Here is a 54915-nt window from a genome sequence, read left to right as displayed (position 1 = left end):
TTCAACGATGCCGTGCGCAAGGTCGAAACCACCGCCCAGGAAAAGATGAGCGGCCTGACCGCCGGCCTGCCGCTGCCGCCGGGCTTCAAGATGCCGTTCTGATGTTTATCGTCACGTTGAACTATACGGCGCCGCTCGAGCGCATCGACGCCTACCTGCCGGCGCACCGCGCCTGGCTGCAGGAGCACACTGCGCGCGGACTGCTCCTGATGGCGGGCCGCAAGGAGCCGCGCGACGGCGGCATCCTCGTCGCCCATGCGGCCGACCGCGCCGCGCTCGACGCCGCGCTGCGCGACGATCCGTTCGCGCAGGCGGGCCTCGCGACCTATGCGGTCACCGAGTTCGTTCCCACCATGACCGCCGAGGCGCTGTCCGCCTGGCGCGCACAGTAAGCACCGGCGGAGGCCCGGCGTCCCCGGGGTCCAGGAGTCAATTATGTCCAAATCGCTCGACTTCCTCACCGAGGCACTGCGCCGCCTGCCGGGCGTCGGGCCGAAGTCGGCGCAGCGCATGGCCTTCCACCTGCTGCAGCACGACCGCGAAGGCGCCGCGATGCTGTCGCGCGCGCTGTACCAGGCCGTCGACGCGGTGCATCACTGCGCGATGTGCAATACGTTTTCGGAGACCGAGGTCTGCGACCTGTGCACCGACGAGCAGCGCGACCGGACACTCCTGTGCATCGTCGAGACGCCGGCCGACCAGATGATGATCGAGCAGACCCTCACGTACAAGGGCCTGTACTTCGTGCTGATGGGCCGGCTGTCGCCGCTGGACGGCATCGGTCCCAAGGACCTGCACCTGGAAAAACTGATCAGTCGCGCGGCCGATGGCGACGTGAAGGAAGTCGTACTCGCCACCAATTTCACGAACGAGGGCGAAGCGACCGCCCATTACATCAGCGAAATGCTGAAGGCGCGCGGACTCAAGGTCAGCCGCCTCGCGCGCGGCGTTCCCGTCGGGGGCGAGCTCGAGTACGTGGACGCGGGCACCATCGCGCGCGCCATGCTCGACAGGCGCAGTGCATAATGGGCCTCCCCACAACGGGGAGCCCTTGCACCGTCACGCAACAGTGACGGCATCGTAGCGGCGCCCGACGGCGCCTGCGCGGCCAGGTCGGCTCCCGGCAGCAGGCGGTGTTCGCTTGACAGTGCGCAAACCCGGCGCACCGTCTACGCTGCTATCGTGGGGATACTTTGACCGGACCCCAAGCATGCATCTCGTCGACATCACGATGTTCTACGCGGCCGAAGGAGGCGGCGTCAGCACCTATCTGAATGCCAAGGCCCACTGGCTGGCACGGCGCAGCCGCGTCCGGCACACCATCATGAGCTCCAATGTGGAGACATGCGACGACACGGTGCCCGCGCTCGTCAAGATACCGTCCGCCGGCCTGCCGGGTTTCCACGGCTTCCGCATGCCGTTGTCCGTCGAAGGCCCGGCCCGTCTGCTGGAATCGGTCCGCCCCGACGTCGTCGAGGCGGGCGATGCCGGCCACTGCGCCTGGGCCGCGCTGCGCATGCGCCGGCGCTACGGCATCCCGGCCGTCGCGTTCTACCACTCCGACCTGCCGCGCCTCGTGCAGCCGCGCTTCGGCCAATGGATCGCGCGCGGCACCTGCCGCTACCTCGCCAACCTGTACCGGCAGTTCGACCTCGTGCTCGCACCCAGCCGCGTCATGGTGCAGCAGCTGGACGCGATCGGCGTGTACGGCGCGGTCCACCAGCCGCTCGGTATCGACAGCAGCGTGTTCCGCCCGCAACGCCGCGACGAGACCCTGCGCGAACACCTGGGCCTCGCGCCGGACGCGCGCCTGCTCGTCTACGCGGGCCGCTTCACGCCGGAAAAAAAGCTGCACGTCCTGATCGAAGCCGTGCGCAAGCTGGGCGATCCGTATCACCTGATCCTCGTGGGCGGCGGCGGCATGCTGCCGTATTGCGACCGCGTTACGCACATCCCGTTCCGGCGCGACCAGCGCCAGCTGGCCCGCCTGCTGGCCAGCTGCGACGTGCTCGTGCACCCGGGCGATTGCGAAACGTTCGGCCTGATCGTGCTGGAAGCGATGGCGTGCGGCCTGCCCGTCGTCGCCACGAACAAGGGCGGCGTGGCCGAGCTGGTCGACACGGAGACGGGCATCCTGGCCGAGCCGAACCACGTCGACAGCCTGGCCGGCGCGATCGAGGCCATCTACCAGCGCGACCTCGTCCGCATGGGGCTGGCCGCACGCCGCAGGGCCGTCGAACGCTACGACTGGAACGAGATCCTGCCGCAGGTGATCGGCCGCTACGAAGGCCTGCTGCACGGGTATCCGCACGCGGCCGCCGACTTCGCCATCGACCTGATCCATGAACGGGAGCGCATCCGTGTCACAGACTGACTGGTCCCCTGACGAGCACATGCTGTGCGTCTCGATCCACGACGTGGCGCCGGCCACGTGGAGCGATTGCCTGCGTCTCGTGGAAGCCGTGCGCGCCGTGGCGGACATCCCGCTGACGTGGCTCGTCGTCCCGCATTATCACTTCCGCCCCGAGCAGTCCCTCGCGATGGAAGCCTGCCTGAACGTGGCGCTGGAGCGCGGCGACGAGCTGGCGCTGCACGGCTACAGCCATCTCGACACGGAGGCGGGCACTGGCGGCCTGCGCGCGCGTTTCCTGCGCAACGTGTACACGCGGCGCGAGGGAGAATTCGCGGCGCTGACGGAAGCGGAAGCGCGGCGGCGCCTGGAGCTGGGCCTCGACTGGTTCGCGGCGCGCGGCTGGACGCCCAGCGGCTTCGTGCCCCCGGCCTGGCTGCTGGGCGCAGGCGCCTGGCGGGCGCTGCGTGATGCGCCGTTCGCGTACACGACCACGTTCAGCCATTTTCATTGCCTGCCGGGGTCGGGCGAGCGACGCCCGGTCGCGCGGCCGCAGCGTCAGCTGAAGTCGAATGGTGCCGGCGAGGGCGCTGGCGCTCGGCCGGGGTATCGGGGTGACGCCAGCGCGAGCATCCAGGGCGGCAGCGGGGCGGTCCAGACCGGCACGGGCAACCAGTCTGCCCGAGGCCCCGGCAACAGGCAGTTCGACGCGCGCAATTGGACGGGTGCGACCGCCGCGGACCGGCGTCACGATGTGACCGGCCGCGCTGATCCGGCGGTGCCGCAAGATCTGCTGGAAGACAAACCGAACCCGGACATCGCGCGCGCGAGGTCTACACCATTCACGCAAAACAACCGGCACGGCACGCACGCCATCCTGTCGCCGTCGCTCGTGTACGCGGCACGCAACCGCGGCGGGCGCATCCTGTCGCCGCGCGTCGCGGACGCCACGGCGGCCATGCTGGCGCGCTCGCCGCTGGTGCGCTTCAGCCTGCATCCGCCGGATGCGCGCTATCCGGAACTGGTCCGTCACATCCAGCGGACGCTGGAACGCCTGCTGGAAGGTCGTGAAGCGGTGACGAAAGCCGAGTTCGCGCGCCGGGTTGCCCAACGCGTTACCAATACGGATCCCACCAGCCGCCCCGCCAGTAACCCGGACCCCAGCCATAGTAGCCCGCAGGCGGTCCATAGTGCTGCAGATCGTACTTTGCCCCCAGGCTGAGCACGCAACTGCGCCACGCATCCGTCTGGGCCGCATAACCCAGCCGGACGCAGGCCGGGCCATAGACCGCCATCATCCGCTCGACGTCGGCTTGCGCCTGGGCCGCGCGCTCCTGCGGTGTCGTGCACGCGGCCAGCGTGAGCACCAACCCGATACCCAGCACCCGAATCATGGCGCTTCCTCCAACCAACACGCGCGTCTTGCGCGCCTTTCCAAAGCTTAGAAGACAGTGCGAGCCTGCGAGAGAGCCTGCTCAATCGCGCACGGGGAACCATCGCGGGTAAGGGTTGTCGCGTACTCGCCCGCACGTGCAATTTCTGGCAAGATGCCCCTTTTCCAAAGGGATGAGCGGCATGCGACAACGTGGGTGGGGCAAATGGGGGCGGGGGGTTGCGGTCGGGGTCGTGGTGCTGCCGGTGCTCGTCGCGGGCGGCGCCTGGATGGCCTTGCGCGCGAGCCTGCCCGAGCTCGACGGCCAGCATCGTTCGCCGCTGCTGTCGGCGCCTGTCACCGTGGAGCGCGACGCGAACGGCGTGCCGACCATCAGCGGGGCGAACCGGCTCGACGTCGCGTACGCCACCGGGTTCGTGCACGGCCAGGAGCGCTTCTTCCAGATGGACCTGCTGCGCCGCAGTGCCGCCGGCGAACTGGCCGAGCTGTTCGGCGCCAAGGCGCTGCCGCTGGACCGCGCGCACCGGCTGCACCGCTTCCGCGCCCGCGCCGAACAGGCCGTGCAGCGCATGACGCCGGCCGAGCGCGCTTTCCTCGACCGCTACGCCGCCGGCGTCAACGACGGCCTGAACGGCCTGCGTGCGCGCCCGTTCGAATACCTGCTCAGTCGCGCGACCCCGCGTCCGTGGACACCTGCCGATTCGCTGCTGGCCGTGTGGGCCATGTACTTCGATTTGCAGGGCAACCAGGAACCGCGCGAACTGGCGCGGGGCTGGCTCGCCGCGCACCTCGATCCGGCCCAGCTGGCCTTCCTGCTGCCGGAGGCGACCCGCTGGGATACGCCGATGGATGCGGACGCCGTCGCGCTGGCGCCGGCCCCGATTCCGGCCACGGCGCCGGCCTGGTGGGGCCGCAAGGAGGGCGTTCCTGCGCGCCAGGTGGCGGGGATCGCATTCACGGACGCCGTGGGCAGCAACAACTACGTCATCGCCGGGACGCGCACGGCGAGCGGCGCCGCCATCGTCTCCGACGACATGCACCTGGGCCTGCAGCTGCCGAACACGTGGTACCGCCTCGCGCTGCGCTTCCCGGACGCGCAGGGGCAGCCGCGCCGCGTCGTCGGCGTGAGCCTGCCGGGGACGCCCCCGGCCGTCATCGTCGGCAGCAATGGCCATGTCGCCTGGGCCTTTACCAACAGCTATGCAGACACGCTCGATCTCGTGCGCCTCGGCCTTGATGCTGCCCATCCCGGCCAGGTACGCACGACGAACGGCTGGGAGACGCCCGTCGCGCACACGGAAACGCTGCTCGTGAAGGGCGAACCGGCGCAGGCGATGACCGTGCTCGAGACGAGCCTCGGTCCGGTGCGCACCGTCGACGGCGTCCAGTACGCGGTGCACTGGGTCGCGCACGATCCCGGCGCGCTGAACCTGAACCACCTGAAGCTGGAAGCGTCGACGAACCTCGACGAGGCGCTCGCCGCGGCCGCCGGCGACGGCATCCCGGCGCAGAACGTCGTCCTCGGCGACGACCGCGGCGGCATCGCATGGACCATCGGCGGCGCGCTGCCGCAGCGCGCGCAGGGCGGCCCCAGGGTGTCGTTCCCGCTCGCGGCCGACGGTGCCGTGCCCACGTGGAGCGGACTGCTCGCGCCGGCGCAGCATCCGCGCGTCGTCAATCCGCCCGGCGGCCAGCTGGTGACGGCGAACAGCCGCCAGCTCGCGGGCGGGGACGCCGGCATCATCGGCGACGGCGGCTTCGACCTGGGCGCGCGCGTGCACCAGTTGAGCGGCAACGTGCGCCGACTGGGCGACAGGACGGACGTGCCGGCTGCGTTCCAGGCGTCGCTCGACGACCGCGCACCGTTCATCGCCGGCTGGCGCGAGCGCGCCCTGGCCGCGCTGGACGCCCGCGCACTGGACCAGCATCCGGAGCGCGCCGAGTTCCGCCGCCTGCTGGAATCGAGCTGGGACGGCCGCGCGAGCACGACGTCCGTCGGCTACCGTTTGGCGCGCCAGTTCATGTGGTCGCTGCACGAGCTGCTGTTCGGCGGCGTCGATGCGGAGCTGGCGAAACTTGATCCGAAAGCCAGCATCGTGGTCGCGACGTCGCGCTGGCCGGACGTCGTGGCGCGCCTGCTGGACGAGCGCCCGGCCGCGTGGCTGCCGGCCGGTTACGCGAGCTGGCAAGACCTGCAGCTGGTGGCCATCGACCGCGCCATCGCCCAGATCAAGGAAGACGGCACGCCGCTCGCGCAGGCGACGTGGGGCCGGCGCAACACGGCGACGATCGCGCACCCGTTCACGATCGCGGTGCCGGCGCTGCGCCGCTGGCTCAGCGTCCCGCCGGACCAGCTGCCGGGCGATGCCAACATGCCGCGCGTGGCGGGGCCGAAGTTCGGACAGTCGGAACGCCTGACGGTGGCGCCGGGGCGCGAGGAAGAAGGGCTGTTCGACATGCCCGGCGGGCAGAGCGGGCATCCGCTGTCGCCGTACTTCCTGAAAGGACACGAGGATTGGGTGCGCGGGAAGCCGACGCCGTTGCTGCCGGGGGCGGTGGTGCACACGTTGAAATTCACGAACTAAGCCAACGTCGTTTCCGCGCAGGCGAGAACCCAAGTTTGGCGTATCGACGGCGTTAAATTGGGCCCCCGCCTTCGCGGGGGCGACGTTGTTTTACTGTGCGGTTACCGTGCCGCCACCGGCACCCACAACGTCTGGATTGGGGGCGGCGGTGCACACGCTGAAATTCACGAAGCAGTAACCCGTCGTTCCCGCGCAGGCGGGAACCCAAGTTTGGCGTATCGACGGCGTTAAATTGGGCCCCCGCCTTCGCGGGGCGACGTTGTTTTACTGTGCGGTTACCGTGCCGCGACCGGCACCCACAACGTCTGGATTGGGTGCGCGGGAAGCCGACCCCGTTGCTGCCGGGGGCGGCGGTGCACACGCTGACATTCACGAAGCAGTAACCCGTCGTTCCCGCGCAGGCGGGAACCCAAGTTTGGCGTATCGACGGCGCTACATTGGGCCCCCGCCTTCGCGGGGGCGACGTTGTATTACTGTGCGGTTACCGTGCCGCGACCGGCACCCACAACGTCTGGATTGGGTGCGCGGGAAGCCGACCCCGTTGCTGCCGGGGGCGGCGGTGCACACGCTGAAATTCACGAAGCAGTAACCCGTCGTTCCCGCGAAGGCGGGAACCCAAGTCTGGCGTATCGACGGCGCTAAATTGGGCCCCCGCCTTCGCGGGGGCGACGTTGTTTTACTGTGCGGTTACCGTGCCGCGACCGGCACCCACAACTTCTGCAGCATGCCGGTCACCGCCTCCGGCGGCGCCGGCCGCCCGAGGTAGAAGCCCTGCACGAGATCGCAGCCGTATTCCTCCAGCAGTACGAGCTGCTCGCCCGTCTCGACGCCTTCCGCCACGACGATCATCTTGAGACCGTGCGCCATCGCGATGATGGCGCGCGTGATCGCGGCGTTCTCGGAATCCTGCGGCAGGCCGCTGATGAAGCTGCGGTCGATCTTCAGCGCGCGCACGTCGAAGCGCTTCAGGTAGTTCATCGATGAATAGCCGGTGCCGAAGTCGTCGATCGACAGATACACGCCGATGCCGCGCAGTTGCTCCAAGGTGGCGAGCGTGGCCTTCGCATCGTCCATCAGCGTGCCTTCCGTCAGCTCGAGTTCGAGCAGGCGCGGGTCGAGGCCCGTGTCGTGCAGCGCGGAGAGGACGATCTGCGACAGGTTCTCGTCCTTGAACTGCTTGGCCGACAGGTTCACGGCGATGCGTACGGGCCGGCGCCCCAGTTTCTGCCAGTGACGCGCCTGGTTGCACGCGGTGCGCAGCACCCATTCGCCGATCGGAACGATCAGGCCCGTCTCTTCGGCCAGCGGGATGAATTCGTTGGGCGAGACGACGCCCCGTTCCGCATGGCGCCAGCGCACGAGGGCTTCCACGCCGACGATCTCGTTCGAGCGTACGTCGAGCTGCGGTTGATAGAGCAGGTACAACTCGTCGTTCTGCAGCGCGCGGCGCAGGCCGACTTCCAGCCTCACGTGGCTCATGATCTGCATCGTCAGCGACGACGAGTACAGCTTGGCGTTGTTCTTGCCGCAGTTCTTCGCGTGGTACATCGCGGTGTCCGCGTACTTCAGCAGCGACGTGCAGTCGTCGCCGTCTTCCGGGAACAGCGAAATGCCGATACTGGCCGTCACGAAGATCTCGTTGCCTTCGATGACGAACGGGCGGCGCATGGCATCCTTCACGCGGTGCGCCACGTTGAGGGCGTGCTCGACCCGTTCGAGGTCGGGGATCAGGATCGTGAATTCGTCGCCGCCCAGGCGCGCGAGGTTCGTGCCCGCGCTGTTGGGCGTGTCCGCGCGCGGGACCAGGTCGCCGCGCGACATCAGGTCGTTCGGACGGATGGTCTCGCGCAGGCGGTCCGACACCTGCTTCAGCAACTGGTCGCCCACGTTGTGCCCCAGTGTGTCGTTGATGCGCTTGAACGCGTCCAGGTCCATGAACAGCACGGCGAATTTCTTGTTGCCGATCTTGGAGCGCTGCAGCTCGCGCTCCAGCATTTCCAGGAAAGCCTGGCGGTTCGGGATGCCCGTCAGGCTGTCGCAATACGCGAGGCGCCGGATCTGTTCTTCCGCGCGCTTTCGCTCGCTGATGTCGCGCACGAGGCCCAGCACTTCATTCGGACCGGTGGCGACGAGGCGCGCCTCGAAGTGCTGGGCCTCGCCGAAGCGGATCAATTCGTATTCGACCGAGCGTACCTGCTGCACGTGCAGGGCCATGCCCACCTGCTCGAACAGGCGCTCGGCGATGTCGCGCGGCAGGACGTCGGTCACGTGGCTGCCGACGATCTGTTCGTCCGCGCCGGCGTCGCGCACGCCGCGTCCGGGCCCGTCGCGGCCCGGCTCGTAATCGAGATAGAAGCCGTCGCGCGACATGCGGAAGAAGGTGTCGGGAATGGCGGCCAGCACCGCGCGGTTCTGGGCGTCGGCGATGCGCAGACGGACGATCGCATCGCTTGCGCGCAGCACGTACAGCACGCGGTGGCCGAGGATGGGCCAGTTGATCGGCTTCGAGACGAAGTCGGTGGCGCCGGCCTCGTAGGCATTGGTGACGGCTTCCAGGTCGTCGCCGCCGGTCACCATCACGATCGGGACCATCGCGCCGTTCGGCAGGTCGCGGATCGCGCGGCACGCGGCGAAGCCGTCCATCCTCGGCATCTCGACGTCGAGCAGGATCAGGTCGGGCGCGTGCGCGTGCGCGAGGGCCACGGCTTCCTGGCCGTCCGCGGCCTCGATGCCTTCCAGTCCGACGCCTTCCAGCATCTCGAGCATCAGGAGGCGCATCACCGGATCGTCGTCCGCGACCAGGACGGTAGCAGTTTGGGCTGGCATGTCAGGTTTCCTTTTCGAGGATGGCGGTGAGCGAATGCCGGACGGCCTGGAACTCCTGTTCCATGTCGGTCAGGATCGCGTCCGCGCCTTCGGTGGTGTCGGCGCGGCCCAGGTGCTCCAGTTCCTTGCACAGGGCGGCGAGGGCTTCGGCGCCGACGTTGGCGCTGGCCGATTTCAGCGTGTGCGCGATGCGGCGCACGTTGCCCGTGTCGAGGCCGTCGATGGCGGAGCGCAGCGTGCGCAGCTGCTGCGGCGTGTCGTCGACGTAGGCGGCGATCACCTTCTGCACGAGTGCGTCGCCGCGGTCGCGCGACAGGGCGCGGATCTTGTCCAGCGCCACGCGGTTGATGACGTCGCGCTGGATCACTTCGACGGAGGCGGGCGGCAGCCGCGGCGGCTCGTCGTCGTGGTGCACGGTGGCCGCGAGCGGCAGCGCCATCCAGCGCCCGATCACGGCCGCGATTTCCTGCTGGCTGAACGGCTTCGACAGATAATCGTCCATGCCGGCGGCGAGGCAGGCTTCGCGGTCGCCCTGCAGCGCGTTCGCCGTGATCGCGATGATCGGCAGCACGCGCCCGCGGCCCGCTTCGCGTTCCTCGCGCCGGATCGCGGCCGTCGCGGCGAAGCCGTCCATCACGGGCATCTGGCAATCCATCAGCACGGCGTCGTAGGAATTCGTGCGTACGGCCTGCAATGCATCCTCGCCGTTGCGCGCGCAATCCACTTGCAGGTCGAGGCTTTCCAGCATCGCCCGGGCCACCTCGATGTTGACGGGATTGTCCTCGGCCAGCAGCACGCGCCGCGTGCGCGGGCGGTTGGCGTCCAGATGCAGCGGACGCGGCGGCATGAATCGCGGCGCCGGCGCCACCTGGCCGCGCGGCGGGGTTGCCAGGCACGCGAACAGATCGGCTGCGCGCGCGGGTTTGATGAGCTGGTAGGCGACGCCGGCCTCGCGCCGCTGCACCGGATCGGCGGCCAGCCGTTCGGGGCTGAGCAGCACGAGCCGCGTGGCGCGCGTGGCCGCATCAAGCTTGATCTGCGCGGCCAGCAGCAGGCCGCTCGTGTGCGAGAGCTCCATGTCGAGGATCGCGGCGTCGTACGGCCGGCCCGCGCGCGCCGCCTCGTCCAGCCGCTCCAGCGCTTCGTCCGCGCTCTCCGCCGCGTCGCATTCGACGCGCCACGTGGCCAGGTGGCGTTCGAGGCCGATGCGGCTCGTCTCGCTCTCGTCGACGAGAAGCACGCGCAGGCCGTCGATCGTGTGCTGGTGGTCGCCCGGCGCATCCGGATCGACGCGGCGCTTGTCGAAGGCGACCGTGAACCAGAACACGGAACCCTGCGTCAATGCGTTCTCGACGCCGATCGAACCGCCCATCAATTCGACGAGCTGCTTGGAGATCGCCAGGCCCAGGCCCGTGCCGCCGTACTTGCGCGTGGTGGAATCGTCGGCCTGCGAGAACGCCTCGAAGATGCGGCTGCGGGCGTCCCGCGAGATGCCGATGCCCGTGTCGTGCACTTCGAAGCGCAGCATCACGGCCTGGTTGTCCTCGCTCGCGATGCGCACCTTGGCGAGGATGCGGCCCTGGTCCGTGAACTTGACCGCGTTGCCGAGCAGGTTGGCCATGATCTGGCGCAGCCGGTTCGGGTCGCCGCAGATGGCGACGGGGATGTCGTTGGCGATGTCGAAATGGAGCGGGATGTTCTTCGCCTCGGCCTGCGGCGTGTAGACGGTATGGATGTCGTCCAGCAGGTCCCACAGGTTGAAATTGATGTACTCGACGGTGAGCTTGCCCGCCTCGATCTTGGAAAAATCGAGGATGTCGTTGATGATCACCAGCAGGTGCTCGCCCGACTGCTTCACCAGCCGCGTGTAGTTGCGTTGCGTTTCGGTGAGCTCCGTCCCCAGCAGCATTTCCGTCATCCCCAGCACGCCGTTCATCGGGGTGCGGATCTCGTGGCTCATCGTGGCGAGGAAGGCGCTTTTCGCGCGGCTCGCCGCCTCGGCCGCGTTCTTCGCCTTTTCCAGCTGCTCGGTGCGCACGCCGACCTGGCGTTCCAGTTCGTCGCGGTGGTGCGTGAGCGCGGCGCCGCGACCTTCGATCTGCGCGAGCATGTTGTTGAAGCTGTCGATCAGCACGCCCAGCTCGTCGTTGCGGTTGTGGGCGATGCGCAGCGTGTAGTTCTGGCTGGCGGAGACTTTTTGCGCCGCGTTGATCAACTTGCCGATCGGGTCGCTGATGCTGCGCCGCAGCCGCCGTACGAGCACGAACGCCGTCAGCAGCGCGGCGGCGAGCGCGACGGCCATCACGCCCAGTGCGCGCGCGATGTCCAGCCACAGGGGTACGAGGTCGCTTTCGATCATGACGGCACCCACGGGCGGCAGCGCGCGGCCGTCGGCGTCAAGCGGCGCGCCGAGCACGCGGTAGACGCGCAGCACGGGCAGCCAGGGACGGCTGCCGGCATCGGCGGCCGCGGCGACGGTGTCGGGATCGAGCCCGCCGAGCGCCTCGACCTTGTCCGCGGCATCCTGGCCGGTTGCATGCCAGGCGGCGAACGGTTGCCCCTTGCGGTCGTACAGGACGGCCGAGGCGAGACCGCGGCGCGCTTCCAGCGCGGCCAGCAACTGCGTGGCGAGGCGGCGGTCGTTGAACTGCACGGCATCGAGACCGCCCTGCGCGAGCACGGCGGCCAGCGCCTCCAGTTCCTGCCGTTCCTCGCGGCGCTCGCCGGTCACCGTCGCCAGGGCAAAGGCGACGTACACGACCAGCAGCGCGCTGGCGGCGGCCTGCAGGCACATCGACGTCAGTTTTCGGTTGAGGCTTGAGCGCTCGAGAGTCTGCATGGGTTGGGCGGATCCGGCGGTCGGCGCTGCGAACGAACCTGTCGCACAGGTTCACCATGCAAGAAAGCAAATTCTTGCAGGAACTGACTATAGGTGAGGGATATGGGGCGCCGTTTGTGCTGGCGCAAAGCGGGGGAAGCGGAGAAGGGGAGGGCCGATAAAACATCGCCCCCGGCGAAGCGGGGGCGACGATATATTGCGTTACGGTAAAAGTGCTAACTCAGCAACAACCCCCGCGCTTGCCGTTACCGTACCGTGCCTGCTGGCGCTCGCGGAAAAACTCCTCGTAGCTCATGACCGGCTGATCCGGATGGGTCTTCTCCATGTGCGCCACATAGGTGTCGTATTCCGGCAGGCCGACCATCAGGCGCATGCTTTGCCCGAGGTAGCGGCCTGCCTGTGCCAGCGCGCCGAGCATCACTGCACCTCGGCCATCGAGGCGGCCGGCGCCGCGACGTACGGCGTCTCCTTGGCGCTCGGTTTGGCGTTCTTGCGCGCCGCCAGCGCCGTGCGGATGCCGTACAGCAGCACCGCGATCACGACGACCATGAAGAAGCCGCACAGCGTGGCATCGACGTAGTCGTTGAAGATGATGCGGCTCATCTGGTCGAGCGACTTGGCCGGCGCCAGCACCTGGCCCTGGTCGAGCGCAGTCTTGAATTTATTGGCGTGCGCGAGGAAGCCGACCTTGACGTTCGGGTCGAAGATCTTCAGCCAGCCGGCCGACAGCGTGCAGATCAGCAGCCAGATGGTCGGCACGATCGAGACCCACGCGTACTGGCCGCGCTTCATCTTGAACAGCACGACGGTGCCCAAGGTGAGGGCGATACCGGCCAGCATCTGGTTGGCGATGCCGAACAGCGGCCACAGCGTGTTGATGCCGCCCAGCGGATCGACGACGCCCTGGTACAGGAAATAGCCCCAGGCGGCGACGCACAGGCCGGTGGCGATCAGGTTCGCCGGCAGCGACTCCGTGCGCTTGAACGACGGGACGAAGGCGCCCAGCAGGTCCTGCAGCATGAAGCGGCCGGCGCGCGTGCCCGCGTCGACGGCGGTCAGGATGAACAGCGCTTCGAAGAGGATCGCGAAGTGGTACCAGAACGCCATCATGACCTTGCCGCCGATGACGTTCGACAGGATGTGGGCCATGCCGACGGCCAGCGTCGGGGCGCCGCCGGCGCGCGAGATGATGGTGTGCTCGCCGACGTCCTTCGCGATCTGCGTCAGCTGGTCGGGCGTGATCACGAAGCCCCAGTTCGAGACCGCGGCGGCGGCCGTCTGGGCGGTGGTGCCGATTACGGCGGCGGGGCTGTTCATCGCGAAGTAGACGCCCGGGTCGATGGTCGACGCGGCGACGAGAGCCATGATGGCGACGAACGATTCCATCAGCATGCCGCCGTAGCCGATGAAGCGGGCGTGCTGCTCGTTCTCGATCATCTTCGGCGTGGTGCCGGAGGAGATCAGCGCGTGGAAGCCGGACACGGCGCCGCACGCGATGGTGATGAACAGGAACGGGAACAGCGAGCCGGACCAGGCCGGACCGGTGCCGTCGATGAAGCGGGTGATCGACGGCATCTGCATCATCGGGGCGACGAACACGATGCCCAGCGCGAGGCCGACGATGGTGCCGATCTTGAGGAAGGTCGACAGGTAGTCGCGCGGCGCCAGCAGCAGCCACACGGGGATCACGGAGGCGACGAAACCGTAGCCGATCAGCATCCAGGTCAGCTGGGTGCCGTTGAACGTGAAGATCGGGCCCCAGGTAGCGGAATCGTGCACGTACTGGCCGCCGACGATGGCGCCGATCAGCAGCACGAAGCCGATCAGCGATACCTCGCCGATGCGGCCCACGCGGATGTAGCGTGAATAGATGCCCATGAACAGCGCGATCGGGATCGTCGCCATCACGGTGAACGAACCCCAGGGCGAACCGGCCAGGGCCTTCACGACGATCAGCGCCAGCACGGCCAGGATGATCACCATGATCATGAAGGTGCCGAACAGGGCGATCACGCCGGGGATCTCGCCCATTTCCGACTTGATCAGGTCGCCGAGCGAGCGGCCGTCGCGGCGCATCGAGATGAACAGCACCATGAAGTCCTGCACGGCGCCCGCGAACACGACGCCGGCCAGGATCCACAGCATGCCGGGCAAATAGCCCATCTGCGCGGCGAGCACGGGGCCGACGAGCGGACCGGCGCCGGCGATCGCGGCGAAGTGGTGGCCGAACAGCACGTAGCGGTTCGTCGGCACGAAGTCGAGGCCGTCGTTGTACTTGTACGCAGGGGTTTGCCGGCGCGGGTCGAGGCCCATCACCTTGTCGGCGATGAACCGGCTGTAGAAGCGGTACGCGATCAGGTAGACGCAGACGGCGGCCATGACGACCCAGACCGCGTTGATGGATTCGCCGCGCTTGAGGGCGACGTAGGCGAGCGAGACGGCGCCCACGAGCGAAAGCGCAGCCCATCCGAGCTGGCTTGTTAGACGTTTCATTATTGACTCCTCCGATTTTGGATGCGCTGCCCGACCGGTCGATGCCGGCTTACACGAACAGCAGCGTGCCTGTCAGTATCTTGCACGGGTCGGCTCGGTACAAGCGCATGATTACGCAGCGCTCTACGTAGTCCTACGTAGGCAAGCTTTGCATGCAGCAACAGCTGATCGGTCGTACAATTTCATGTTACGACTATTTCGACGCGCACGGCATGCAATTACGGCAGAAGGTCATCTTTCTCGCGATCGCCCCGCTGATCGTGGCGCTGTGCGCGATCGCCCTGTTCGTCCGCCAGCAGGCGATCGCGCTCGCGCACGAGCAGCACGCCACCATCCAGCAGGCCTACCTGGCCAGCAAGCAGGCGGAACTGCGGCACTACGTGGATCTCGCGTCCCATTCGATCGCCCACCTGACCGCATCCGGCCGCAACGATCCGGCCACGCTCGCCGAAGCCAAGCGCATCCTGCAATCCCTGAGCTTCGGCGACGACGGCTATTTCTTCGTTTACGACATGGACGGCCGCAACCTGATGCATCCGCGCCAGCCGGAGCTGGTCGGACGCGACCTGTGGAACCTGCACGACCGGTTCGGCGCGCCGACCATCCAGAACATCGTCGCCGTCGCGAAGCAGGGCGGGGGACTCGTGCGCTACAACTGGGTCAAGCCGTCCACGAACAAGTCCGCGCCCAAGCTCGGCTACGTCGTGCCGGTGCCGCAATGGGGCTGGATCATGGGCAGCGGCCTGTATCTCGACGACGTGCAGGCCGCGCTCGACCAGGTCGACGCCCAGCAGTCGCGCAACATCGAGACGACGATGTGGTGGATCGCCGGCCTCGCCATCCTCGCCACGCTCGTCATCGGCGGCGCCGGTCTCGCGCTGAACATCAGCGAATCGCGCGTCGCCGACATGAAGCTGAAGGCCCTGGCGCAGCGCGTCGTCGATTCGCAGGAGCAGGAGCGGGCGCGTTTGTCGCGCGACCTGCACGACGGCATCAGCCAGTGGCTCGTGTCGATCAAGCTGCAGATCGAGGCCGGCATCATCCGCATGAAGGGCACGCCGGACCAGCAGCGCCAGGCGCACGCCAGCTTCGAGCGCACGGCGGAAGAACTGAACAAGGTGCTGGGCGAGGTGCGGCGCATCTCGCACGACCTGCGTCCGACCCTGCTGGACGACCTCGGACTCGCGGCCGCGCTCGACCACCTCGCCGAGGAATTCTCGCAGCACAGCGGCATGCCCGTGACGTTCAACGTGACGGGCGACGCCGAGCACCTGCCGCAGACCGTCGGCACGGTGCTGTTCCGCATCGCCCAGGAAGCGCTGACGAACATCGAGCGGCACGCGGGCGCGCATCACATCGACCTGGCGCTGCACGCCGGCGACGGGCGCGTGCTGCTCACCATCGCGGACGACGGCGCCGGCTTCGACGCCGAGGGCGTGGCCACGCACCCGCAGCGCGGCATCGGCCTGCGCAACATGATGGAGCGGCTGGACGCGATCGGCGGCCACCTCGACATCGCATCGTCCGCCGCCGGCACCACCGTGTGCGCGAGCGTCGAACTGGAGACCTGAATGACCGAGAAGACCGTCCACATCATGCTGGTCGACGACCACCCCCTCGTGCGCGACGGCCTGCGGGCGCGGCTGGAGGCGGTATCCCACTTCCGCGTCGTGGCGGAAGCGGATTCCGGCGCCGAGGCGCTGGCGCTCGCGGGCAGCACGCGCATCGACCTCGTGCTGATGGACATCACCATGCGCGACGGCAGCGGCATCGAAGCCACCGCGCGCCTGTACGCGAACTATCCCGACATCGCCGTGCTGATCCTGTCCATGCACGACAAGCTGGAATACGTCACGCAGGCGATGCAGGCGGGCGCGCGCGGCTACGTGCTGAAGGATGCGCCGGGCAAGGACATCGTCCTCGCCATCGACACCGTCGTGGCCGGCGGCATCTACTACAGCGCCGCCGTCGCGCGCCAGCTCGCGCGCCCCGCCGCGCAGGACAACCAGCTGACGTCGCGCGAACAGGAAGTGCTGCGCCACATCGCCAACGGCGAGTCGAACAAGCAGATCGCGAAGGCGCTCGACCTGTCCGTGCGCACGGTTGAGACGCACCGCCTGAACATCAAGCGCAAGCTCGGCATCGAAGGGCAGGCGGAGCTGATCAAGTTCGCCGTCCAGCACGGCAGGGTGGGCGGCTCGGGATCGTAAATATATCTGTAAAACCGTGTCCTATAGGAAACAGAAACAGTTGCTTTCCAATAAGCCGTGCTCTACTATTAGCTGGTTACTATCAATGCATATTCGCTAATGTCCAGCGCCCCGTTCCCGGTGGTTGAAGTACGCTCCGTCGCCAACGCGCAGAACGAGTGGGTCGCTCTGTTGCTTGGTACGCCGGGGACCGGACTCGACGATCCTGCATTGCAGGGCCTGTTCGGCACGCCGGACCTGCTGGCCGCCATTGCGCCCCTCGACTGCATCGTGCTGCTGGACGATGCGGCTGTCCTGACGCCTCCCGTCCTGAACGTGCTGCCGGCCAACCGCGTGCTGCTGGCCGTGCGCGCGGACGCGCTGGCGACGGACGGCACGGCGCGCCGCCTGGCGGAACTGCAGATGGCCGGCTACCGCGTGCTGGTCGACGGCGCGCTGCCGGAAGGCGTCGCCGCACCGATCGCGCTGCGCACCGTGGCGCGCGATGGCCGCACGGCGCTGCCGCGCGCCGGCGCGCTGCCGACGTTGTTCGGACCGCACCTCGCCTACAACGTCGGCGACATGGACGCGTATCGCGCCTGCGAGAACGCGGGCTTTTCCTGGTTCAGCGGCGACTACGCGCTGGAGGGAAGCGTGGCCGAAGGCGACGACGGCACGTCGCGCCGGCGCATGCTGACGATGCTCGCGCTGCTGGCGCGCGACGCCGACTCGCGCGAGCTGGAAGCGCAGCTGAAAGCGGATCCGGCGCTGTCTTATCACCTTTTGAAACTGGTGAACTCCGCCGCGTTCTCGGTCGGTACCCAGATCACGAGCTTCGGCCAGGCGATCAGCCGCCTGGGCCGGCGCCAGCTGCAGCGCTGGCTGCAACTGCTGCTGTACGCGCGCCAGCACCCGGACAGCCCGCCGAACCTGATGCTGCCGGTGGCCGCATTGCGCGGCGCCGCGCTGGAAGCGCTGTGCAAGCGCGACGGCGGCGACCGCGACGAGCAGGACCTCGCTTTCATGGCCGGCGTCTTCTCGCTGCTCGATCGCCTGTTCCAGATGCCGATGGCGGAGATCGTGCAGGACCTGAACCTGCCCGAACACGTCGAAGCCGCGCTCCTGCGGCGCGAAGGGCAACTGGGTCAACGGTTGCGGCTCGCCGAAGCGGGCCGGCCGGATCCGGAGACGCTGGAGGCAGCGGGCGTCGACGGGCCGGACTGGTGGCAGAGCCAGTTGCACGCCTATCACTGGGCCATCCAGGTAGCCCGCAATGTCTAGGATGCCAGCCGCTGCGCCGATCGATTTCGCGGGCGGCAGCGCTGCCGTCTGCGACGCCGTGTTGAAACTCCGTGGGGACGACCTGTGGGCCGAGCTGGGACGTATCGCCGGCGCGCTGCTCGCGAGCCCGCACTGCGCCTACATCCCGGAAGGCGTCCTGCATCCGCACATGGTGGAGGGGGCGCTGCTGCAGGAAGTGCGTGCCGACGGCGTGTGCTTCGGCCGCTACGAAGTCGCCGGCCGCGCCTACAGCGTGGACGACCTGCGCCAGCTGGAAGCGCTGGCCGGCCTCACCGGCACGCTGATGCAGGTGCATTCGCTGGCCCAGCGCACGACGCACGCCTATGCCCAGGTCGAAGCGCAGCTGGCGCACCAGTCGCAGATCCTCGACCAGATCCACGAATCCGTGCTGACGCTGGACCGCATGGGCTACATCACCAGCTGGAACAAGGGCGCCGAGCGCCTGTTCGGCTACACGGCGCTGGAAGCCGTCGGCCGCAACATCCTGTTCCTGTACGCGGACGAGGACCAGGACGTCCAGGACGCCTTCGCGGAGCAGGGCGGCCGCATGATGGAAGTGCGGCGCCGGAAGAAATCGGGCGAGATCTTCTGGGCCAGCCTGTCGCTGTCGCCGCTGTGCGACCTGGAAGACCGCCCGACCGGCCTGATCGCGTATCTCACCGACATCACGGAACGCAAGCTGGCCGAGGAACGCCTGCACCACCTGGCCTACTACCACGAGCTGACCGGCCTGCCGAACCGCACGCTGTTCGGCCGCCTCGTCGACCAGGCCCTGATGGTCGCCCAGCGCAACGAATCGACGGCCTGCGTGCTGTACCTGGACCTGAACCGTTTCAAACTGATCAACGGCACGCTGGGCCGCCGGGTCGGCGACGACCTGCTGCGCCTGGTCGCCGAACGCCTGCGCAACGCGCTGCGCGACGAGGACGTCGTGGCGCACCTGTCCGGCGACGAATTCGCCGTCGGCCTGTTCGACATCCGCCAGCACTTCGAGGCCACGACGGTCGCGCAGAAGCTGCAATCCGCGCTGGAAGCGCCGTTCCTCGTGCAGGGCCACGACCTGCGCGTGGGCGCGAGCATCGGCATTTCCGTCTACCCGCAGGACGGCCAGGATGCCGAGACGCTGCTGCGCATGGCCGACATCGCGATGGAGCGCGCCAAGGAACACGCGGAAAACCCGGACCGCAGCGTCGCCTTCTACCGCCTCGACATGAACGAGGGCATGCAGCAGCGCATGCTGATCGAATCCGGCCTGCGCCACGCCCTCGGCAACGGCGAACTGATCCTGCACTACCAGCCGAAATTCGAAATCGGCTCGAGCCGCCTGGTGGGCGCCGAAGCCCTCGTGCGCTGGAGGCATCCGGTGCGGGGCATGGTCCCGCCGATCGAATTCATCCCCCTGGCCGAAAGCACGGGCCTGATCGTGCAGGTGGGCGAGTGGGTGCTGGAACAGGCCTGCGCCCAGGCCGCGATCTGGCAACGCGCCGGCCTGCCGCCGTTCCGCCTGGCGGTGAACGTGTCCGCACGCGAATTCACGCCGTCGCTGCCGGGCCGCGTCGCGGAGACCCTGCGCCGCTACCGCCTGGACCCGCACTGGCTGGAACTGGAGATCACGGAAAGCACGCTGATGCACGACATCGAGCACGTGATCGCCATCATGGACCGCATCAGCGCGCTGGGCGTGGCGCTGTCGCTGGACGATTTCGGCACGGGCTATTCGAGCCTGTCGTACCTGAAGCGCTTCCCGATCGACACGCTGAAGATCGACCGTTCGTTCACGACCGGCATCCCGCTGGACCCGAGCGATTGCGCAATCGCGAGCACCATCATCGGCATGGGACGCAAGCTGGGGCACCGTGTCATCGCGGAAGGTGTGGAGACCGTGGAGCAGCTGGAGTTCCTGCGCCAGGCGGGGTGCGACGAGGTGCAGGGCTATCTGTATGGGAAGCCGCTGCCGGCGTATGAGTTCGAGAAAAGCTTGCGGGAGAACTGGCTGCTGATGGGCATGGGGGAGGCGGCATCGTCGGCCGTCCGTTTGCTGCCCGTGGGGCAATGATTTATGTATAATGCCGGTTCCTCAGGAAGCGTGGCCGAGTGGTTGAAGGCAGCAGTCTTGAAAACTGCCGACGGGGGAACCCGTTCGTGAGTTCGAATCTCACCGCTTCCGCCAGGAAACAAAAGAAACCGCCCGAATGGCGGTTTTTTTTGTTTCCTGGCGGAAGCGAGCGAGGTGCCTGCGCGCCTCGCGTGTGAGATTCGAAGGGCATGGCCCTGCAGGGCCATCCCTCCCGAATCGCCCATTTGCTGTCCGCAACGCGGACAGCGCGCCGCAGGCGCATACCAACAGCAAGAACGCCGCAACAGCCACCAAAACGACAGAAGACCACAACCAATGTCATTCGAATTCCATTGCACCGCCTGCGGCCAAACCCACCACGGCATGCCCGCGCTCGACGCCGCCGCGCCGCTGAGCTATTACACCGTGCCGGAAGACGAACGCGAAACACGGTGCCAGCTGGATTCGGATGCGTGCATCATCGATGACACCTACTACTTCGTCCGCGGCTGTCTGGAGATTCCAGTCCATGGCGAGCAAGAACCGTTCTCCTGGGGCGTCTGGGTTTCGCTCAGCGAGCAAAGTTTCAGACAATGGCTGGAAAGTTATGAGTCCGAAAAGCGGTCGCATATCGGCCCCTTCTTCGGCTGGCTGAATGCGGCACTTGGCCCGTATCCGGACACGGTCAACCTGAAGACCAGTGTTTGTCTCAGGGATGGCTTCATCCGGCCGTTCATCGAACTGGAGCCGACCGACCATCCGCTGGCAGTCGAACAGCGCGAAGGCATTTCCGTCCAGCGTGTCGCTGAGCTTTATGCGCTTGCAGTGCATGGCGACTACGCGGCAGAAGAGGGAAATTTTTAATCGCATTCCCTGATCCATCGAGTGAGCGCCTGAACGCGTGGATCCCGCTCTGGATGATGGGGGACAGACGATCCAGAATGCGTAAGGATTTTCAAGTCGCCGCTGAAATGGCGCGATCAGACACGATCTCTTGGGCTATGTGCCGGGTACATGATGTACAGGGCTCTCATCTGGGAGACAGTCCGGCGCCAAGAATTCGGTCGGCTATTGGCGCAGCAAGTAACGCATGCGCGGCAGCAGGATCGCGGTAAATTCATCGTATCTGCGATCGGGCTCGACAAGTAACGCGTCCATCCATTGCGTAATCCGTGCATGTTGTGCGTCCGTTGCGGAGGGGGCAAAGGCAGTCCATCCATGAAGAAAAAGATGATGGAACTGAGGACCATTCCGGCGAGTGCGTGTCATTGCCGCTGCCAACACGCTGTACGCATCCTTGCATTGCGACGCCACCGGTCGATCGTCGCGAAAACTGAGCAGTACGGGCAAAATACCGGCGCGGTCCCAATATGCGCTATCCAGGGCGGCGTCGAAATCGTGATGCCAGAACCGGTATCGCGTCAGCGTGTACAAGGCTGAGAACAAGACGTCGCGAGTATCGGCGCCCGGCGATGCGTAATACTTCAAGGCCATCGCCACAACATGTTCGAGCGCGCTGTCCCAACTGTCCTGCAGATCGAAGCTCCGGCTGGCCAGGGTGGCGCGTTCGACGCGTTCCCAATGACCCTGGCGCACCAATGCGGCGTCCACGTCGGCCTGGTCAAGCATGCAGTACTGTCCACCGCGCACGCGATGTCTGCCGAATAACTCCATGGTCTGCACGGTCAACGCATCCTCAATACGTGCCGCCTCGCTTTCGGAGGTCAAACCGGTATCGACGTGCCGTAGTATCCGCAATGGCTTGTGTCGCGAGGTCCATTGCGACCCCATTCCGGCGCGATGCTGTTCGAAGCGTTGGGTGACGTTTCGGGTGATGCCGACGTAGAGATTATTGTTCTCCAGCTCAAGCAGATAAAGTTGCCATTGTCGCGATCCGCCACCACGGTCGCTGGCGCCTGAGCGTAATAACTCTTCGGTGTCTTCCATTGGCAAGCGTCCGTTGGCGTGAGGGCAATGGCATTGATTTTACTGTCGAAATTACCGGCAAAATTCACCGATTATTGCCGAGCGAATTGTCGTTATTCGCGCGCCAGGCCAGCCATCCTGGAAAACCACGGCTGTACGTCCTCCAACTGCCTTGCCACCTGCAACAACCGCTCCTCGCTCCCGAACGGCCCCATGAACTGCACCCCGAGCGGCAACCCATCCGCCGTCCAGTGCAACGGCACGCTCATCGCCGGCGTCCCGGTCAGGTTCGACAACTGGGTAAAAGGCACATAACGCAGGTTGTCGGTCGCAATCTTGTCGACCGTCCTGTCAAGCAACCCAAGCCGCGCCAGCACACCGAGGATGCCCGTTCCGTGCAGGAACCCCAGCACGCGCTGCTCCGCCGCCGACGGATCCCCGGTCCCATGCTTGATCGGCGGATGCGCCAGTGTCGGCGTCAGGAACAGGTCGTAGCGCCCGAAGTAATCCCCCACCGCACGCGAAAACTCGTTCCAGCGATTCAGTTCGGTGGTCAGCCGCGTCGCCGACACGCTATCGCCCAGCGTCACGAGAATCCGGTTCATCAGTTCCACGTCATCGCGCCGCGCCCCCAGCGCTTGCGCGCGTCGTACGGCCGCCGGGATCTGCCCGAAGTACACGTGCAAATAACTTTTCGCGAGCGCTGCGCCATCGATAGCAGGCGCCGCTTCCTCGACCTCATGGTCCAGGCGCGCCAACAACTCGGCCGTCCGCGCGACAGCCCGCACCGCCTCCGGATGCACCTCCGTGCCTATCGGCGACACCGTCGAAAACCCGATGCGCAGCCGGCCCGGATCGCGCCGCATCAGCTCGACGTAGGGCGCGGCCGGCGGCGCAATGACGAACGGATCGCCCGGCTCCGCACCCTGCAGCACGTCGAGCGCGAGCGCGGCATCGCGCACGCTGCGCGAAATCACGCCTTCGCTGGACGCGCCGAACCAGACTTCGCCAATGCCGGGCCCGGACGACACCCGCCCGCGCGACGGCCGCAGCGTGAACAGCCCGCAGCACGCGGCAGGGATGCGCAGCGACCCGCCGCCATCGTTGCCGGCCGCCATCGGCACGATGCCGGCCGCGACCGCCGCCGCCGCGCCGCCGCTCGATCCGCCCGGGTGCGCGCCAGGTCCCACGGGTTGTTCGTGCGGCCGTACAGCACCGGATCGGTGACGCCGCGCGTCGCGAATTCCGGCAGATTCGTCTTGCCGAAGATGACGAGGCCCGCGTCGAGGTAGCGCTGCACGACGTGGGCGTGGCGCGCCGGCACGTTGTTGGTCATGCTGTGGCTGCCGTAGGTCGTCGGGATGCCCGCGTAGTCCTGCACGCCGTCCTTGATGAGGAAGGGGACGCCCGCCAGCGGACCGGTCAGTGGTCCCGCGACCCGGGCCCGCGCCTCGCGCTCCATCAGCCGCACGACGGCGTTCACGCGGCCATGCACGCGCGCGTGTTGCGCGAGGGCGAGGTCGAGCAGTGCTGCGGGGCTGACGTCGCCGGCGGCCACGCGGGCGGCGAGAGCGGTGGCGTCGTGGGCCAGGTAGTCGGCGTGATTCATCGTGTCCCTTTCATGTTGTGCTGGCCAGCCGGCCATCTTGTCATGAAGGAATTGTTGCCGCAAGGTCGGACATGCTACGATCTCAGGAATCCGAGGCCATCCTCTAGACCTTCGTATCGGAATCCGCGACCATGTCCGAAGTCACGCAAATCATCAGCACGATCAAGCGCCAACTGAAGCTGCAAGGTAAGACGTATCGCGACGTGGCCGGTGCGCTGGGCCTGTCGGAGGCGAGCGTCAAGCGGCTGCTGACGTCGGACACGCTCGGTGTCGACCGCCTCGTCGAGATCAGCAACCTGCTGGGCTTTACGCTGGCCGAGCTCGCGCAGGAGGCCGCGCTCTCCGGCACCCGTCTGCACACCTTGAACGCGGAACAGGAAAAGGAACTCGTGTCGGACACGAAGCTGCTGCTCGTGGCCGCGTGCGCACTGAATCACTGGACGCTGGCGGACATCCTTGCTGTCTACCGCCTCACGGAAGCCGAGTGCCTGCAAAAACTGCTGCACCTCGACCGCCTGCACCTGATCGCGCTGATGCCCGGCAACCGCATCCGCCTGAACGTCGCGCGCGATTTCGACTGGCTGCCCGACGGTCCCATCCGCCAGTACTTCCGCACGCAGGGACTGGCCGATTTTCTCGACGGCCGCTTCGACCGCGCCGACGAGACGCTCGCCTTCACGCACGGGATGCTGACGGAAAGCGCGCTCGCGTGCATGCAGGTGGAGCTGCGCCGGCTGCGTGCGCGCTTTGCCGAGCTGCACGAGGAAAGTCTCGCGTCGCCGCTGCCCAAGCGGCGGGGCAGCGGGCTGTTGCTGGCGCTGCGCGAGTGGGAGCCGGAAGGCTTCACCGCGCTGCGCCGCTGAGTCGCTTTTACTTGCCGCGCGCGTCGATGCGGTAATCCCACGCCGCCAGAGTCTGCTGCTTGCCTCCCGGCAGGCTGAAACGCTGCGCGTCGTTCGACACGTTGACCGTCACCTGCACGCTGTTGCCTTTCAACGCACGGCGGAATGCGAACACCTTGTCGTTACCCGTCTGCAGCACCTGCACGGGACCGCCGTACTGGCCGTTCCACAGCGCCGGATTGGCGTGCTTGAGCGCGAGCAGCTTCGTGTAGAAGAGCGCGTAGGCGTAATCCTTCCACTGGATCGGATCCTTTTCGAAGAATTCGATACGCTTGTCGAGCCCGGCTTCCTGGCCGCCATAGATCAGCGGCATGCCGGGCAAGGTCGCGGCCAGCACGGCCATCGCCTTGAAGGCCGGCCCGTACAGCTCGACGTCGCTGCCGGCCCAGGAATTCTCGTCGTGGTTGCTCGTGAAGCGCATCCGATACGCGCCCGGCGGGAACGCTTTCGGCGGGTGCTCGAGGAAGTTTGCCAGCGTGCGCGCGTCCGCCTTGCCTTTCGCAATGGCCTTGAACAAGTCTTTCGTGTCCCAGCCGTAGGTCATGTCGAAGGCGTGCTCGTGCAGGTCGGGCTTGTCGGCCTCGGCCAGCATGAACACGGGTTTGACGCGGTCGAGCTCGGCTCTAGCCTGGTTCCAGAACGGCGTCGGCACCTTGCCGGCGACGTCGCAGCGGAAGCCGTCGATGTCGGCTTCGCGCACCCAGTACAGCATCGCGTCCGTCATGCCTTTCCACAGGCCGGGCTTGGTCCAGTCGAGGCCCGTCACGTCGGTCCAGTACTCGGGCTCGGCGCCGTCCGTGTAGGTGACGGGATAGATCTCGCCCTTGTCATTCTTGAGATACCAGTCGCTGTGTTCCTGCGTCCACGGGTTGTCGAACGCGGTGTGGTTCGCGACCCAGTCGATGATCACGTGCATGCCCAGGCCGTGCGCCTGCTTCACCAGTGCCTTGAGGTCGTCGAGCGTGCCGAATTCCGGGTTGACGGCCGTGTAGTCGCGCACGGCGTAGTAGCTGCCCAGCGTGCCCTTGCGGTTCTTTTCGCCGATCGGCTGGACCGGCATCAGCCACAGGATGTCCACGCCCATTTTTTTCAGGCGGGGCAGGTGTTGCGCAAACGCCTTGAACGTGCCCTCGGGCGTGTATTGCCGGATGTTCACTTCGTAGATATTGGCGTTGCGCGACCAGCTCACATGCGGCATCGGCACCGCCTCCGTCGCGGCGACCGCGGGCAGGGCCGCGCATAACGCCAGGGAAAGTGTAGTCAGGGTACGGCGTAGCTGTCTCATCGTTCTCATTTTCCTGTAGTTTAATTACAAATCCTGCCGAAGCGATTCTAAAGCGGAATTCCCACGCTGTCATCTTGCCGACATGCAGATGTCAGAATATGCTGACAACATCACGAGATAAGATGAGAGTGGATTTGTGCGATATTGGACAGATAGGACTGCGGTGTAACAGCTAATGTTAAGGCGTAGAGAGGGACACGCCATGAACAAGGGTTTCGTTGCGTGCGTATTGCTGGGCGGATGTACGTCGCTGGCATGCGCACAGGATTCGGGAAGCGCTGCCGCCACCGGCAAGCGCTCGGGACTGGACTACGTCGGCGAACCGCCGGGCGGCCACGATATCGCCGTCTTCACGGGGCAGCCGAGCCGGAGCAGCGGCGGCGCCTGGCACGCGCAGCCGCGCCGCACGTACGGCCGTCTCGACGACATTGGCGTGCGCCCCGGCATCGGTGGTTTCACGCTGGGTCACCAGTACAACTTCGAATACCTCGCGCGCCCGGACGTCGGCGACCCCTTCCACGCCGGCACGGCCGGCAAGGCCAGCAATCTCGTCACGCAAAGCGGCATGCCCGTCGACAGCGGCGTGCGCTACTACAACACCCAATTCAAGCACCTGAGCACGGGCGCGTCGTACACCATCGACACGCTCGGCGGCGATCCCATGGCCGACCGCGCCTGGGGCATGACGATCGGTTTCGACTACGGCCCGGTGTCGCTGCGGGCGGCGCACCAGAACCGGCATGTGGCCCAGGTCCATTTGTACGATTTGGCCGGCAGCAATATGGATGCCAAGAATTCCCTGATCGCGGCCAACCTGCACACGCGCTGGGGCACCGCGTATGCCGCGTATTCCGCCAACCGCGGCTGGGGCAGCTCGCCGCTGTACAACCCCGACAATCCGTACGGCGCGGGCGTGGCGAGCACGTCGTCGACGGACAGCCGCGACACCCTCGTCGGCGTGGCCGTCCCCATGACGCGCTCGACGACCTTCCTCGCCTCGTTCATCCACAAGAACGACCGCGACCTGGCCAACCGCGACGCCAACCAGTTCGCGATCGGCGCCAGCTACGTCGTCTCGCGCAGCACCGACTTCTACGCCGCGTTCTCGCGCACCGTCAACACGAACGGCACCGGCATCCTGATCGGCGGCGCGGCCCGCCCGAGCGGCAGCTCGGCCGTGAACGTCGGCATGCGCCACGCGTTCTAGCGTTCCCACCGAGGCTGCCCTGCGTTGCGCCGTCGCGCGACAAAAGCAGGTAGCCTGTCCTCATGATTTTTGCATTATTTTGGAGGCAACATGACTGGCACGAGCACACTTGATCCGGATAACTTTCCGGAAGCACCCGACCGCAGCCTGGGCAAGGGCCACGGCGTCGATTCGCTCGGCCCGAGCGATATTTCGGACACGGGCAGCGACGTCGTCGGCGGTCCCGGCTTCGCCGCGAACCTGGACGACGACCAGAAGCTGGACCTGGACACCGGCACGACGTCCGACAACGAAGCGAGCTACGCCCACGACAGCGCGGGCGCCGACCTGGGCGACCCGAACTTCGAAAGCGACAGCGACTTCGGCGGCACGGGCGAACGGGCGGCCGCGGGCCGCGACATTCTTGCGCGGGACGGCGCAGACATCGACACCGACCATATCGAATCGATTCCGAATCTGCCGCTGACGGACGAGGATGTCGACTTCCTCGGCAGCGAGCCGCCGAAGGGGCCCGCGCCGGGCAAATAAGCGCGGCAGACCAAACGAAAAGGGCCGGTGTTCCGGCCCTTTTCATTACGCGACGCTCGCCGTCAGGCAGGCCACGCGCGGCGCTCCCACGGCCTGCGCGTCAACGCCCACGCCGCCAGCAGCGCCCCGCCGAGCAGCACGGTCTTCGTGGACGCCGACCGCATCTCGAACGACGTGTACGGGCTCCGCTCGACGACGCGACGCTCGCCGCTGTTGCGCTGCCGGAGTTCCTGCTCCGCGACCGGTGCGTACAGGCTGTCGCGGCGGGCGCTCGAGTTCGGATGCTCGGATTGCTGCTGGCTGAACATTGTGCGGCTCATGAAACGGTCCAGCGCGCGCGGCATCAGGTAGCCCGCCACCGACGTCAACTTGGCGTGGCCGCCCACGTACAGGTCGCGCTCGGGCACCTGGGCCGCGTGCACGATGGCCTGCGCCACCAGTTCCGGCGCATAGTTCGGCGGCGGCAGGTCGGGCTCGTGTTCCATGTAGCTCTTGGCGTGGTTCGGGAACGGCGTCGCGATCGCGGCCGGCTTGACCACCGTGAGCGAGATGCCCGCGTCTTCCTTGTCCAGCTCCATGCGCAGCGATTCCGTGAAGCCCTTGATCGCGTGCTTAGAGGCGGAATAGGTGCCCTGCAGCGGCACCGAGCGGTCCGACACTTCGCTGCCCAGGTTGATGAGGGCGCCGCCGCCGCGGCCTTTCATGAGCTTGACGGCTTCCAGCGAGCCGTGCACGACGCCCCAGAAATTCGTCTGCATGACCTTGCGCATGTCTTCCAGCGCAACGTCCTCGTTCCGGCCGTAGACGCTGATGCCGGCGTTGTTGACCCACGTGTCGACGCGGCCGAAGCGCTCCATCGCCACCTGGCCGATGCGGGCGACGTCCGCCGGGTTGCCGACGTCCGCCGTGACGGTCGCCACTTCCACGCCGCGCTGGCGCATTTCGTGGGCGAGGGCGTCGAGGGCATCGCCGTCGCGCGCGGCCAGCACGAGATGGGCGCCGCCTTCGGCCGCCATGCGGGCGGTGGCCAGGCCGATGCCGCTCGTCGCGCCCGTGATCACCATGACTTGTTCATTCAGTGTTTTGAGTTTGATCGACATGATGCCTCCTCACAATGCCTGGCGCAGACGGTTCGAAGACCAGGTGCGGGCGGCCGGATGGCCCGCCAGCTTCCATGCGGCGAACAGCGCGCCGGCGCCCAGCAGCACGCCGACCACCTTGCCCTTGCGCAGCGACAGCGCGGTGTACGGGCACGTCTCGACGACATGTTCGGACATGCCCTGGCGTTCGCGCAGTTCGTGCTGCGGGTTCGGGGCGTGCAGGGCATCGCGGCGGTTCGGGGCGCTGGGGATGTCGGTCTGCTGCTGCTTGAACATCGTCGCGCGCATCATGCGGTCGAGCATGGACGGCATCGCGAAATTGCCGACGGAGAAGGCCTTCGCCGCGCCGCCGACGAACACGTCGCGCTTCGGATGCTGGGCCGCGTACAGGATGGATTTCGCGACCAGTTCCGGCGCGTAGATAGGCGGCGGCAGGGTCGGCTCCTTATCCATGTAGTTCTTCGCGTGCGCGACGAACATCGTGTCGATCGCGGCCGGTTTGATGAGCGTGACGGCGATCGGCGCCTTGTCCTTGTCGAGCTCGACGCGCAGCGAATCCGTGAATGCCTTCACCGCGTGCTTCGACGCGGCGTAGATACCCTGCAGGGGGATCGAGACGTCGGATAATTCGCTGCCCAGGTTGATGATGGCGCCGCCGCCGCGCGTCTTCATGTGCTTGACGGCTTCCAGCGAGCCGTGGACGACGCCCCAGTAATTGGTGTCGAACAGGCGCTGCATGTCTTCCAGCGAGACGTCTTCGTTGCGGCCGAAGATCGAGATGCCGGCGTTGTTGACCCAGGTGTCGATGCGGCCGAAGCGCTCCATCGCGGCCTGGCCGATGCGTTCCACGTCGGCCGGGTTGCCGACGTCGGCCACGACCGTCGCGACTTGCGTACCGGTGCGGCGCAGTTCGCTCGCCAGCTGGTCGAGCGCGTCGGCGCTGCGGGCTGCGAGTACCAGTTTGGCACATTGCTCGGCGGCCATGCGCGCCGTCGTGAGGCCGATGCCGCTCGTGGCGCCGGTGATGACCATCACCTGCTCGTTAATCTTGCGTAATTGCACTGACATGAATGCTCCTTCGCTCAGGTTGGATTACGAGTTCGTTGCTGAACACGACAATCGTGGCCGCGCAGCGGATTTCAAGTCATTTTTTACAAGATGGCGCTTTGTTCAGGATTTACAAGCCTCGGCTTCGCGCCGCAGCCAGTCGGCGACCGCCAGTGCGGCGGCGCCAGGCGGCGGGTCGGCGCGCATCGCCAGGTGGTACGTGTAGCCGGGGATGGCCGGCCCGAACGGTTGCACGAGATAACCCGCCGCGAGCTCTTCGGCCACGAGGGCGAGGCTCAGCAAGGCGACGCCCTGGCCGGCGACCGCAGCCTGGATCGCATGGCCTTCGTCCGAGTACCGAAGCTGTCCGCGCGATGGCTGCCAATCCAGTCCCGTGTGCGCGAACCATGCGTCCCACGTCGGATTGGCGGCGGACGCTTTTTTCCAATCGAAATGGATGAGCGGCACGGATTGCAGATCTGCAACCGAACGCACGCCCAGCATCGGGTTGACGACGGGCGCGTACGTATCGGCGAACATGACCTCCGTCGCCAGGCCGGGGTAGGGCCCGTTGCCGTAGCGCACGGCGATATCGATGCCGTGCGCGTCGAAGTCGACGGTCTCGTCGGACGCGTGCAGTTGCAGGTCGATGTCCGGATGCAATGCGTGAAAACGGGCGACCCGTGGCACCAGCCATTTCGCGGTAAAGGCGTGCGTCGCGGACACCGTGACCCGTTCGCGCCGGTTCGTCCGCGTGAGCCGCGCCAGCACCGCTTCGATCGCATCGAACCCCTCGCGCAACACGGGATATAGTTGCGCGCCCGCGTCGGTCAGGGTGACTTGCCGGACCTGGCGCACGAACAGCTTCAGGCCGGTGGCGTCTTCGAGGGCGCGGATACGGTGGCTGATCGCCGTCGGCGTCACGGCGAGCTCATCGGCGGCACGCTTGAAACTGCCGTGGCGCGCCGCGGCCTCGAATGCGCGCAGGGAAGAGAGCGGGGGCAGGCGGCGCATCGTCCGCTCGCTGAATGGGTGAGTTGAAGTCATCTGATGCCTGAGGAAACGTCGTTTGTCGCGCGAGTGCGTGGCAGCGATTATTCCAGACCTGTCGACTTGAGGAGCCAAACATGCTTGAACGCATCATCACCCAGCCGGACCCGTATGAACCCTATCTGCTGTCGCAGGGCATCCGGTTCGGCAACCTGCTGTTCATTTCCGGCCAGGCCGGCGCGGGCGACGACGGACGCATCGTCGACGGCGGTTTTATCGCCCAGGGGGAGCAGGCGTTTGCCAACCTGCAGCGGGCGCTCGAAGCGGGCGGGTCGAGCCTGCGTGACGTCATCAAGGTGACGATCTTCGTGACCGACATGGGACATTTCCAGGACGTCGTCGCGCTGCGCCGTCAATTTTTCTCGGCGCCGTATCCGGCCGATACGATCGCCGAAATCAAGGCCCTGTACGATCCGCGCGCGATGATCGAGATCGAGGCGATCGCGGCCGTGCGCCAGCAGGGAGGCGGCGATGCGCGATAACGGACACGTCGCTACCCTGTTCGAACCGCTGGCCCTCGGTGCGCTGGCGCTAGCGAACCGCCTGGCCGTCGCGCCGATGACGCGCGTGAGCGCCACGGCCGATGGCGTGCCGACGCCGCGCATGGCCGACTATTACGCGCAGTTCGCGCAGGGCGGCTTCGGCCTCGTGATCACGGAAGGCCTGTACACGGACGAAGCGTATGCGCAGGGCTATCTCCACCAGCCGGGGCTCGCGAACGTGGCGCAACGCGAGGCGTGGTGGCCCATCGTCGCGGGCGTGCGGTCACGCGGCGGCCGCGTGATCGCGCAACTGATGCATGCCGGCGCGCTGTCGCAGGGGAATCCGTACCGGACAGGGACCGTCGGCCCGTCGGCCGTGCAGCCGAAGGGCAGGCAGATGGCGTTCTATCGGGGATCGGGCGCGTACGCCGTGCCCGCCGCGATGACGCAGGACGACATCGACACGGCCGTAGCCGGTTTCGCGCAGGCGGCCGTGCGCGCGCGCGAGGCGGGGTTCGACGGCGTCGAGATCCATGGTGCGAACGGGTATTTGCTGGACCAGTTCCTGTCGGAAGGCATCAACCTGCGTGGCGACCGCTACGGCGGCGGCATCGAAGGCAGGCTGCGTCTGCTCGTGGAAGTGGTCGAGGCGGTGCGGGCCGCAGTGGGGACGGATTACGTCGTCGGCGTACGCCTGTCGCAGGCAAAGGTGAACGATTTTACGCATCGCTGGCGCGGCGAAGAGGAGGCGGCCACGATCTTCCGCACGGTCGGCGGACTGGACGTCGACTACGTGCACGTGACCGAGTACGAAGCGTGGCAGCCCGCCTTCGGGACGGGCCCGAGCCTGGCAGCGCTGGCGAAGCGCCATGGCGGCAAACCGGTGCTGGCGAACGGCTCGCTGCACGATCCGGCGCAGGCCAGGGGCATGGTCGAGCGCGGCGAGGCGGATGTGGTCTCGCTCGGCCGCGGCGCGCTCGCCCAGGCGGACTGGCCGCAGCGCGTCAGGCACGGCGCGGCGCCGGCATCATTCGATCCTGCCATCCTGTCGCCGCTCGCGGATCTCGCGAACGCGGACCGGTGGCGCGAGGATCACCTGCGGCCCGGCTGATTCCAGTCGCTGCTGCCAGTTGTGCGCGATAAGGCCGCGTTCGCTGATAGCATCGATACCGTACGCGAGGGCGAGCGGGACGACGTCGGCCAGCAGTCCGTCGATCACGGGCCGGAGCCGCCATGCGACTGCCTGGCCGTCACGTTGTCGCCCGTCCCGACCTTTACTGGCGCGCGCACGCGGCATTGAGGTCCGGGTACAGTTCGGACGTCGGGTCGCAGGGCACGTTCGGCAGGGTGACATCCGCTGCCTGGGCGCCGTGTGAACCCGGCAAAACGGCCGCGATCTTTTATTGAACATCGTTTTCTTTCGGTGAGTGTTTGTCAGCAGCGCCGTAGGGCAGGCGCCTGCCAGCGAAAGAAAACGAGTAAACACGATGATGCTTATGAATTCAATGCGCTTTGGACAGAATCAGCAGCCAACGGCGCAGCAGCAGCACTTCCACGTGGCCCGGCTCGACGCCGGTATCGCACTCGATGATCGGGTTGACCGGGTAGAAGCGCTTGCGGAAGTCGCGCGTTACCAGGATCTCGCGGCGACCAAGGCGCACGAGGAAAGGCGTCGGAGCATATTCAAGGCCGAAAGAGCTGTTCAGAGTCGACATGACGTTCCCTTTATCGAGTTAGGTTGCGTTAGCGTTGGCAAGTTGTCTTGCTCGAGTAGGCACAGAATAGCACAACTACTGTATAAATCTACAGGTACTGTACAAAAAAACAGTTGTTGCATTTTTGTGTGGTTTTTCCGCCAACACGCCCCATCTGGAGCGGTATGCTGAACACCGCGCCATCACGTTTGCGCCGCTTCATCGCCGCGCGCCTGTCGCCCGAAGGGCAGATGGGCCTGCACCTCACCGTCGGCCTCGCGCTGCTGGTGCTGGCGGCGTGGATCTTCGGCGAGATCGCCGAGGACGTCGTCACCGGCGACACCATCACGCTCGTCGACATCCAGCTCGCGCACTGGTTCCACGAGCGCGCCACACAAGGCTTCACGCGCGCCATGCTGGTCGTCACGCACTGGAACGGCATCGTCGGATCGAGCATCATGGCCGCGCTGCTGGCGCTGTGGTTCTGGCGCCGCCATGCGCATTACTGGCTGATCGTCTGCCTCGTCGCCGTGCCGGGCGGCATGCTGCTGAACGTCGCGCTGAAGCACGTGTTCCGGCGCACCCGCCCCAGCTTCGACGACCCGCTGCTGAGCCTGATGACGTACAGCTTCCCCAGCGGGCACACGGCGGCGGCCACCGTGTTCTACGGCCTGCTCGCGTGCTACGTCGTGCGCCGGGTGCGGACGTGGCGTGTGCGCGCGCTGGTCACGCTCGGCGCCGTCCTGATGGTGATGCTCGTCGCGCTGTCGCGCATGTACCTGGGCGTGCACTACCTGTCCGACGTGCTGGCCGCGGTGGCGGAGGGGGCGGCCTGGCTCGCGATCTGCATCACGGCCGTGTCGACCCTGCACCGGCGCCGGCTGGCGCGGGGGCAAACGTCGTGGAGCGAGCGCGCGCATCGCGCCGCTGCGGCGGAGGACCTGCAATGAAGCCCGTGACCGTGATCGTCAACGCGGGCGCCGGCACCGGCCACGACGAGGCCGCGTGCGATGCGCTGAGAACGCAACTAACCGACGCAGGCCTGGACGCCGAGCTCGTGCGGGCAGATGGCGGCGACCAGATGATCGGTGCGGCGCGGCGCGCGCTGGAGCAGGGCGCACGCCTGGTCGCGGCCGGCGGCGGCGACGGCACGATCAATGCCGTGGCCTCCGTGATGGTCGATTCCGGCGTGCCGTTCGGCGTGCTGCCGCTGGGCACGCTCAACCACTTCGCCAAGGACCTGGGCATTCCGCTCGACCTCGGCGCGGCCGTGCGCAACCTCGCGACGGGGCGGCCCGTGCAAGTCGACGTGGGCGAGGTCAACGGCCGCATCTTCCTGAACAATTCCAGCCTCGGCCTGTATCCGGACATCGTGCGCGACCGCGAAAAACAGCAGCGCCGCCTCGGCCGCGGCAAGTGGACGGCCGCCGCCTGGGCCGCGTTCGCGGCGCTGCGCCGCTATCCGTTCCTGTCGATGCGCCTGACCGTCAACGGCGAGCGTCTGGCGCGGCGCACGCCGTTCGTCTTCATCGGCAACAACGCCTACACGATGCAGGGCCTGGCGATCGGCGAGCGGGCGCGTCTCGACGAAGGCGTGCTGAGCCTGTACGTGGCCCAGCGTCCCACGCGCCTGGGCCTGCTGCGCTTCGCGTGCGACGCGCTGCTCGGCCGCCTCGGCCAGGAGCGCGACTTCGACGTGCTGACGGCGCCCGAGTTCGACATCGACACGCACCGCCATCATCTGCTCGTGGCGACCGATGGCGAAGTGACGGAGATGCACCCGCCGTTACGCTACCGGATGCGGCCTGGCGCACTGACGGTGCTCGTGCCGGCGGTAGAGAATGGCGCCAATCAACCATAACGGAAAGGGGAACCCCATGCGCTCACTCGTCCACCTGTCCGACCTGCACTTCGGCCGCGTCGACGCCATGCTGCTCGACCCGCTGCGCGAACTGGTCCACAAGCTGGCGCCGGACGTCGTCGTCGTTTCCGGCGACCTGACGCAGCGCGCCAAGAGCGAGCAGTTCGAGGAAGCGAAGGCCTGGCTCGATACGTTGCCGGGCCCGCAGATCATCGTGCCGGGCAACCACGACATTTCGCTGTACAACGTGTTCCGCCGGTTCCTGCTGCCGCTCGACCGCTACAAGCGCTACATCACGGACGACCTCGACCCCGTCTACATCGACGACGAGATCGCGGTGCTGGGCGTGAACACGGCGCGTTCGCTCACGTTCAAGGACGGCCGCGTCAACAAGGAACAGGTGGAAAAGATCCGCGCGACCCTGTCCGGACTGCCGAAGGAGGTCACGCGCGTCGTCGTCACGCACCACCCGTTCGACCTGCCGAAGGGCGCCGAAGAGGATGACCTCGTCGACCGCGCGCACATGGCGATGGACGTGTTCGCGGAACTGGGCATCGACCTGTTGATGGCGGGCCACCTGCACATGAGCCATGCGGGCAACACGCAGGCGCGCTACAAGATCAGCGAGTACGCCGCGCTCGTCGTGCAGGCCGGCACGGCGACCTCCACGCGCGGGCGGGGCGAAGTGAACTCGTTCAACGTGATCCGCATCGAGCCCCAGCGTATCGAAGTCGATCGCTATGGCTGGGACAGCGTGCACAACCAGTTCCAGCTGCTGAACACGGAGAAGTTCATGCGCAGCGGGAACGTCTGGACGGAAGTGCCGGATGGGATGATGGCGGCTGGAATTTAATTCGCTGTCATTCCCGCGCAGGCGGGAATCCATGCTGACTTACAGAAGCCGGCTTGTTGGAAAAGTCCATTGTATTTCCAAGGCCCGGCTTCGCAATCTCAGTATGGGTCCCCGCCTTCGCGGGGACGACGGTTCATCAGATCCAGTACTCGCCCAGCCGCGCCATCCATTCCTTGAGCCGGTCGGACCACGGCCGGTGCCGCCAGCGCGAAAGCAGGACTTCCTTCGAGTCCCTCAAATCCTCGTTGAACGCGCTTTCCATCGCCGCACCGAACGCCGGGTCGATGACGACCACGTTCAGTTCGTAGTTGTGGATGAAGCTGCGCCGGTCGATGTTGGCGGAGCCGATCGTCGACCAGGCGCCGTCGATCACGGCCGTCTTGGCGTGCAGCACCGCGATTTGCAGCTCGAAGATGCGCACGCCACCGGCCAGCAACGGGTCGTAGAAGCCCTGGCCGGCGTAGCGGATCAGGCTGTGGTCCGACACGCCCGGCAGCACGAGCCGCACGTCCACGCCGCGTTTCGCCGCGGCGATGAGCGCGTCGACGATCTGCTGGTCCGGCACGAAATACGCCGACGTGATGTGGATCGATTTCTTCGCCTCGCTGATCGCGACCACGAGCGCCTTGTAGATGTCCGATTCGTGGTCGGGGTCGGACGCGAGCACGCGGACGATCTTGTCGCCGACGGGCGTCAGCGTCGGGAAATACTCGGCCTGCGGCAGCTCGCCGCCTTCCTGCTGCACCCACAGGTTCACGAACGACCACTGCAGCGGCGCGACGGCCGGGCCTTCGATCTTGACGTGGGTGTCGCGCCAGCCGACCTTGTCGCCGTCGACCTGGTCCGGTTTCTGGCGCGAGCGGAACAGCGAGCTGTTCGCATACGTGCTGCTGATGTTGATGCCGCCCGTGAACGCGACCTTGCCATCGACGACCATCAGCTTGCGGTGGTTGCGGTTGTTCAGCTCCCACTTGCCGCGCGCCTTGGCCGGGTTGACCGGATTGAAGACCAGCACGCGGATGCCGGCCTGGCGCATGCGGTCGAAAAAGGCGGCCGGCGTCGCGAGTGCGCCGACGGCGTCGACCATCACGTTCACGGCCACGCCCTGGCGCTGCTTCTCGATCAGGAGGTCGGCGAATTCGATCCCGACCTGGTCCTGGTCGAAGATATAGGTTTCGAGATTGATGGAACTGGTGGCGACGCGCGCCGCGGCCATCATTTCTCGCATCGTCGCGGGGCCGTCGAACAGCAGCATGACCTTGTTGCCGGCGATGAGGGGCACGCCCGTCGCCTGTTCTTCCAGCGCCGCCAGCGCCTTCAGGTTGCCGCTCGCATTCGCCCAGCGCCGCGCGGCAAGGGCGGACGCCTGCTTCGGCGCCAGGGTGCCCTTGGTCGTCGCGATCGTGGGCACGGCCTTCGCGGGCGCTTCCGGTTCGACATCCGGCAGCGACTTGCACGCGACGACGCCGCAACTGAGGCACAGGGCCAGCAGCCAGGCGAATGGGGAACAGTAACGTGCAAAGCGCTGTCGGAATTTCATTTGAAACCTCTCGGGTTGGCAACCACGGCCTCGTCGAGGTCGCGCGGTCCGATGAAGAAGTCGAGCGGCGCCGCCCGCAGGCGGCGGCCCAGTGCGCGCAGCAGGCGAAAACCGTGGCGGAAGCGCACCTTGCGCGCCCGCAGCGCCACCCACAGCGCGAGGCCGAAGCTCACCAGCAGGTTCACCATGCCGATGAGGGCGATGCCGAGGAACGTGATGGCGATCGTTTCCGGATCGAGCTGCTCGCCGAGCCCGACGAAGCCGATGGCGAAGTTGGCGGACGAAAACGTCACGTGGCGCACGTCGAGCGGCAGGCCGAGCAGGTAGCCGACGGTGCCCGTGATCCCCATCAGCACGCCGAACACGAAGTTGCCCATCAGGCCGCCCAGGTTGTCCTCGACATAGCGGGCGAAGCGGGCGCGCCGTTCCTCGCCGAGCAGCCGGCGCAGCCAGCGCAGTTGCTGCACACGCAGGCCCATGCGCGTGTACATGGCCTTGTTGTCGTAGTAGCCGGACACGAGCCCCGACACGAACAGCCACACGCCCGCGATCGCCGCATGCAGCAGCGCGAGCGAATGCCATGGGTGGCTGTCCGCGATCAGGTGCTCGGCCTTGACGGCATTCACGAGGTGCGTGCCGAAGATCCAGTACCAGGCGAGGGCGATGGCCCACGCGACCGGAATCACGGTTGCGAGGTTGCCCAGCACCGCGACGATCTGCGTACGGAACACCTTGTTCACGAGGGCCGCCATGCTGTCGACGTCGACCTGGCGCCTGCTCGACCCTCTCTGCGCCGTGTCGTGCAGGGCGGCGGCGATGCGCGCGGCCGTCATCGCCGGCTGCTTGGTCGCGATGGTGAAATGCAGCACGTGCACGAGCATGAAGCCGGCCGCGTAGTTGAGGCTGTAGAGCAGGGCTTCGATCAGCGGGGCGCGGTGCTGGTACGAGATCAGGATCTTGATGAGCGCCATGAAGGCGATGATGATGCCGGCCCCGGCCGACGACGCGAACATGCCGCGCAGGTCCGCGCGCCGTTCGGCGATGTAGTGCTCGCCCGTGCGGCTCGCGTTTTCCGTCACGTTGCGCGCCAGCAGGTCGATGTTGTCGCGCAGCAGGCCGCGCACCTCGTACTTCGTGTTGTGCGCTTCCGCGAGTTCCTGGGCGAGGTCGACGGCCGCCGCGCGCCGGAGGCTCGTCGGCGGCTCGGTCGGCGGCGTCGCCTCGTTCGCGAGCGTTTCCACGTCCACCGTGGGCGCGGACGGCAGTTCTCCGCTCGTGTCGACGAGGAACAGCAGCTTTCTCAGGCGGTCGATACTCTGCGTCAGCGCGACGAGCAGATAGGTCAGCGCGACGCTCGTGCCGGAGGCGAGGGCCTTGCTGCGGATCTTCAGCACGACCGCCTCGCATTGGTCGAGCATGACGAGCAGGTGGCGCGCGTCTTCCATCGTGTCGACCTCGCCGCACATCAGGCGGCCATAGTCGTCGAGGTATTTGTTCGCCTCGATGTTCTGCATGAGGAAGGGCGAATCGACTTCCTCGATTTCCATGTGCGCGTGGATCAGGCGCGGCTCCAGGCCCAATGCGCAGACGCGGCACGACAGGGTCCGGATGGCGTCCAGCAGGCCCGCCAGCACGATCCTGCGCGCGCGCGAGGACTCGGCGGATTCTTGCTCTGCGCCATCCGGCGGCGCGGCGTTCGCGACCACGTCGAACAGCTCGAGCCAATCGGCGTTCGGCACGGCGCGGATCCACTGGTAATCGTCTTCGCGGCACAGCACGCGGTCGAGCGTGTCGGACAGGTACAGATCGTCCAGCGCGGGCGGCAGGATGCGGTAGGCGATGCGTTTTTTCAGCTCCGTGAAGAAGCCGTCGTTCGACAGGATGCCGACGTCGGAATACAGGCTCGTGTGGCGGCGCGTTTCGAGCAGCCGGGTCAGGTAGCGGCGCAGCGCCCAGGCCTGGCCGGGATGCCCCTTCAGCAGCTGGGCCAAGGTGCGCACCTGGGCGCGCGCGTAGTCGTGGTCGCTGGCGCGGCGTGGGCGCAACCGGTCGACCAGGTCGACCAGCAGGTCGATGCGGTCGCTGTCCGGGTCGATGTGTTCGAGGATCGAGAGCATGGGAATATTCGCGGCTTGGAAAGGTCAGTGTATGCGTGGATACGCGGCGGCCACTGTACGGTGACGAACCGAGCAGGCGGGGCTGCGTTACACTTGATGCTTGATGTCATCACTGGGGAGCAGCATGTATCTGACTTACTATAACGGCCAATGGGCCGAAGGGAATACGCCGTTGTTCGGTGCCATGGACCACAGCGTCTGGCTGGGTTCGTCCGTCTTCGACGGCGCGCGGGCGCTGCGCGGCCATCTGCCGGACCTGCGTCCGCACCTGGAGCGCGTGATCGCATCGGCGGAGAAATTGGGCCTGGAGTGCCCACTGAACGTCGACGAGATGGAGGCGCTCGTGCGCGAAGGCGTCGCGCGCTTTCCGGCCGACGCCGAGCTGTACATCCGTCCGCTCGTGTTCGCCTCCGAAGGTTTCCTGATCCCGACGCCGGAAGCGGCCGCGTTCGCGCTGACCCTGTTCGACGCGCCGCTGCCGCCGTTCTCCGGCTTCTCGGCCTGTTTGTCGGCGCTGCGCCGTCCCGAGCCGACGATGGCGCCGACGGATGCGAAGGCGTCCGCGCTGTACGCCAACACGGCGCGCGCGCTGCGCGAAGCGAAGGCACGCGGCTTCGACAACGCCGTCCTGCTGGACGCGGCCGGCAACGTGGCCGAGTTCGCGACGTCGAACCTGTTCCTCGTCACGGCCGACGGCGACGTCGTGACGCCTGCGCTGAACGGCACCTTCCTGGCCGGCATTACCCGCGCCCGCGTGATCGGACTGCTGGGCGAGGCCGGCGTGAAAGTCGTCGAGCGCACCGTCAAGCCGGAAGAGCTGGACACGGCGCGCGAAATCTTCAACACCGGCAACTACGGCAAGGTCGCGCCGTGCACGCGCTACGAAGCGCGCGAACTGCCGGCCGGCCCGATCGCGAAGCAGGCGCGCGAGCTCTACCTTGCCTTCACGGAAACCACCTGAAAATTCGGGGTCAGAGCACTTTTTTCGTGAAATTCGGGGTCAGAGCACTTTTTGGAGCAAGGTCCGTAGAGTAAGTCTCGCACGCAAGCTGATGACCCGCGCGTGCGCTGGCAGAGGCAGTCTTGCGGATAGGGATGGTGGCGCGTAGACGGCCGCCGAGGCCAGCTTTGCGCTGGAACATTGATCCGGAATGTGCTCTGACCCCGAATTTGCAAAAGAATGGGGTCTGACCCCGAATTGGAGGAATGGTCTGACGAAAAAAAGCCAGGCGCGCGGCCTGGCTCGGAAATGCCGTTGGGGTCGATCGCGACTACTTTGCTCGCGGGATGGGGATGGGGCGGATGGTGCCGCAATCGGCCGACAGCCACTTGCCGGTGACATCCATGTCCACGGTCTGGTTGCGCCCCTGTTCTTCGCTCCGGATCTTCATGCGGGCGCGGTAGCTCGTGTCGTTGTCGGCGACCAGGTCGCCTTCGCCGCTCACCTTCGGTTTCGTGCAGGTGAACGCGATGTGGCCGCGCGTCGCCGATTGCTGCGTGAACGACTGCCTGCAATCGCCCTGCTGGACCGGAAATTCCTTGCGCTCGGCCATCTCGCGCGTCATGCACAGCTTGGTCTGCAGGGCGCCGTTCGCGCCGACGTCGAGCTGCACGCCGTTCTGCTGCATCATCGTCTGCATCTGCTGGCGCTGCTCGGGCGACATGTTGGCCATGTGCTGTTGCACGGCGGACATCGCTTGCGATATTTGCGGGTCGCTCGACGTCATCGTGTTCGACAGCGACCACAAGCCCGGTTTCAGCGTCTGGGCGCCAGCCGGGAGCGCGGCGCAGGCACACGCCAGCACGAGCGCGGATGCAATGGATTTGTTCATCGTTATTTCTTCCTTTTAAATATTGGGCGGCATCACGACGCTTCGCCATGCCGTCCCAGCACCTTGCGCTCCAGGTACATGAGCAGCAGGACGGTCTTGGCATCGACGATGTCGCCGGTCTCGACCATCGCGAGGGCGTCGTCGAAATCCAGTTCCACGATCTCGATGTCCTCGCCTTCCTCGGGATTGCCGCCGCCGGCGTCGCAGCGCCGCGCGCGATCATACTCCGCGACGAACAGGTGGATGCGTTCCGTCGTCGATCCGGGGCTGACGTACAGCTGCAGCGCGCTCTGGACGTGGTCGATGTCGTAGCCGGTCTCTTCGCGCGCTTCGGCGATGGCGCGTTCGGCGGGAGCGGCGCCGTCCAGCATGCCGGCCGCCGCTTCGAGCAGGTAGCCGTCGTGGCCCGCCAGGCGGGCGCCGAGGCGGAACTGGCGCGTCAGCACCACCGACCGGTGGGCGCGGTTGTACAGCAGCACGGCCGCGCCGTCCGCGCAGTCGTAGACTTCGCGCGACTGGACCTGCAGCTCGCCGTCCCGGCGACGCTGGGCATAGGTGACGTTCTTGAGGGGCAGATAGTGGTCCGAGAGGATCTCCTCGCGGACGATGCGCACGGTGTCGCGGGTCATGGCATCTCCTGTGGTTGGCCTTGCCCGAGGATACACCGTGCGCGTCATGGACGGGCGCGCGCGCCCGTGCGGTCAACCCTGGGCCGGTTCGCTGACGAAGATCTCGACGCGGCGGTTGCGCGCGCGGCCGGCCGGATCGTCGTTGTTGGCGATCGGTTCGCGGGCGGCGCGGCCTTCCACCGTGATGCGGGCCGGATTGATGCCGCGCGCCGTCAGGTAGTCGCGCGTGTGGGCGGCGCGGTCCAGCGACAGCGGCTGGTTGATCTGGTCGCCGCCCGTGTTGTCCGTGTGGCCGATGATGGTCACGTTGGTGGCCGGATTCTCGTTCAGCGTCTGGGCGAAGCGGTCGAGGATCGGGCGGAAGTTCGGCTTGATGTCGGAGCGGTTCGTGTCGAACGAGACGTCGCTCGGGATCTCGAGTTTCAGGCGGTTGTCGGAGGTCTGCGACACCTGCACGCCGGTACCGCGCGTGGCCTGTTCCATCTGCTGGCGCTGTTGTTCCATGTGGCGCGACCAGACGTTGCCGACGACGGCGCCCGCCGCCGCGCCCAGCACCGCGCCGCGGGTGGCCCGGCCGGAACCGCCGCCGCCCGTCGCGGCGCCGAGAATCGCGCCGAGGCCGGCGCCGACGCCGGCCCCGGTCGCAGTGCCGCGCTGGGTCTGGCTCATGTCGGCGCAGCCGGTGGCGGCCACGGCGAAGGCGGTGGCGCACAGGGTGGAACGGATCAGGGTTGTTTTCATAATGGGTCTCCTTCAAAAAAATATCCGTTTCGTAGTCGCACCCGCAGCAGTGGGCACGACCGCGAAACGGATCGGTCAGGTCCGCAGGTCACTGCGGTCCGGCACGACGCCGCGTGCCGCTATGATACCGCTATATGCCTCGACCACTGATCAGGCGCACCAGGATCATGATGACGGCGACGACCAGCAGGATGTGGATGAAACCGCCGACGGTATAGGAAGTTACCAGACCGAGCAGCCACAGAATGATGAGAATGACGGCAATTGTGTAGAGCATGATAGTGTCCTCATGGTTGACCGGCGTTGCTGTGCCGTGAATCCAGTATCGAACTAACAAGCTTGGCATTCCGTACGATGCCGTACATTACGTCGCGCTTTTTTGTTCCTTGTGCAAGCCGGGAATCCAGCCCATGAAGCCCATCAGGCCGAGAAAACCGATCAGGCAGGTCAGGAGGCCGCCCGTGATCAGGAAAAAGACGTCCTGCGCCGCCAGCTCGGCCGTCGTCGCCTGCGGTGCCGGCTCCGCGCTGGCGAGGCCGAAGCCCGTCAAAAGAAGTCCCCAGAGAATGATGCCGATCCATGCCAGACTGTTCATGTCGCGTCCTTTCGCTTGAGTGAGCTCTGCCGTACGAAGCCGATACTGCTGTGCGGAGGCAAACTCATCCGTGCGCCAACGCACATTGCGAAAAAGAAAACTTAGTGAGCGATCGTGCAAGGTGCACACGCCGCGCACCCGTCTCCAACATAGCACGCGGCTGGACAAAACAAAACCGGGGCCGAAGCCCCGGTCGACCGTCGATGCGGGTTCCCTCACGCCGAACGCAGCGATCCTTTCACGATGCGCACGCGGTCGCCCGTGCGCCACGGCGGGGCGCTGTGCTGGTGGAACGTGCGCAGCGTGCCGTCGTCGAGGCGGACACGGATCTCGTAGCTGACGTCGGCCTTCATGTTGCCTTCCACCTGGTTGCCCACGACGGCGCCGCCGACCGCGCCGGCGACCGTCGCCAGCTGCCGGCCGTGACCGCTGCCGACCTGGTTGCCCAGCAAGCCGCCGAGGATGGCGCCACCCGCCGCACCGACGCCGCTGCCCTGGGCGCGTGTCTTGATCTGGCGGATCGACTCGATGTTGCCGCAGTTGTTGCACCAGTTGCTGCCGGTGTCGTTGGATGCCAGCTTAGTCGATTGATGCGTGACCTTCGGCGCCGGGGCGCGCTCGACCGGAGCGTATTGCGGCGCCGGGGCCGGGGCGGGCGCGTAGTCGGCATCGGCGCTCGTCGATCCCCGGCTGCCGCCGTAGCCGTAGGCGGTGTCCGGTGCGGCATAGGATTGCGCGCCGGCCGGAGCGGGGTAGGCGGGCTGCACCGGCGTCTGCACCGGGTAGGCGGTTTGCGGCTGGCTCGCCAGCGGTGCGGCGGGTACCGTGGCCGGGGCCAAGGTGCCCGGCTGGCCCGGCTGTTGCAGGCCGGCCGACAGGGCCGCGCGGTCGGCGTCGCTCAACTGGCCGCGGTTGTGGCCGGTCGACGACGGCAGCCAGCCCATGATGGCCGCCGTGCCGATGGCGCAGAACAGGATGACCGCGATTGCGGCGGCGATCAGCAGCGGGTGTTGCTTTGCCCGGGCGGGCGGGGTGGGGTGCGTGTCCATGGCTTTCCTTTCCGGTGTCGGTGGGGACGAGGGCGTGGCGCGAGCCTCGAGTCCGGTACGTTTCCATTGTCCCTGGCAACAACACCCCGTTCCGTGCGTCACCGTACATACTTGCCCTGGCGCGGCCGGTACGCTGACTGTAAGTTGTCAGTAAATGTTTCCGGGCAGTGTAAATAGCCAATCTCCCAAACGTGTGAACCGATGAAGTCCAACCGCGAGGGTCCGATGAATTCAGCCGCTCCACCTGTGCTTGCCGAGCACAATGCCAACCTGCTGCTGGCCGCGCTCCCGCCGCAGGAGATGGCACGGATGCTGCCGGCGCTCGAGCAGGTCAAGGTGGACGTCGGGGCCGTGTTGTGCGAGCCGGGCGACATCATCCGTCACATCTATTTTCCGCACGATTGCCTGATCTCGCTGATGGCCGTGGCCGAAGGCCGCATGACGCTCGAGGTGGGCCTCGTGGGCCGCGAGGGCATGCTGGGCGCCACCGTCGCGCTCGGCCACGACACGACGCAGGTGCGCGCCGTCGTGCAGCGTGCCGGCAGCGCCAGCCGCATCGACGCCGGCCGCCTGCGCATCGAATTTGCCCGCAACCCGGCCCTGCAGCGCGTGCTGTACCGCTACACGGATGCGCTGCTGGCCCAGGCCATCCAGATCGCGGTGTGCAGCCGCTACCACGTGCTGGAGGCGCGTCTCGCGCGCTCGCTGCTCGTCACGCGCGATCGCCTGCAGTCCGATAAATTCCACCTGACTCACGAATTCCTCGCCCATGCGCTGGGCGTGCGCCGTGTGGGCGTCACCAAGGCCGCCAGCGCGTTGCAGCAGCAGGGGCTCATCAACTACAGCCGCGGCAATATCGAGATCCTCGATCCGGAACGTCTCGCCGCCGCTGCCTGCACCTGCTACGAGATCGTGCGCGAAGCGGGTGCCGGTGTCGGTGCGCCGGTGCTGGTCTGACCGTCGTCGATTCAAAAAGAAAATGCCCCGGCAAGCGGGGCATTTTCTGCCTGGTGCCGACGCGATCAGTGCGTGGTCTTCACCTGGTTGCCGATCACGCCGCCGACAGCTGCGCCACCGACGGTACCGACTGCGCTGCCGCCCGTCAGTGCGCCGCCGACCACGGCGCCGGCGCCGGCGCCGATGGCAGTGTTACGATCCTGCTTCGACATGCCGGCGCAGCCGGTCAGGCCCAGGGCCACGGTTGCCAGCGTTGCGGTCGCGATGATGTGCTTGATGGTCTTCATGTTGATCTCCTTAAGGTGGGTTGCATACTCACTTCAGGCGCAGCTCATTCCTGACCGATCTGACGCCCCTCACGGTGCGCGCGGCCGCGGCGGCCGCCGCCACGTCGTCCGCGGAGCTCACGAATCCGCTCAGCTTGACGACCCCCAGGTCCGTGTCGACGTCGATCTGGTTTGCCTTCAGGCTGGCATCGCCGAGGAGGGCGGCCTTCACGCCGGCCGTAATGCCGGCGTCATCGGTTTGCCCTACGACAGCCTTCGGGCTGTTCGTCGCGCATCCCGTGATCCCGTACAGGGCCAGAGCCGCCAGCAGTGCCGATGTCGATAGTGCTGCCGGGGTCCTGCCTGTACTGAATCGTTTCATGCCTTCTGCGCTTCCTCGCGATGCCGGCCTGCTGTTCGGGAACGGCGCCGGCCTTACCATGACTCCAGCATACATGTCGTTCGCATAGCGGTCTGTACGACAAATAACACTGTGTCATGTCGAACTCAACGCTTGGCGCTCTTTCCGGGCGGCGGCGCAACAGGCTTCGCACCCGCCCGGGCCAGCAGCGCGTTGCACGGGCTGTCCTTGCCCGGCCCCGTGTTGATCAACGGGAGCAGGGCGGCGGCCGGTGCCGCGACGATGGCCAGCGCGGCCGCCGCGCCGCCTTTCAGCGCCAACACTTTCTTGTCGAGCGACAGGTCCGGATTCTTGAACGTGCCGCGTACGTAGAACGGCGTGCGCAACGTGAACAGGCGCAGGCCCTTGGTCTCCGGCTTGATGCGCAGGTCCATCTGCTCGGTCGACATGTTCACCCAGCCATTGATGTCGACGATGGCTTCGTCCGTGTCGAGCACGAAGGTGCGGGTCTGCGCCACGCCATCCTTCACGCCGAGGTCGGCGGCGAGGCAGTTCAGCTTGACCTCCTTGTCGCCGAACAGTTTCGTGATGATGATGTTGCCGACGTTCAGGCCGGCCTCCTCGAGCAGCAGCTTGCTGACGACGCCCTGGCTGACGAGACCTTTCACTTCGCCGTTCGCAGCGGCCAGCATCGCGCCGACGGAATCGCCCGTCGCGGTGAGCTTCGCTTCGCCATAGATCGAGCCCACGGTCGCCTGCATCTTTTCGATTTGCGGGAACAATTCCTTGATATGGATGTCGCGCGCCTTGATATCGGCCGTCGCCTTGATCGGGCTGTTGGCGTTGCTGCCGTCGAGCTTGATGTTCGAGTTGACGTTGCCGCCGGCCATCACGAAATTCAACGGCTCCAGTGTCAGCACGCCATTGTTCATCACGACATGGCTTTGCAGCTTGCTGATCGGCAGGTCCTTGTCCTTGACGATGCGGTCGGCAGTGAAGCGCACGTCGGCGTCCAAGACCTTCCAGCGCTCCGTATGGAATTTCTCGACGGGCAGGGCCTTGTTCTCCGGCTGCACGGCCTCGACGCCCCGCGCGCGCTTGCTCGCGTTGGAATCGGCGCCGATCAGCGGGCCGAGGTCGGCAAAGCGCAGCTGGTGCGACACGACGTTGCCGGTGAGCTTGTTGCGCGGCTTGCCTGTCGCGAATTCGAGGCGGCCCGCGATGTCGGACTGGCCCACCTTGCCCTTGAACTTGTCGTACACCCAGCGGCTCTTGTTCTCGCCCAGTTCGCCCGTCAGGTGGCCGTCGGTCGAGAACGCCGGCGTCTCGGGCAGCAGCACGCCCGTGAACGGATACAGCCGCGCCATCGACGGCGCCGCCAGCGTCAGCTTCACATCGATGCCCGCGAGGTGGGCGGGGCGGGTGACCGTCCCTTCGACGGCGACGCGCGTATTGGCCGAGTGCACGTCGGCCTGGACGGGGAACGGCTCGTCCTGGTCGCGCAGCGACAGCACGGAACCCGTCTTGCCGCCGCCGCCCACGGGCGCGCCGTTGTACTCGCCGCGCAGCTTGAAGGCGATGCCATAGGTCGGGTCGTTCGCGATCGTGTCGATGTCGGCCGTGACGTCGGCCTTGGTCACGGCGTCGATCACGTGCACCGTGCCCTTGTTCAGCACGACTCGTTCGAGGTCGAGCGTCCACTTCGATTTCTTTTCCTCGCGCTTGTAGACCCAGTTGTAGTGCGTGGCGTCGATGCGCAGCAGCTCGGCCTGCGGGCCGTCGAAGCGCAGCACGGGCACGTGGATGCGGTGGCCCAGCAGCGCGAATGGATCGAGCGAGAACGAGAACTGGCGCACGCTGGCCATGTCGCGCTGGGGCAGGCCTTCCGGGTTGCCCACGTGGACGTCGTCCGCGTACAAATGCGGCCACGGGATGTAGTCGCGCCACGTGCGCTGCGCTTTCGGTATGCTTTTCGACGGCTGCTCCCAATGCACGGCGAGATTGCCGCGGATGGCGAACGGACGGTCGATCGCGTCGCTGACCTTGTCGTTGAGCCAGGGTTTGGCGCGGTTCCAGTCGAACGTGAGGACGATGATGATGGCGATGACGGGAATCGCCACCAGCACGCCGACGATGCCGAGCGTGATCTTCACCGGACGCGACATGCGCGCGCCCCGCCTGGGCTGTTGGGTAGGCTGGGTTGTCATGGCCTTCCTTCTGGTGGGATGGGTTGATCGCAGATTAACGTAAAGGTCTTTGTGTCAATGTGCGGTGCCGCACCGTAGCCCGGCCGCGGGCGGCCCGAGGGCGTGTCTATGTGCGCCAGCGAACCGATCTCGTCGGGCGTGAGGGTTATAACGTTACCAACACAATCACAATCAGGAGCCGCAAGATGGATACGAAATCGAAGAACCTGCTGATGCGGGTCGGCGCAGCCGCCGTGGTGCTTTCGCTGGCTGCCTGTGCCAGCCCGGAAAAGACCCCGGCCACGGCTGCCGTCGCGGTTTCGCACAATGCCGTCGAAAACGCCGTGTCGGCGGGCGCGCCCGAGCTGGCGCCGACGGAGATCTCGGCTGCGCGCGACAAGATGATGCGCGCCAACCAGGCCCTCGCCGCCAAGGATTACAAGACGGCGCGCGAACTCGCGATCCAGGCCCAGGCCGACGCCAAGCTGGCGCAGAGCAAGGCCAACTCGGCCAAGGCCACGGCCGCCGCCGACGCCCTCAACGAGGACCTGCGCGTGCTGCGCCAGGAAGTCGACCGCGCCAATTCCGACCAGCAGCAGTAAAGCCCAATAACAAGAACCGCAGAAAGGAAGCATCATGACAATGAATTTCCTGAAGGCCCTCGTCGTTGCCGGCACGATCGCCCTGGCCGGCTGCAGCACTGTCCCGACCACCACGCCGACCCTGGACGAGGCGCGCGCCGACTTTGTCGCGGCGAACAACAATCCGCAGGTCGCGACGTACGCGCAAATGGAATTCAAGCAGGCCGGCGAAGCGCTCGACCGCGCCAACCAGGCCGCCGCGCAGCGCGAGAGCCTGGACACGATCGACCGCCTGGCCTACATCGCCAAGCAGAAGATCGCCACCGCCCAGGAAGTCGCGAAGACGAAGTCCGCCGAGGCCGAGGTCGCGAATGCGGCCCGCGAACGCGACCGCGTCCAGCTGGAAGCCCGCACCGCCGAAGCCGACCGCGCCAAGCGCGACGCGGCCGCCGCCCAGGCCCAGGCCGCCGCCGCCCAGGCGCAGGCCCAGGACGCGCAGGCCCAGGCCGCCGCTGCCCAGCAGCAGGCCGCCCAGCAGGCCGACCGCGCAGCGCGCCTGGAAGCGCTGCTCGTCGAACTGCATGCGCAGAAGACGGAGCGCGGCATGGTCGTCACGATCGGCGACGTGCTGTTTGCCACCGACCGCGCGGAACTGAACGCGAACGGCATGGCAACCGTGAAAAAACTGGCCGAGATCATGACGCAGAACCCCGACCGCACGGTCATGGTCGAAGGATTTACCGACAGCACGGGCACCGCGGCCCATAACAAGGACCTGTCCGAGCGCCGCGCGGCGTCCGTGGCCCAGGCCCTCGTCGGCCTCGGCGTGCCGCGCGAACGCATCGGCATGCGCGGCTATGGCGAGGCATTCCCGGTCGCGTCGAACGACACGGCCGCGAACCGCCAGCTGAACCGCCGCGTGGAAATCGTGCTGTCGAACGCCGGCGCACCGATCCCGCCGCGAGCGGCACAGCGCTGATATTTAAGACCCCACTGAAAGAGGAAGATTCATGGAACAGAACGCATCCAACCTGGCGCACGGCTTCGACATCGCGGAAATCCGCCGCGCGGCCGCGAATCTCGAAGACGGCGCCGTCACCGAGGGCTACGCGGCCGACCGCGAAGCCGTCATCGGCATGCTCAACGCCGCACTGGCGACGGAACTGCTGTGCGTGCTGCGCTACAAGCGCCACTACTACACGGTCAGCGGCCCGAACACGGGCCACATCAAGGCCGAGTTCCTCGAGCATGCGCAGCAGGAGCAGGACCACGCCGACCGCATCGCCGAGCGCATCGTCCAGCTGAACGGTTCGCCGAACTTCAACCCGGCCACGCTGACCCAGCGCAGCCATGCCGAGTACGACGATTCGGAAGACGTGCAAGCCATGATCCGCGCCGACCTGATCGCCGAGCGCGTGGCGATCGAATCCTACCGCCAGATGATCCAGGCCATCGGCGACAAGGATCCGACCACCGCGATCATGCTGACCGAGATCCTGGCCACCGAGGAAGAGCACGCGGACGACATGCGTGACCTGCTGGCCTGAACCTTTACCCACCACTACCAACAACAAGGAGTACACCATGTTAGAGTCCATCCGCGCCAACGCCAACGCCACCCAACTCAACGGCGCAGCGAACAATGCTTCCGGCGACGTGAAAGCGCTCGTCAAGGACGCCCAATCGCTGCTGAGCGCCGCCGCTTCCCTCACCGGCAACAAGGCCGATGAGCTCCGCGAGCGCGGCATGGAACTGCTCGACCAGGCGCTGGGCAAGGCCGGCAAGTACCAGGATCAAGCCCTCGTCAAGAGCAAGGAACTGGCGCGCGCAACCGATGTCTACGTGAAGGACAACCCATGGCGCACCGTGGCCGTGGCGGCCGGCGTCGGCCTGCTGCTGGGTGTCATTCTGGGCCGCAAATAATTCGGGTCGGGGGCAGCCATGGATAACAATGAAACCGTCGTGCATAGCCCCGGCCTCATGGGTGGTATCACGGGCCTGGCCAAGAACCTGTTCGGGCTCGTGGTGTCGCGCGTGGAACTTGCCGCGCTTGAGCTGTCTGAAGTGCGCAATCACGTGATCGAACTCGTGGTTATCTTCGCGATGGCCGCCCTCGCCACGTGGTTCGCGCTGGCCTACGGCACCGCGACGATCGTGGCGCTGGCCTGGGAAGAAATGGGCTGGAAGATCCTGCTCGTCATGTTCGTCGTGTTCGCCGTGATCACCCTGATCCTCGTGATGAAGGGACTCTCGCTGCTCAAGCAGGGCAAGCTGGCGTTCCCCGAGACCATGAAGGAATTGCGCAACGACCGCGACATGCTGTTGTAACCGGAGGAACGAGCTATGGAAAAGACGATCGGCCATCACACGCATGGCTCCCTTGAAGAGCGCAAGCGGGCGTTGTTGCGCGACGGCGAGTTCTACCGCAGCGGCGTCGCCCACGCGCGTGCCCAGATCAAGCACGAGGCGCGCCCCGAAGTGATCTTTCATTCGGTGCTCGACCACGCGACCTGGGTGCTGCGCACCCGCGCCGATGCACTGCTCAAGCCGACCGGCACGAGCATCTCGGTCCTGGCCCCGTATGCGCTGACCGTGCTGGGTTTCATCCGCAAGCGCAATCTCGGCAAGCCGGCACTGGGCGTGGCCGCCATCCTGGGCGCGCTCGGTTGGTACTTGCAGCGCAAACGCGCGCAGCAAGTGGCATACTAAGGACAACGCGGCGCGATTCGCCACCGGATCGCGCTTTCACGAATATGGTGGGGCTTGAGCGGCGTCGCAATCTTCGATTGGACGCCGTCTTTTTATGGCTTCGCCGCATCCTTCCCATTAAAAAAGCCGGCAGAGCCGGCTTCAAAGTGCACGCGGCGCGCCGCTCAATAGCGATAGACGCGGCCGTCGACGATGCGCACGCGGTTGCCCACGCGCAGGTCATACACATTGTCCTGGACGATGGTGCGGTATTCGCCATTGTCTAGACGGATATTGACTGCGTACTGCTGTTGTCCTGCTCCCTCGCGGTTCGCTTCCACACGGTTACCGATCGCTGCGCCCGCCACGCCGCCGGCCACGGTTGCCGCCGTGCGGCCGCCCCCGCTGCCGACCTGGTTGCCGGCCAGGGCACCGACGAGGCCGCCGACGATCGCGCCGGCACCGCTCGTCCGGCCTTCACCGTTGGTCACCTGGATCGATTCGATCGTGCCGTAGCCCGTCGAAGCCGTGTTGTCGTAGCCGTTGGCGTAGCCATTGTTGTAGCCGTTGTTGGCGTAGCTGGGCTGGGACGACTGGCTGGCGCAGCCACCGAGGAGCGCACTGGCCGCGACGAGGGCGGCAAGGGTACGAGTAGCTTTCATGACTTGTTCTCCTGGCAAAGATGTGGGACCAGATTACGCAGTCATGCGTATGGGGTCTGTGCGATGACGCACTCACCTGCGGGTGCTCATCCGATGCTTTTTCATCATCTTTTTTTGTGTGTTCGTCAGCGAACAGAAGTCGTCCTTACGGCAGAGTAAAACGTCAACATCGATTGAAAAAAAAGAGTGTCAAAAGGAGAACAAGAATGCGCACACCACACATGATCCTGTTGCTGGCGGCCGCCCTGTTGTGGGCGGCAGGCCATGCCCGCGCGGCGACGCCGGAAGCTAAGCTGGCTTACCAGCAGGCACGCGACACGGCGGCGGCCGAGTACAAGAACGCACGCGCCCGCTGCGATGCCATCACGGGCAATCCGAAGGACGTCTGCGTGCTCGAAGCGAAGGCCGCGCGCGTGCGCATGGAGGAAGAAGCGCGCGCCAAGTACGAAGACACGCTGAAGGCCTATACGCGGGCACGGATGCGCATTGCCTCCGCCAACTATGACCTCGACAAGGCACGCTGCGCCGGGCTGACGGGCAACGACAAGGACGTGTGCCAGGAACAGGCCAAGGCCCGTCTCGTCGCCGCGCAGGCCGACGCGAAGGCCGACCAGAAAACGATCGAAGCGCGCAATGAAGCGCGCGAGGACAAGCTGTCCGCCGCGTACCGCGTCGCCATGGAGAAATGCGATGCGTTCGCCGGCGCCGCCAAGGATCAATGCGTCTCGGCTGCGAAGGCCGAGTTCGGCAAATGAAAGAGGTCCTTTCAAAACGGGCACGGCAAGGAGCGGCAACGACGCCATCTCCGTTTTGAAACGACCTATAAGCGGCTCGCAGCCGCACCCCGCTCATCAAGAGCACAACCCAGTACCACCACTAACAAGGAGTTCACCATGAACGCAACCAAACGCATCGCCACCGCCATCTTCACCGCCGCTGTCGCCTTCACCGTCGTCGGCTGCTCGTCGAGCCCGACCAAGGAAAGCACCGGCGAGTACATCGACGATGCTGCCATCACCGCAAAAGTGAAGGCTGCGATCTTCAACGAGCCGACCCTGAAGGCAACCGAGATCAATGTCGAGACCTACAAGGGTGACGTGCAGCTGTCGGGCTTCGTGGCCCAGCCGCAGGATGCGCAGAAGGCCGCCGACGTCGCACGCGGCGTGAAAGGTGTGTCGTCGGTCAAGAACGACATCCGCGTAAAATAAGCTGACCGGGCGGCTCGTGCGCGGGCCGGCCCGACAGTCGTTTCGATTGCCGCGCCGCGCGGCATCCGTCTTGGCAGGAGACTGCCGGCGGATGCCCGGGACCGGCTGTTTTTTTTCAGGCAGGTATCATGCAGCTCGCCCAATCCGGCTCCGCAACATCCGAGGCATCCAACCCAGTCACGCCGGTTGCCGCGGCGCCAGCGGATGTCGAACAGGCGGCGCGTGAAGCCGGCCTCGTCAACACCGATGGAGCACCGACGGGCGAAGAGCTCGGCGCTGCGCACGGCAACCTGCGCCTGCCCATTCATGTCCAGGCGCGCGGTCTCACGCTCGGCGTGATCGCCACCGTCGCGTTCGTCTTCGGCCTGCAGTGGGCCAAGAATTTCTTCGTGCCGCTGTTGCTCGGCATTTTCATCGCCTACACGCTGAGTCCCGTCGTGCGCTGGCTCGAGCGCTGGCACATCCGGCGCGCGATCGGCGCGACGCTCGTCACGGGCCTGATCCTCGTCGGCATGGCGCTCACGATGCACCGGGTGCAGGGCGAGTTCCTCAACATCGTCGACGAACTCCCGACCTTGACGCACAAGGTCACGCGCATCCTCACGGATGGGTCGGGCGGGCCGTCGACGATCCAGCAGGTCCAGGCCGCCGCGGCCGAACTCGAACAGGCCGCCGCCAACGCGGGCGGTACGAAGCGGTCGGCGCCGCCGCGGCGTACAGCGGCACCGGCCGTCGCCCAGACGCCCGGCGGCAGCAATTTCCGCATCATGGACTGGCTGCTGGCCGGTTCCGTCGGCCTGGCCAGTTTCATCTCGCAAGCCACGATGGTGGTGTTCCTCGTGTTCTTCCTGCTGCTGGCCGGGGACACGTTCAAGCGCAAGCTCGTCAAGCTGACGGGGCCGTCGCTGACGCAGAAAAAAGTGACGGTGCACATCCTCGAAGACATCAACACGTCCATCCAGAACTATATGTTCATGCTGCTCGTCACGAACGTGCTGCTGGCGCTGCTGATGTGGGTGACGCTGCGCCTCATCGGCCTGGAAAACGCGGGCGCGTGGGCGATCTTCGCCGGGGTCGCGCACATCATGCCTTACTTCGGCCCGCTGTTGATCACGTCGGCCACGGGCCTCGTCGCCTTCCTGCAGTTCGAATCGCTGCAGATGGTGATCCTCGTGGCCGGCGCATCGCTGGGGATCGCGACGCTCGTCGGCATGGTGGTCACGACCTGGATGACGGGCAAGATCGCCAAGATGAACCCGGCGGCCGTGTTCGTCAGCCTGCTGTTCTGGGGCTGGCTGTGGGGCATGTGGGGATTGCTGCTCGGCGTGCCCGTCGTCGTCGTGATCAAGGTCGTGGCCGAACGCGTGGAAGGGATGGAAGTCATCGCCGAACTGCTCGGCGAATGACGGCGCCGTCCCGTAGGGGCAACGGCGCCGCGGTGGTTCAGTGCACTGGCGACGGGCGCGCTTCCGGCGGCGGCGCACCTGGGACGTGCTTGTCCTTCAGGCTGCCCATCTGCAGCGCGTACTGGCGGGCAAATTCCGCGCCCAGGAAAAAGATCTGCGCCGAGTAATACACCCATAGCAGCAGCGCGATCAGCGAACCGGCCGCGCCGAAGCTGCTCGTCGTGCCGCTGTTGCCGATGTACAGGCCGATCGCGAACTTCCCCACGGTGAACATGATCGCGGTGCCGAGGGCGCCGATGGTCACGTCGTGCCACGACAGTTTTACGCGCGGCAGCAGCTTGTAGATCGCGCCGAACATCACGGCGATGACGAGGAAGCTGAAGGCCCAAGCCACCCAGCCCAGGATGATCGTCGCGGAATGCCACATGCCGCCCAGGTATTTCTCCAGCACGGACAATGCGGCGGACACGACCAGCGTGAACATCAGCAGCAGGCCCAGGGTCAGGATCAGGCCGAACGA

Annotated in this window: 53 protein-coding genes, 1 tRNA gene and 2 pseudogenes (2 of these 56 running past the window's edge); 31 read left to right on the top strand and 25 right to left on the bottom strand. The window is 66.4% G+C overall.

The window, feature by feature from the left end; genetic code table 11:
- The 6 genes from ACEN9H_RS21200 to ACEN9H_RS21175 form a co-directional block, all read left to right on the top strand.
- A protein-coding gene (locus ACEN9H_RS21200; RefSeq protein WP_413671969.1) for a YbaB/EbfC family nucleoid-associated protein crosses the window boundary here: on the top strand, positions 1 to 102 show its 3' end. Its footprint begins 225 nt before the window's first position; 102 of the gene's 327 nt are visible here — the last part of the coding sequence; its start codon lies off the left edge, out of view; it ends in the stop codon at positions 100 to 102.
- Positions 102 to 392 (top strand): YciI family protein, encoded by a 291-nt coding sequence (locus ACEN9H_RS21195; RefSeq protein WP_160408450.1) that lies wholly within the window; start codon positions 102 to 104, stop codon positions 390 to 392. The genes ACEN9H_RS21200 and ACEN9H_RS21195 overlap by 1 nt, the downstream gene beginning before the upstream one ends.
- Before the next feature lie 43 nt (positions 393 to 435).
- Positions 436 to 1026, top strand: coding sequence for a recombination mediator RecR (recR, locus tag ACEN9H_RS21190; RefSeq protein ID WP_413671968.1), 591 nt, complete (start codon positions 436 to 438; stop codon positions 1024 to 1026).
- 184 nt (positions 1027 to 1210) lie between these two features.
- Positions 1211 to 2374 (top strand): glycosyltransferase family 4 protein, encoded by a 1164-nt coding sequence (locus ACEN9H_RS21185; RefSeq protein ID WP_413671967.1) that lies wholly within the window; start codon positions 1211 to 1213, stop codon positions 2372 to 2374.
- Positions 2361 to 3572 carry a DUF2334 domain-containing protein gene (locus ACEN9H_RS21180; RefSeq protein ID WP_413671966.1) on the top strand — a complete coding sequence of 404 codons (1212 nt, stop codon included), beginning with the start codon at positions 2361 to 2363 and terminating at the stop codon, positions 3570 to 3572. Before ACEN9H_RS21185 ends, ACEN9H_RS21180 begins: the two co-directional genes overlap by 14 nt.
- A gap of 353 nt (positions 3573 to 3925) precedes the next feature.
- A complete protein-coding gene (locus ACEN9H_RS21175) occupies positions 3926 to 6328 on the top strand; it encodes a penicillin acylase family protein (protein ID WP_413671965.1) in 2403 nt (800 codons plus the stop codon).
- 687 nt (positions 6329 to 7015) lie between these two features.
- Here the strand turns inward: ACEN9H_RS21175 and ACEN9H_RS21170 are convergent.
- From ACEN9H_RS21170 to ACEN9H_RS21155, 4 genes are all read right to left on the bottom strand, one after another.
- A complete protein-coding gene (locus ACEN9H_RS21170) occupies positions 7016 to 9154 on the bottom strand; it encodes a putative bifunctional diguanylate cyclase/phosphodiesterase (RefSeq protein ID WP_413671964.1) in 2139 nt (712 codons plus the stop codon).
- A 1-nt stretch (position 9155) separates the two neighbouring features.
- The gene (locus tag ACEN9H_RS21165; RefSeq protein WP_413671963.1) at positions 9156 to 11993 is read right to left on the bottom strand and encodes a response regulator; all 2838 of its coding nucleotides are present in this window, start codon (positions 11991 to 11993) and stop codon (positions 9156 to 9158) included.
- Positions 11994 to 12213: 220 nt separating this feature from the next.
- Positions 12214 to 12411: a YbdD/YjiX family protein gene (locus tag ACEN9H_RS21160; protein ID WP_056127383.1), complete on the bottom strand. Its 198-nt coding sequence runs from the start codon at positions 12409 to 12411 to the stop codon at positions 12214 to 12216.
- Positions 12411 to 14486: a carbon starvation CstA family protein gene (locus ACEN9H_RS21155; protein WP_413671962.1), complete on the bottom strand. Its 2076-nt coding sequence runs from the start codon at positions 14484 to 14486 to the stop codon at positions 12411 to 12413. The genes ACEN9H_RS21160 and ACEN9H_RS21155 overlap by 1 nt, the downstream gene beginning before the upstream one ends.
- A 212-nt stretch (positions 14487 to 14698) precedes the next feature.
- Between ACEN9H_RS21155 and ACEN9H_RS21150 the strand changes: the two genes are divergently transcribed.
- From ACEN9H_RS21150 to ACEN9H_RS21125, 6 genes are all read left to right on the top strand, one after another.
- Positions 14699 to 16057, top strand: a complete 1359-nt coding sequence (locus tag ACEN9H_RS21150; protein ID WP_371762949.1) for a cache domain-containing protein — start codon at positions 14699 to 14701, stop codon at positions 16055 to 16057.
- Entirely contained in the window at positions 16058 to 16696 is a 639-nt protein-coding gene (locus ACEN9H_RS21145) for a response regulator (protein ID WP_371770021.1), read from the top strand.
- A gap of 99 nt (positions 16697 to 16795) precedes the next feature.
- Positions 16796 to 17956: an EAL and HDOD domain-containing protein gene (locus ACEN9H_RS21140; protein WP_371762951.1), complete on the top strand. Its 1161-nt coding sequence runs from the start codon at positions 16796 to 16798 to the stop codon at positions 17954 to 17956.
- Position 17957: 1 nt separating this feature from the next.
- Complete coding sequence (locus ACEN9H_RS21135) at positions 17958 to 20033, top strand: putative bifunctional diguanylate cyclase/phosphodiesterase (RefSeq protein WP_413675615.1); 2076 nt, start codon at positions 17958 to 17960, stop codon at positions 20031 to 20033.
- A gap of 24 nt (positions 20034 to 20057) precedes the next feature.
- Positions 20058 to 20147 (top strand) — tRNA-Ser (locus ACEN9H_RS21130).
- 222 nt (positions 20148 to 20369) lie between these two features.
- Entirely contained in the window at positions 20370 to 20897 is a 528-nt protein-coding gene (locus ACEN9H_RS21125; RefSeq protein WP_413671961.1) for a DUF2199 domain-containing protein, read from the top strand.
- 204 nt (positions 20898 to 21101) lie between these two features.
- On the opposite strand, the gene ACEN9H_RS21120 is transcribed toward ACEN9H_RS21125, so the two are convergent.
- Positions 21102 to 21980: a GIY-YIG nuclease family protein gene (locus ACEN9H_RS21120; protein ID WP_413671960.1), complete on the bottom strand. Its 879-nt coding sequence runs from the start codon at positions 21978 to 21980 to the stop codon at positions 21102 to 21104.
- A gap of 92 nt (positions 21981 to 22072) precedes the next feature.
- Positions 22073 to 23421: pseudogene (locus ACEN9H_RS21115) on the bottom strand (amidase).
- A 278-nt stretch (positions 23422 to 23699) separates the two neighbouring features.
- Between ACEN9H_RS21115 and ACEN9H_RS21110 the strand changes: the two are divergent.
- Positions 23700 to 24431 carry a helix-turn-helix domain-containing protein gene (locus ACEN9H_RS21110; RefSeq protein WP_413671959.1) on the top strand — a complete coding sequence of 244 codons (732 nt, stop codon included), beginning with the start codon at positions 23700 to 23702 and terminating at the stop codon, positions 24429 to 24431.
- Between the two features lie 7 nt (positions 24432 to 24438).
- Here the strand turns inward: ACEN9H_RS21110 and ACEN9H_RS21105 are convergent, their stop codons facing one another.
- Complete coding sequence (locus ACEN9H_RS21105; RefSeq protein ID WP_413671958.1) at positions 24439 to 25755, bottom strand: alpha-amylase family glycosyl hydrolase; 1317 nt, start codon at positions 25753 to 25755, stop codon at positions 24439 to 24441.
- Between the two features lie 202 nt (positions 25756 to 25957).
- Here ACEN9H_RS21105 and ACEN9H_RS21100 point away from each other — a divergent pair, with 202 nt between their 5' ends.
- Positions 25958 to 26962 carry a porin gene (locus ACEN9H_RS21100; RefSeq protein WP_413671957.1) on the top strand — a complete coding sequence of 335 codons (1005 nt, stop codon included), beginning with the start codon at positions 25958 to 25960 and terminating at the stop codon, positions 26960 to 26962.
- A gap of 90 nt (positions 26963 to 27052) precedes the next feature.
- The gene (locus ACEN9H_RS21095) at positions 27053 to 27490 is read left to right on the top strand and encodes a hypothetical protein (RefSeq protein WP_056127405.1); all 438 of its coding nucleotides are present in this window, start codon (positions 27053 to 27055) and stop codon (positions 27488 to 27490) included.
- Positions 27491 to 27552: 62 nt separating this feature from the next.
- Here the strand turns inward: ACEN9H_RS21095 and ACEN9H_RS21090 are convergent, their stop codons facing one another.
- The 3 genes from ACEN9H_RS21090 to ACEN9H_RS21080 all read right to left on the bottom strand — a co-directional run bounded on the left by ACEN9H_RS21090 (position 27553) and on the right by ACEN9H_RS21080 (position 30651).
- A complete protein-coding gene (locus ACEN9H_RS21090; protein WP_413671956.1) occupies positions 27553 to 28590 on the bottom strand; it encodes an SDR family oxidoreductase in 1038 nt (345 codons plus the stop codon).
- A gap of 9 nt (positions 28591 to 28599) precedes the next feature.
- Entirely contained in the window at positions 28600 to 29658 is a 1059-nt protein-coding gene (locus ACEN9H_RS21085) for an SDR family oxidoreductase (RefSeq protein ID WP_413671955.1), read from the bottom strand.
- 102 nt (positions 29659 to 29760) lie between these two features.
- Positions 29761 to 30651 (bottom strand): LysR substrate-binding domain-containing protein, encoded by an 891-nt coding sequence (locus ACEN9H_RS21080; protein ID WP_413671954.1) that lies wholly within the window; start codon positions 30649 to 30651, stop codon positions 29761 to 29763.
- Positions 30652 to 30764: 113 nt separating this feature from the next.
- Between ACEN9H_RS21080 and ACEN9H_RS21075 the strand changes: the two genes are divergently transcribed.
- Together ACEN9H_RS21075 and ACEN9H_RS21070 are read left to right on the top strand one after the other, a co-directional pair.
- On the top strand, positions 30765 to 31169 hold the full coding sequence (locus ACEN9H_RS21075) for a RidA family protein (RefSeq protein ID WP_413671953.1): 405 nt from the start codon (positions 30765 to 30767) through the stop codon (positions 31167 to 31169).
- The gene (locus ACEN9H_RS21070) at positions 31159 to 32280 is read left to right on the top strand and encodes an NADH:flavin oxidoreductase (RefSeq protein ID WP_413671952.1); all 1122 of its coding nucleotides are present in this window, start codon (positions 31159 to 31161) and stop codon (positions 32278 to 32280) included. The genes ACEN9H_RS21075 and ACEN9H_RS21070 overlap by 11 nt, the downstream gene beginning before the upstream one ends.
- A gap of 3 nt (positions 32281 to 32283) precedes the next feature.
- Here the strand turns inward: ACEN9H_RS21070 and ACEN9H_RS21065 are convergent.
- Together ACEN9H_RS21065 and ACEN9H_RS21060 are read right to left on the bottom strand one after the other, a co-directional pair.
- Positions 32284 to 32566, bottom strand: a pseudogene (locus ACEN9H_RS21065) (sulfate transporter subunit); the annotation flags it as partial.
- A 105-nt stretch (positions 32567 to 32671) separates the two neighbouring features.
- The gene (locus ACEN9H_RS21060; RefSeq protein ID WP_160408475.1) at positions 32672 to 32884 is read right to left on the bottom strand and encodes a hypothetical protein; all 213 of its coding nucleotides are present in this window, start codon (positions 32882 to 32884) and stop codon (positions 32672 to 32674) included.
- A gap of 164 nt (positions 32885 to 33048) precedes the next feature.
- Here ACEN9H_RS21060 and ACEN9H_RS21055 point away from each other — a divergent pair, with 164 nt between their 5' ends.
- The 3 genes from ACEN9H_RS21055 to ACEN9H_RS21045 are packed head-to-tail and all read left to right on the top strand — an operon-like array spanning position 33049 to position 35577.
- Positions 33049 to 33813 carry a phosphatase PAP2 family protein gene (locus tag ACEN9H_RS21055; protein WP_413671951.1) on the top strand — a complete coding sequence of 255 codons (765 nt, stop codon included), beginning with the start codon at positions 33049 to 33051 and terminating at the stop codon, positions 33811 to 33813.
- Positions 33810 to 34724: a diacylglycerol/lipid kinase family protein gene (locus ACEN9H_RS21050; protein WP_413671950.1), complete on the top strand. Its 915-nt coding sequence runs from the start codon at positions 33810 to 33812 to the stop codon at positions 34722 to 34724. The genes ACEN9H_RS21055 and ACEN9H_RS21050 overlap by 4 nt, the downstream gene beginning before the upstream one ends.
- A gap of 16 nt (positions 34725 to 34740) precedes the next feature.
- The gene (locus ACEN9H_RS21045) at positions 34741 to 35577 is read left to right on the top strand and encodes a metallophosphoesterase family protein (protein WP_056127435.1); all 837 of its coding nucleotides are present in this window, start codon (positions 34741 to 34743) and stop codon (positions 35575 to 35577) included.
- A 136-nt stretch (positions 35578 to 35713) separates the two neighbouring features.
- On the opposite strand, the gene cls is transcribed toward ACEN9H_RS21045, so the two are convergent.
- A complete protein-coding gene (gene cls / locus ACEN9H_RS21040; RefSeq protein ID WP_413671949.1) occupies positions 35714 to 37117 on the bottom strand; it encodes a cardiolipin synthase in 1404 nt (467 codons plus the stop codon).
- Positions 37114 to 39234, bottom strand: coding sequence for a site-specific recombinase (locus ACEN9H_RS21035; protein WP_413671948.1), 2121 nt, complete (start codon positions 39232 to 39234; stop codon positions 37114 to 37116). The genes cls and ACEN9H_RS21035 overlap by 4 nt, the downstream gene beginning before the upstream one ends.
- A 124-nt stretch (positions 39235 to 39358) precedes the next feature.
- Between ACEN9H_RS21035 and ACEN9H_RS21030 the strand changes: the two genes are divergently transcribed.
- Positions 39359 to 40195, top strand: coding sequence for a branched-chain amino acid aminotransferase (locus ACEN9H_RS21030; RefSeq protein WP_371770006.1), 837 nt, complete (start codon positions 39359 to 39361; stop codon positions 40193 to 40195).
- A gap of 310 nt (positions 40196 to 40505) precedes the next feature.
- On the opposite strand, the gene ACEN9H_RS21025 is transcribed toward ACEN9H_RS21030, so the two are convergent.
- From ACEN9H_RS21025 to ACEN9H_RS21000, 6 genes are all read right to left on the bottom strand, one after another.
- The gene (locus tag ACEN9H_RS21025) at positions 40506 to 41066 is read right to left on the bottom strand and encodes a DUF3617 domain-containing protein (protein WP_371770005.1); all 561 of its coding nucleotides are present in this window, start codon (positions 41064 to 41066) and stop codon (positions 40506 to 40508) included.
- 32 nt (positions 41067 to 41098) lie between these two features.
- Positions 41099 to 41695 carry an NUDIX domain-containing protein gene (locus tag ACEN9H_RS21020; RefSeq protein ID WP_413671947.1) on the bottom strand — a complete coding sequence of 199 codons (597 nt, stop codon included), beginning with the start codon at positions 41693 to 41695 and terminating at the stop codon, positions 41099 to 41101.
- 72 nt (positions 41696 to 41767) lie between these two features.
- On the bottom strand, positions 41768 to 42436 hold the full coding sequence (locus tag ACEN9H_RS21015) for an OmpA family protein (protein WP_200949080.1): 669 nt from the start codon (positions 42434 to 42436) through the stop codon (positions 41768 to 41770).
- 130 nt (positions 42437 to 42566) lie between these two features.
- Positions 42567 to 42713 carry a lmo0937 family membrane protein gene (locus ACEN9H_RS21010; protein WP_105378160.1) on the bottom strand — a complete coding sequence of 49 codons (147 nt, stop codon included), beginning with the start codon at positions 42711 to 42713 and terminating at the stop codon, positions 42567 to 42569.
- An 87-nt stretch (positions 42714 to 42800) separates the two neighbouring features.
- Positions 42801 to 43031, bottom strand: coding sequence for a hypothetical protein (locus tag ACEN9H_RS21005; RefSeq protein WP_056127455.1), 231 nt, complete (start codon positions 43029 to 43031; stop codon positions 42801 to 42803).
- A gap of 215 nt (positions 43032 to 43246) precedes the next feature.
- The gene (locus tag ACEN9H_RS21000) at positions 43247 to 44080 is read right to left on the bottom strand and encodes a glycine zipper 2TM domain-containing protein (protein ID WP_413671946.1); all 834 of its coding nucleotides are present in this window, start codon (positions 44078 to 44080) and stop codon (positions 43247 to 43249) included.
- Between the two features lie 225 nt (positions 44081 to 44305).
- Between ACEN9H_RS21000 and ACEN9H_RS20995 the strand changes: the two genes are divergently transcribed.
- Positions 44306 to 45037 (top strand): Crp/Fnr family transcriptional regulator, encoded by a 732-nt coding sequence (locus ACEN9H_RS20995; RefSeq protein WP_056128388.1) that lies wholly within the window; start codon positions 44306 to 44308, stop codon positions 45035 to 45037.
- A 65-nt stretch (positions 45038 to 45102) separates the two neighbouring features.
- Here ACEN9H_RS20995 and ACEN9H_RS20990 read toward each other — a convergent pair whose 3' ends face one another.
- From ACEN9H_RS20990 to ACEN9H_RS20980, 3 genes are all read right to left on the bottom strand, one after another.
- Positions 45103 to 45324 (bottom strand): glycine zipper 2TM domain-containing protein, encoded by a 222-nt coding sequence (locus ACEN9H_RS20990; RefSeq protein ID WP_036237051.1) that lies wholly within the window; start codon positions 45322 to 45324, stop codon positions 45103 to 45105.
- 28 nt (positions 45325 to 45352) lie between these two features.
- Complete coding sequence (locus ACEN9H_RS20985) at positions 45353 to 45685, bottom strand: BON domain-containing protein (protein ID WP_056127461.1); 333 nt, start codon at positions 45683 to 45685, stop codon at positions 45353 to 45355.
- 125 nt (positions 45686 to 45810) lie between these two features.
- Complete coding sequence (locus tag ACEN9H_RS20980) at positions 45811 to 47871, bottom strand: AsmA family protein (RefSeq protein WP_413671945.1); 2061 nt, start codon at positions 47869 to 47871, stop codon at positions 45811 to 45813.
- Between the two features lie 185 nt (positions 47872 to 48056).
- On the opposite strand from ACEN9H_RS20980, the gene ACEN9H_RS20975 reads away from it, so the two are divergent.
- The 6 genes from ACEN9H_RS20975 to ACEN9H_RS20950 are packed head-to-tail and all read left to right on the top strand — an operon-like array spanning position 48057 to position 51140.
- The gene (locus ACEN9H_RS20975; protein WP_056127468.1) at positions 48057 to 48452 is read left to right on the top strand and encodes a DUF4398 domain-containing protein; all 396 of its coding nucleotides are present in this window, start codon (positions 48057 to 48059) and stop codon (positions 48450 to 48452) included.
- 40 nt (positions 48453 to 48492) lie between these two features.
- Positions 48493 to 49410: an OmpA family protein gene (locus ACEN9H_RS20970; RefSeq protein WP_371762989.1), complete on the top strand. Its 918-nt coding sequence runs from the start codon at positions 48493 to 48495 to the stop codon at positions 49408 to 49410.
- 31 nt (positions 49411 to 49441) lie between these two features.
- Complete coding sequence (locus tag ACEN9H_RS20965; RefSeq protein ID WP_056127476.1) at positions 49442 to 49978, top strand: ferritin-like domain-containing protein; 537 nt, start codon at positions 49442 to 49444, stop codon at positions 49976 to 49978.
- 37 nt (positions 49979 to 50015) lie between these two features.
- Complete coding sequence (locus ACEN9H_RS20960) at positions 50016 to 50354, top strand: DUF883 family protein (protein ID WP_082577703.1); 339 nt, start codon at positions 50016 to 50018, stop codon at positions 50352 to 50354.
- Between the two features lie 18 nt (positions 50355 to 50372).
- A complete protein-coding gene (locus ACEN9H_RS20955; RefSeq protein WP_056127481.1) occupies positions 50373 to 50759 on the top strand; it encodes a phage holin family protein in 387 nt (128 codons plus the stop codon).
- Positions 50760 to 50774: 15 nt separating this feature from the next.
- Complete coding sequence (locus ACEN9H_RS20950) at positions 50775 to 51140, top strand: hypothetical protein (RefSeq protein WP_371769999.1); 366 nt, start codon at positions 50775 to 50777, stop codon at positions 51138 to 51140.
- Between the two features lie 164 nt (positions 51141 to 51304).
- On the opposite strand, the gene ACEN9H_RS20945 is transcribed toward ACEN9H_RS20950, so the two are convergent.
- A complete protein-coding gene (locus ACEN9H_RS20945; RefSeq protein WP_056127486.1) occupies positions 51305 to 51781 on the bottom strand; it encodes a glycine zipper 2TM domain-containing protein in 477 nt (158 codons plus the stop codon).
- 206 nt (positions 51782 to 51987) lie between these two features.
- On the opposite strand from ACEN9H_RS20945, the gene ACEN9H_RS20940 reads away from it, so the two are divergent.
- The 3 genes from ACEN9H_RS20940 (at position 51988) to ACEN9H_RS20930 (ending at position 54395) form a co-directional block, all read left to right on the top strand.
- Positions 51988 to 52536, top strand: a complete 549-nt coding sequence (locus tag ACEN9H_RS20940) for a hypothetical protein (protein ID WP_056127489.1) — start codon at positions 51988 to 51990, stop codon at positions 52534 to 52536.
- 138 nt (positions 52537 to 52674) lie between these two features.
- Positions 52675 to 52989 carry a BON domain-containing protein gene (locus ACEN9H_RS20935; protein WP_056127494.1) on the top strand — a complete coding sequence of 105 codons (315 nt, stop codon included), beginning with the start codon at positions 52675 to 52677 and terminating at the stop codon, positions 52987 to 52989.
- A gap of 128 nt (positions 52990 to 53117) precedes the next feature.
- A complete protein-coding gene (locus ACEN9H_RS20930; protein ID WP_413671944.1) occupies positions 53118 to 54395 on the top strand; it encodes an AI-2E family transporter in 1278 nt (425 codons plus the stop codon).
- A 37-nt stretch (positions 54396 to 54432) separates the two neighbouring features.
- On the opposite strand, the gene ACEN9H_RS20925 is transcribed toward ACEN9H_RS20930, so the two are convergent.
- On the bottom strand, positions 54433 to 54915 hold the 3' portion of the coding sequence (locus ACEN9H_RS20925) for a YihY/virulence factor BrkB family protein (RefSeq protein WP_371769996.1). It continues 438 nt past the right edge of the window; 483 of the gene's 921 nt are visible here — the last part of the coding sequence; its start codon lies beyond the right edge, outside the window; it ends in the stop codon at positions 54433 to 54435.

The organism is Massilia cellulosiltytica (assembly GCF_047325105.1).
Classification (GTDB): domain Bacteria; phylum Pseudomonadota; class Gammaproteobacteria; order Burkholderiales; family Burkholderiaceae_D; genus Telluria; species Telluria orientalis.
Note: the sequence above shows the minus strand (reverse complement) of the source record. Positions and strands in the feature narration are given on the sequence as shown.

Bases quoted from the DNA above. Each gene is read 5' to 3' on its own strand.
- ACEN9H_RS21195 (WP_160408450.1), top strand. From the start codon at position 102: ATGTTTATCGTCACGTTGAACTATACGGCGCCGCTCGAGCGCATCGAC.
- recR (WP_413671968.1), top strand. From the start codon at position 436: ATGTCCAAATCGCTCGACTTCCTCACCGAGGCACTGCGCCGCCTGCCG.
- ACEN9H_RS21185 (WP_413671967.1), top strand. From the start codon at position 1,211: ATGCATCTCGTCGACATCACGATGTTCTACGCGGCCGAAGGAGGCGGC.
- ACEN9H_RS21175 (WP_413671965.1), top strand. From the start codon at position 3,926: ATGCGACAACGTGGGTGGGGCAAATGGGGGCGGGGGGTTGCGGTCGGG.
- ACEN9H_RS21170 (WP_413671964.1), bottom strand. From the start codon at position 9,154: ATGCCAGCCCAAACTGCTACCGTCCTGGTCGCGGACGACGATCCGGTG.
- ACEN9H_RS21165 (WP_413671963.1), bottom strand. From the start codon at position 11,993: ATGCAGACTCTCGAGCGCTCAAGCCTCAACCGAAAACTGACGTCGATG.
- ACEN9H_RS21160 (WP_056127383.1), bottom strand. From the start codon at position 12,411: ATGCTCGGCGCGCTGGCACAGGCAGGCCGCTACCTCGGGCAAAGCATG.
- ACEN9H_RS21155 (WP_413671962.1), bottom strand. From the start codon at position 14,486: ATGAAACGTCTAACAAGCCAGCTCGGATGGGCTGCGCTTTCGCTCGTG.
- ACEN9H_RS21150 (WP_371762949.1), top strand. From the start codon at position 14,699: ATGCAATTACGGCAGAAGGTCATCTTTCTCGCGATCGCCCCGCTGATC.
- ACEN9H_RS21145 (WP_371770021.1), top strand. From the start codon at position 16,058: ATGACCGAGAAGACCGTCCACATCATGCTGGTCGACGACCACCCCCTC.
- ACEN9H_RS21140 (WP_371762951.1), top strand. From the start codon at position 16,796: ATGTCCAGCGCCCCGTTCCCGGTGGTTGAAGTACGCTCCGTCGCCAAC.
- ACEN9H_RS21135 (WP_413675615.1), top strand. From the start codon at position 17,958: ATGCCAGCCGCTGCGCCGATCGATTTCGCGGGCGGCAGCGCTGCCGTC.
- ACEN9H_RS21125 (WP_413671961.1), top strand. From the start codon at position 20,370: ATGTCATTCGAATTCCATTGCACCGCCTGCGGCCAAACCCACCACGGC.
- ACEN9H_RS21120 (WP_413671960.1), bottom strand. From the start codon at position 21,980: ATGGAAGACACCGAAGAGTTATTACGCTCAGGCGCCAGCGACCGTGGT.
- ACEN9H_RS21110 (WP_413671959.1), top strand. From the start codon at position 23,700: ATGTCCGAAGTCACGCAAATCATCAGCACGATCAAGCGCCAACTGAAG.
- ACEN9H_RS21105 (WP_413671958.1), bottom strand. From the start codon at position 25,755: ATGAGACAGCTACGCCGTACCCTGACTACACTTTCCCTGGCGTTATGC.
- ACEN9H_RS21100 (WP_413671957.1), top strand. From the start codon at position 25,958: ATGAACAAGGGTTTCGTTGCGTGCGTATTGCTGGGCGGATGTACGTCG.
- ACEN9H_RS21095 (WP_056127405.1), top strand. From the start codon at position 27,053: ATGACTGGCACGAGCACACTTGATCCGGATAACTTTCCGGAAGCACCC.
- ACEN9H_RS21090 (WP_413671956.1), bottom strand. From the start codon at position 28,590: ATGTCGATCAAACTCAAAACACTGAATGAACAAGTCATGGTGATCACG.
- ACEN9H_RS21085 (WP_413671955.1), bottom strand. From the start codon at position 29,658: ATGTCAGTGCAATTACGCAAGATTAACGAGCAGGTGATGGTCATCACC.
- ACEN9H_RS21080 (WP_413671954.1), bottom strand. From the start codon at position 30,651: ATGCGCCGCCTGCCCCCGCTCTCTTCCCTGCGCGCATTCGAGGCCGCG.
- ACEN9H_RS21075 (WP_413671953.1), top strand. From the start codon at position 30,765: ATGCTTGAACGCATCATCACCCAGCCGGACCCGTATGAACCCTATCTG.
- ACEN9H_RS21070 (WP_413671952.1), top strand. From the start codon at position 31,159: ATGCGCGATAACGGACACGTCGCTACCCTGTTCGAACCGCTGGCCCTC.
- ACEN9H_RS21060 (WP_160408475.1), bottom strand. From the start codon at position 32,884: ATGTCGACTCTGAACAGCTCTTTCGGCCTTGAATATGCTCCGACGCCT.
- ACEN9H_RS21055 (WP_413671951.1), top strand. From the start codon at position 33,049: ATGCTGAACACCGCGCCATCACGTTTGCGCCGCTTCATCGCCGCGCGC.
- ACEN9H_RS21050 (WP_413671950.1), top strand. From the start codon at position 33,810: ATGAAGCCCGTGACCGTGATCGTCAACGCGGGCGCCGGCACCGGCCAC.
- ACEN9H_RS21045 (WP_056127435.1), top strand. From the start codon at position 34,741: ATGCGCTCACTCGTCCACCTGTCCGACCTGCACTTCGGCCGCGTCGAC.
- cls (WP_413671949.1), bottom strand. From the start codon at position 37,117: ATGAAATTCCGACAGCGCTTTGCACGTTACTGTTCCCCATTCGCCTGG.
- ACEN9H_RS21035 (WP_413671948.1), bottom strand. From the start codon at position 39,234: ATGCTCTCGATCCTCGAACACATCGACCCGGACAGCGACCGCATCGAC.
- ACEN9H_RS21030 (WP_371770006.1), top strand. From the start codon at position 39,359: ATGTATCTGACTTACTATAACGGCCAATGGGCCGAAGGGAATACGCCG.
- ACEN9H_RS21025 (WP_371770005.1), bottom strand. From the start codon at position 41,066: ATGAACAAATCCATTGCATCCGCGCTCGTGCTGGCGTGTGCCTGCGCC.
- ACEN9H_RS21020 (WP_413671947.1), bottom strand. From the start codon at position 41,695: ATGACCCGCGACACCGTGCGCATCGTCCGCGAGGAGATCCTCTCGGAC.
- ACEN9H_RS21015 (WP_200949080.1), bottom strand. From the start codon at position 42,436: ATGAAAACAACCCTGATCCGTTCCACCCTGTGCGCCACCGCCTTCGCC.
- ACEN9H_RS21010 (WP_105378160.1), bottom strand. From the start codon at position 42,713: ATGCTCTACACAATTGCCGTCATTCTCATCATTCTGTGGCTGCTCGGT.
- ACEN9H_RS21005 (WP_056127455.1), bottom strand. From the start codon at position 43,031: ATGAACAGTCTGGCATGGATCGGCATCATTCTCTGGGGACTTCTTTTG.
- ACEN9H_RS21000 (WP_413671946.1), bottom strand. From the start codon at position 44,080: ATGGACACGCACCCCACCCCGCCCGCCCGGGCAAAGCAACACCCGCTG.
- ACEN9H_RS20995 (WP_056128388.1), top strand. From the start codon at position 44,306: ATGAATTCAGCCGCTCCACCTGTGCTTGCCGAGCACAATGCCAACCTG.
- ACEN9H_RS20990 (WP_036237051.1), bottom strand. From the start codon at position 45,324: ATGAAGACCATCAAGCACATCATCGCGACCGCAACGCTGGCAACCGTG.
- ACEN9H_RS20985 (WP_056127461.1), bottom strand. From the start codon at position 45,685: ATGAAACGATTCAGTACAGGCAGGACCCCGGCAGCACTATCGACATCG.
- ACEN9H_RS20980 (WP_413671945.1), bottom strand. From the start codon at position 47,871: ATGACAACCCAGCCTACCCAACAGCCCAGGCGGGGCGCGCGCATGTCG.
- ACEN9H_RS20975 (WP_056127468.1), top strand. From the start codon at position 48,057: ATGGATACGAAATCGAAGAACCTGCTGATGCGGGTCGGCGCAGCCGCC.
- ACEN9H_RS20970 (WP_371762989.1), top strand. From the start codon at position 48,493: ATGAATTTCCTGAAGGCCCTCGTCGTTGCCGGCACGATCGCCCTGGCC.
- ACEN9H_RS20965 (WP_056127476.1), top strand. From the start codon at position 49,442: ATGGAACAGAACGCATCCAACCTGGCGCACGGCTTCGACATCGCGGAA.
- ACEN9H_RS20960 (WP_082577703.1), top strand. From the start codon at position 50,016: ATGTTAGAGTCCATCCGCGCCAACGCCAACGCCACCCAACTCAACGGC.
- ACEN9H_RS20955 (WP_056127481.1), top strand. From the start codon at position 50,373: ATGGATAACAATGAAACCGTCGTGCATAGCCCCGGCCTCATGGGTGGT.
- ACEN9H_RS20950 (WP_371769999.1), top strand. From the start codon at position 50,775: ATGGAAAAGACGATCGGCCATCACACGCATGGCTCCCTTGAAGAGCGC.
- ACEN9H_RS20945 (WP_056127486.1), bottom strand. From the start codon at position 51,781: ATGAAAGCTACTCGTACCCTTGCCGCCCTCGTCGCGGCCAGTGCGCTC.
- ACEN9H_RS20940 (WP_056127489.1), top strand. From the start codon at position 51,988: ATGCGCACACCACACATGATCCTGTTGCTGGCGGCCGCCCTGTTGTGG.
- ACEN9H_RS20935 (WP_056127494.1), top strand. From the start codon at position 52,675: ATGAACGCAACCAAACGCATCGCCACCGCCATCTTCACCGCCGCTGTC.
- ACEN9H_RS20930 (WP_413671944.1), top strand. From the start codon at position 53,118: ATGCAGCTCGCCCAATCCGGCTCCGCAACATCCGAGGCATCCAACCCA.